The sequence below is a fragment of the Mycobacterium sp. NGS59 genome, assembly GCF_059812345.1.
Map to the genome: position 1 here is coordinate 1 of NZ_JCALCN010000006.1, position 57,671 is coordinate 57,671.

General features: G+C 67.2%; 53 protein-coding genes, 1 tRNA gene and 2 pseudogenes (1 of these 56 running past the window's edge). 25 read left to right on the forward strand and 31 right to left on the reverse strand.

The features are described 5' to 3' along the window. The 11 genes and pseudogenes from AC5Y46_RS09045 to AC5Y46_RS09095 form a co-directional block, all read right to left on the reverse strand. On the reverse strand, positions 1–1,448 hold a 1,448-nt coding region (locus tag AC5Y46_RS09045), incomplete at its 3' end, for a PE family protein (protein ID WP_499990790.1). Between the two features lie 710 nt (positions 1,449–2,158). After that, positions 2,159–2,320, reverse strand: a pseudogene (locus tag AC5Y46_RS09050) (translation initiation factor IF-2 N-terminal domain-containing protein); the annotation flags it as partial. Positions 2,321–2,391: 71 nt separating this feature from the next. After that, the gene (gene dnaB, locus AC5Y46_RS09055) at positions 2,392–3,771 is read right to left on the reverse strand and encodes a replicative DNA helicase (RefSeq protein WP_499942896.1); all 1,380 of its coding nucleotides are present in this window, start codon (positions 3,769–3,771) and stop codon (positions 2,392–2,394) included. Positions 3,772–4,289: 518 nt separating this feature from the next. Next, positions 4,290–4,748 carry a 50S ribosomal protein L9 gene (gene rplI / locus AC5Y46_RS09060; RefSeq protein ID WP_499942898.1) on the reverse strand — a complete coding sequence of 153 codons (459 nt, stop codon included), beginning with the start codon at positions 4,746–4,748 and terminating at the stop codon, positions 4,290–4,292. Positions 4,749–4,779: 31 nt separating this feature from the next. Beyond that, positions 4,780–5,034: a 30S ribosomal protein S18 gene (gene rpsR, locus AC5Y46_RS09065; protein ID WP_499942900.1), complete on the reverse strand. Its 255-nt coding sequence runs from the start codon at positions 5,032–5,034 to the stop codon at positions 4,780–4,782. Between the two features lie 42 nt (positions 5,035–5,076). Continuing rightward, the gene (locus AC5Y46_RS09070; RefSeq protein ID WP_499942901.1) at positions 5,077–5,586 is read right to left on the reverse strand and encodes a single-stranded DNA-binding protein; all 510 of its coding nucleotides are present in this window, start codon (positions 5,584–5,586) and stop codon (positions 5,077–5,079) included. A gap of 61 nt (positions 5,587–5,647) precedes the next feature. Next, a complete protein-coding gene (gene rpsF, locus AC5Y46_RS09075) occupies positions 5,648–5,938 on the reverse strand; it encodes a 30S ribosomal protein S6 (RefSeq protein WP_067415006.1) in 291 nt (96 codons plus the stop codon). 111 nt (positions 5,939–6,049) lie between these two features. Beyond that, positions 6,050–6,688: a DJ-1/PfpI family protein gene (locus AC5Y46_RS09080; RefSeq protein ID WP_499942902.1), complete on the reverse strand. Its 639-nt coding sequence runs from the start codon at positions 6,686–6,688 to the stop codon at positions 6,050–6,052. Then, entirely contained in the window at positions 6,688–8,337 is a 1,650-nt protein-coding gene (locus AC5Y46_RS09085; RefSeq protein ID WP_499942904.1) for a glycosyltransferase family 87 protein, read from the reverse strand. The genes AC5Y46_RS09080 and AC5Y46_RS09085 overlap by 1 nt, the downstream gene beginning before the upstream one ends. An 8-nt stretch (positions 8,338–8,345) precedes the next feature. Next, entirely contained in the window at positions 8,346–10,751 is a 2,406-nt protein-coding gene (locus AC5Y46_RS09090; RefSeq protein WP_499990923.1) for a transglycosylase domain-containing protein, read from the reverse strand. Between the two features lie 79 nt (positions 10,752–10,830). Then, positions 10,831–11,265 carry a DUF5318 family protein gene (locus tag AC5Y46_RS09095; protein ID WP_499942905.1) on the reverse strand — a complete coding sequence of 145 codons (435 nt, stop codon included), beginning with the start codon at positions 11,263–11,265 and terminating at the stop codon, positions 10,831–10,833. 35 nt (positions 11,266–11,300) lie between these two features. Here AC5Y46_RS09095 and AC5Y46_RS09100 point away from each other — a divergent pair, with 35 nt between their 5' ends. The 8 genes from AC5Y46_RS09100 to AC5Y46_RS09135 all read left to right on the forward strand — a co-directional run bounded on the left by AC5Y46_RS09100 (position 11,301) and on the right by AC5Y46_RS09135 (position 18,122). Continuing rightward, on the forward strand, positions 11,301–12,233 hold the full coding sequence (locus AC5Y46_RS09100) for a DUF1707 SHOCT-like domain-containing protein (protein ID WP_499942907.1): 933 nt from the start codon (positions 11,301–11,303) through the stop codon (positions 12,231–12,233). Positions 12,234–12,358: 125 nt separating this feature from the next. After that, the gene (locus AC5Y46_RS09105; protein ID WP_499942908.1) at positions 12,359–12,901 is read left to right on the forward strand and encodes a PadR family transcriptional regulator; all 543 of its coding nucleotides are present in this window, start codon (positions 12,359–12,361) and stop codon (positions 12,899–12,901) included. A 64-nt stretch (positions 12,902–12,965) separates the two neighbouring features. Continuing rightward, positions 12,966–14,060 (forward strand): inositol-3-phosphate synthase, encoded by a 1,095-nt coding sequence (locus AC5Y46_RS09110; protein ID WP_499942910.1) that lies wholly within the window; start codon positions 12,966–12,968, stop codon positions 14,058–14,060. A gap of 112 nt (positions 14,061–14,172) precedes the next feature. Beyond that, positions 14,173–15,075 (forward strand): Rv0045c family esterase, encoded by a 903-nt coding sequence (locus AC5Y46_RS09115; RefSeq protein WP_499942911.1) that lies wholly within the window; start codon positions 14,173–14,175, stop codon positions 15,073–15,075. A 17-nt stretch (positions 15,076–15,092) separates the two neighbouring features. Then, complete coding sequence (locus AC5Y46_RS09120) at positions 15,093–15,896, forward strand: LLM class F420-dependent oxidoreductase (protein WP_499942912.1); 804 nt, start codon at positions 15,093–15,095, stop codon at positions 15,894–15,896. Positions 15,897–15,994: 98 nt separating this feature from the next. Beyond that, complete coding sequence (locus tag AC5Y46_RS09125; RefSeq protein WP_499942914.1) at positions 15,995–16,732, forward strand: GntR family transcriptional regulator; 738 nt, start codon at positions 15,995–15,997, stop codon at positions 16,730–16,732. A gap of 204 nt (positions 16,733–16,936) precedes the next feature. After that, positions 16,937–17,446, forward strand: a complete 510-nt coding sequence (locus AC5Y46_RS09130) for a MarR family winged helix-turn-helix transcriptional regulator (protein WP_499942915.1) — start codon at positions 16,937–16,939, stop codon at positions 17,444–17,446. Between the two features lie 10 nt (positions 17,447–17,456). Beyond that, on the forward strand, positions 17,457–18,122 hold the full coding sequence (locus tag AC5Y46_RS09135) for an SDR family oxidoreductase (protein WP_499942917.1): 666 nt from the start codon (positions 17,457–17,459) through the stop codon (positions 18,120–18,122). A 12-nt stretch (positions 18,123–18,134) separates the two neighbouring features. Here the strand turns inward: AC5Y46_RS09135 and leuS are convergent, their stop codons facing one another. Then, entirely contained in the window at positions 18,135–21,029 is a 2,895-nt protein-coding gene (gene leuS, locus AC5Y46_RS09140; RefSeq protein ID WP_499942918.1) for a leucine--tRNA ligase, read from the reverse strand. Between the two features lie 208 nt (positions 21,030–21,237). Here leuS and AC5Y46_RS09145 point away from each other — a divergent pair, with 208 nt between their 5' ends. Together AC5Y46_RS09145 and AC5Y46_RS09150 are read left to right on the forward strand one after the other, a co-directional pair. Next, positions 21,238–22,350, forward strand: coding sequence for an LpqN/LpqT family lipoprotein (locus AC5Y46_RS09145; protein ID WP_499990794.1), 1,113 nt, complete (start codon positions 21,238–21,240; stop codon positions 22,348–22,350). A gap of 54 nt (positions 22,351–22,404) precedes the next feature. Next, a complete protein-coding gene (locus AC5Y46_RS09150; RefSeq protein ID WP_499990795.1) occupies positions 22,405–22,755 on the forward strand; it encodes a hypothetical protein in 351 nt (116 codons plus the stop codon). Between the two features lie 16 nt (positions 22,756–22,771). On the opposite strand, the gene AC5Y46_RS09155 is transcribed toward AC5Y46_RS09150, so the two are convergent. After that, positions 22,772–23,380, reverse strand: coding sequence for a YqgE/AlgH family protein (locus AC5Y46_RS09155; RefSeq protein ID WP_499942925.1), 609 nt, complete (start codon positions 23,378–23,380; stop codon positions 22,772–22,774). 90 nt (positions 23,381–23,470) lie between these two features. Here AC5Y46_RS09155 and AC5Y46_RS09160 point away from each other — a divergent pair, with 90 nt between their 5' ends. Together AC5Y46_RS09160 and AC5Y46_RS09165 are read left to right on the forward strand one after the other, a co-directional pair. After that, positions 23,471–24,793, forward strand: coding sequence for an MFS transporter (locus tag AC5Y46_RS09160; RefSeq protein WP_499990796.1), 1,323 nt, complete (start codon positions 23,471–23,473; stop codon positions 24,791–24,793). A gap of 14 nt (positions 24,794–24,807) precedes the next feature. Then, positions 24,808–25,581: a TIGR03084 family metal-binding protein gene (locus AC5Y46_RS09165; RefSeq protein WP_499990797.1), complete on the forward strand. Its 774-nt coding sequence runs from the start codon at positions 24,808–24,810 to the stop codon at positions 25,579–25,581. 156 nt (positions 25,582–25,737) lie between these two features. Here the strand turns inward: AC5Y46_RS09165 and AC5Y46_RS09170 are convergent, their stop codons facing one another. The 6 genes from AC5Y46_RS09170 to AC5Y46_RS09195 form a co-directional block, all read right to left on the reverse strand. Then, complete coding sequence (locus AC5Y46_RS09170; protein ID WP_499990798.1) at positions 25,738–26,901, reverse strand: PPE domain-containing protein; 1,164 nt, start codon at positions 26,899–26,901, stop codon at positions 25,738–25,740. 5 nt (positions 26,902–26,906) lie between these two features. Further along, a complete protein-coding gene (locus tag AC5Y46_RS09175; protein WP_499942937.1) occupies positions 26,907–27,215 on the reverse strand; it encodes a PE domain-containing protein in 309 nt (102 codons plus the stop codon). A 73-nt stretch (positions 27,216–27,288) separates the two neighbouring features. After that, entirely contained in the window at positions 27,289–31,386 is a 4,098-nt protein-coding gene (eccCa, locus tag AC5Y46_RS09180; RefSeq protein WP_499990799.1) for a type VII secretion protein EccCa, read from the reverse strand. Between the two features lie 2 nt (positions 31,387–31,388). After that, complete coding sequence (gene eccB / locus AC5Y46_RS09185; protein WP_499990800.1) at positions 31,389–32,891, reverse strand: type VII secretion protein EccB; 1,503 nt, start codon at positions 32,889–32,891, stop codon at positions 31,389–31,391. A 57-nt stretch (positions 32,892–32,948) separates the two neighbouring features. Next, entirely contained in the window at positions 32,949–33,302 is a 354-nt protein-coding gene (locus AC5Y46_RS09190) for a DUF2710 family protein (protein ID WP_499943166.1), read from the reverse strand. 33 nt (positions 33,303–33,335) lie between these two features. Beyond that, a complete protein-coding gene (locus AC5Y46_RS09195; protein ID WP_499990801.1) occupies positions 33,336–34,505 on the reverse strand; it encodes a DUF5631 domain-containing protein in 1,170 nt (389 codons plus the stop codon). Positions 34,506–34,611: 106 nt separating this feature from the next. On the opposite strand from AC5Y46_RS09195, the gene AC5Y46_RS09200 reads away from it, so the two are divergent. Then, on the forward strand, positions 34,612–34,755 hold the full coding sequence (locus AC5Y46_RS09200; protein ID WP_499942948.1) for a hypothetical protein: 144 nt from the start codon (positions 34,612–34,614) through the stop codon (positions 34,753–34,755). Here the strand turns inward: AC5Y46_RS09200 and AC5Y46_RS09205 are convergent. From AC5Y46_RS09205 to AC5Y46_RS09230, 6 genes are all read right to left on the reverse strand, one after another. Continuing rightward, on the reverse strand, positions 34,752–35,063 hold the full coding sequence (locus tag AC5Y46_RS09205; RefSeq protein ID WP_499942949.1) for a DUF2694 family protein: 312 nt from the start codon (positions 35,061–35,063) through the stop codon (positions 34,752–34,754). The two genes, AC5Y46_RS09200 and AC5Y46_RS09205, sit on opposite strands and share 4 nt — an antisense overlap. A 15-nt stretch (positions 35,064–35,078) precedes the next feature. Then, positions 35,079–35,396, reverse strand: a complete 318-nt coding sequence (locus tag AC5Y46_RS09210; protein WP_499942951.1) for an ESX-1 secretion-associated protein — start codon at positions 35,394–35,396, stop codon at positions 35,079–35,081. 61 nt (positions 35,397–35,457) lie between these two features. Further along, complete coding sequence (locus AC5Y46_RS09215; protein ID WP_499990803.1) at positions 35,458–36,864, reverse strand: DUF4226 domain-containing protein; 1,407 nt, start codon at positions 36,862–36,864, stop codon at positions 35,458–35,460. A 53-nt stretch (positions 36,865–36,917) separates the two neighbouring features. Then, a complete protein-coding gene (locus AC5Y46_RS09220) occupies positions 36,918–37,271 on the reverse strand; it encodes a DUF4226 domain-containing protein (protein WP_499990804.1) in 354 nt (117 codons plus the stop codon). 48 nt (positions 37,272–37,319) lie between these two features. Then, positions 37,320–38,138: a C40 family peptidase gene (locus AC5Y46_RS09225; RefSeq protein ID WP_499990806.1), complete on the reverse strand. Its 819-nt coding sequence runs from the start codon at positions 38,136–38,138 to the stop codon at positions 37,320–37,322. Then, positions 38,131–38,928: a helix-turn-helix domain-containing protein gene (locus AC5Y46_RS09230; RefSeq protein ID WP_499990808.1), complete on the reverse strand. Its 798-nt coding sequence runs from the start codon at positions 38,926–38,928 to the stop codon at positions 38,131–38,133. The genes AC5Y46_RS09225 and AC5Y46_RS09230 overlap by 8 nt, the downstream gene beginning before the upstream one ends. A 143-nt stretch (positions 38,929–39,071) precedes the next feature. On the opposite strand from AC5Y46_RS09230, the gene AC5Y46_RS09235 reads away from it, so the two are divergent. From AC5Y46_RS09235 to AC5Y46_RS09250, 4 genes are all read left to right on the forward strand, one after another. Continuing rightward, entirely contained in the window at positions 39,072–39,485 is a 414-nt protein-coding gene (locus tag AC5Y46_RS09235) for a WhiB family transcriptional regulator (protein WP_499990810.1), read from the forward strand. Between the two features lie 100 nt (positions 39,486–39,585). Further along, positions 39,586–40,968, forward strand: coding sequence for an acyl-CoA dehydrogenase family protein (locus tag AC5Y46_RS09240; RefSeq protein ID WP_499942962.1), 1,383 nt, complete (start codon positions 39,586–39,588; stop codon positions 40,966–40,968). A gap of 21 nt (positions 40,969–40,989) precedes the next feature. Further along, positions 40,990–41,973 carry a pirin family protein gene (locus AC5Y46_RS09245; RefSeq protein WP_499990812.1) on the forward strand — a complete coding sequence of 328 codons (984 nt, stop codon included), beginning with the start codon at positions 40,990–40,992 and terminating at the stop codon, positions 41,971–41,973. Continuing rightward, entirely contained in the window at positions 41,970–42,305 is a 336-nt protein-coding gene (locus AC5Y46_RS09250; RefSeq protein ID WP_499990813.1) for a GNAT family N-acetyltransferase, read from the forward strand. Before AC5Y46_RS09245 ends, AC5Y46_RS09250 begins: the two co-directional genes overlap by 4 nt. 9 nt (positions 42,306–42,314) lie before the next feature. Here AC5Y46_RS09250 and AC5Y46_RS09255 read toward each other — a convergent pair whose 3' ends face one another. The 3 genes from AC5Y46_RS09255 to AC5Y46_RS09265 all read right to left on the reverse strand — a co-directional run bounded on the left by AC5Y46_RS09255 (position 42,315) and on the right by AC5Y46_RS09265 (position 45,607). Then, positions 42,315–43,802, reverse strand: a complete 1,488-nt coding sequence (locus tag AC5Y46_RS09255; RefSeq protein WP_499990815.1) for a PPE family protein — start codon at positions 43,800–43,802, stop codon at positions 42,315–42,317. Between the two features lie 240 nt (positions 43,803–44,042). Further along, a complete protein-coding gene (locus AC5Y46_RS09260) occupies positions 44,043–44,306 on the reverse strand; it encodes a YdeI/OmpD-associated family protein (protein ID WP_499990816.1) in 264 nt (87 codons plus the stop codon). Beyond that, entirely contained in the window at positions 44,303–45,607 is a 1,305-nt protein-coding gene (locus AC5Y46_RS09265) for an ammonium transporter (protein WP_499990817.1), read from the reverse strand. The genes AC5Y46_RS09260 and AC5Y46_RS09265 overlap by 4 nt, the downstream gene beginning before the upstream one ends. A gap of 104 nt (positions 45,608–45,711) precedes the next feature. On the opposite strand from AC5Y46_RS09265, the gene AC5Y46_RS09270 reads away from it, so the two are divergent. Further along, a complete protein-coding gene (locus AC5Y46_RS09270; protein WP_499990819.1) occupies positions 45,712–46,686 on the forward strand; it encodes a hypothetical protein in 975 nt (324 codons plus the stop codon). 149 nt (positions 46,687–46,835) lie between these two features. Here the strand turns inward: AC5Y46_RS09270 and AC5Y46_RS09275 are convergent, their stop codons facing one another. The 3 genes from AC5Y46_RS09275 to AC5Y46_RS09285 form a co-directional block, all read right to left on the reverse strand. Continuing rightward, positions 46,836–48,134 (reverse strand): hypothetical protein, encoded by a 1,299-nt coding sequence (locus AC5Y46_RS09275; RefSeq protein ID WP_499942974.1) that lies wholly within the window; start codon positions 48,132–48,134, stop codon positions 46,836–46,838. A gap of 45 nt (positions 48,135–48,179) precedes the next feature. Continuing rightward, the gene (locus AC5Y46_RS09280) at positions 48,180–48,419 is read right to left on the reverse strand and encodes a hypothetical protein (protein ID WP_499942976.1); all 240 of its coding nucleotides are present in this window, start codon (positions 48,417–48,419) and stop codon (positions 48,180–48,182) included. A gap of 204 nt (positions 48,420–48,623) precedes the next feature. After that, positions 48,624–48,706 (reverse strand) — tRNA-Leu (locus AC5Y46_RS09285). A 200-nt stretch (positions 48,707–48,906) separates the two neighbouring features. On the opposite strand from AC5Y46_RS09285, the gene AC5Y46_RS09290 reads away from it, so the two are divergent. The 7 genes and pseudogenes from AC5Y46_RS09290 to pknB all read left to right on the forward strand — a co-directional run. Then, positions 48,907–50,613 carry an FHA domain-containing protein gene (locus AC5Y46_RS09290; protein ID WP_499942977.1) on the forward strand — a complete coding sequence of 569 codons (1,707 nt, stop codon included), beginning with the start codon at positions 48,907–48,909 and terminating at the stop codon, positions 50,611–50,613. Between the two features lie 126 nt (positions 50,614–50,739). Further along, positions 50,740–51,207, forward strand: coding sequence for an FHA domain-containing protein FhaB/FipA (locus AC5Y46_RS09295; protein ID WP_499942979.1), 468 nt, complete (start codon positions 50,740–50,742; stop codon positions 51,205–51,207). Positions 51,208–51,259: 52 nt separating this feature from the next. After that, positions 51,260–52,774: a PP2C family protein-serine/threonine phosphatase gene (locus tag AC5Y46_RS09300; protein ID WP_499990925.1), complete on the forward strand. Its 1,515-nt coding sequence runs from the start codon at positions 51,260–51,262 to the stop codon at positions 52,772–52,774. Further along, complete coding sequence (locus tag AC5Y46_RS09305) at positions 52,771–54,183, forward strand: FtsW/RodA/SpoVE family cell cycle protein (protein ID WP_499990820.1); 1,413 nt, start codon at positions 52,771–52,773, stop codon at positions 54,181–54,183. Before AC5Y46_RS09300 ends, AC5Y46_RS09305 begins: the two co-directional genes overlap by 4 nt. After that, a complete protein-coding gene (pbpA, locus tag AC5Y46_RS09310) occupies positions 54,180–55,658 on the forward strand; it encodes a D,D-transpeptidase PbpA (RefSeq protein WP_499990823.1) in 1,479 nt (492 codons plus the stop codon). Before AC5Y46_RS09305 ends, pbpA begins: the two co-directional genes overlap by 4 nt. A 25-nt stretch (positions 55,659–55,683) precedes the next feature. Next, positions 55,684–56,880: pseudogene (locus tag AC5Y46_RS09315) on the forward strand (serine/threonine-protein kinase); the annotation flags it as partial. 14 nt (positions 56,881–56,894) lie between these two features. After that, positions 56,895–57,671: the beginning of a Stk1 family PASTA domain-containing Ser/Thr kinase gene (pknB, locus tag AC5Y46_RS09320; protein ID WP_499990825.1), read on the forward strand. It continues 1,101 nt past the right edge of the window; 777 of the gene's 1,878 nt are visible here — the first part of the coding sequence; the start codon lies at positions 56,895–56,897; its stop codon lies off the right edge, out of view.

The following is a 57,671-nucleotide window of genomic DNA, read 5'->3' on the forward strand; positions in this document are numbered from 1 at the left end:
GGGTCGGTGCCCGCGTCATAGCCCGCACCGCCGCTTCCACCACTCCCGCCGATGCCACCGTTGCCGGAGTTACCGGCGCTGCCGGTATTACCGCCGCTGCCAGCCACTCCCGCGGTACCGGCGTTACCGCCCGCCCCGCCGTTGCCGCCGATGCCGCCCGTGGTCACCACCGCCGTACCTGCCGCGCCGGCGGCGCCGTTGCCGCCGCCACCCCCAGCACCAGAGTTGCCGCCGGCGCCCGCCGTGCCGCCGGTTCCGGAATTTCCGCCGGTTCCTCCGTTGCCGCCTTGACCACCCTGGCCGCCAGATGCGCCGGGCACCGCTAGCGGGTCGGTGCCCGCGTCATAGCCCGCACCGCCGCTTCCACCACTACCGCCGCTACCGCCGTTACCGGCGGCCCCGTGCGCCCCGTGCGCCCCGAAGAATCCGCCGCTCCCACCCGCACCGCCGGCGCCAGCGGCGCCGCCGCCCCCGCCATCACCACCAATGCCTCCGCTTACGGCGCCGCTGGCACCGCTACCTCCGACGCCCCCGCCCCCGCCGGTCCCGCCGCTACCGCCGACACCGCCGGCACCACCGTGGCTGAACAATCCGAAGCCACTACCGCCGGCTCCGCCAACCCCACCAAGGCCACCGGCGGTTCCGCTCCCGCCTGTCCCACCGGCGCTTGAGGCGATGTTGCCGGCCATACCAGCGCCGCCGGCTCCACCAGCGCCGCCCGCCCCGCCAGCCCACAACAGCGGCGCCCGCGAAGTGCCACCTGCGCCACCAATGCCTCCGGTTCCCGCAGCAATCAGAGGTCCCGCTGCGCCGCCGACACCGCCGGCCCCACCTGCCCCACCGAAGCCGCCCAACCATCCGCCTGAGCCACCTCGACCGCCGGCACCGCCAGTACCGCCGAGGGTTTCAGCTGATCCGCCGGCCCCGCCCGCTCCGCCGTTTCCGAACAGCCCGGCGTTGCCGCCGACCCCGCCGGTGGCTCCCGCTGCACCTGACCCACCGCGGCCGCCGCTGCCGAATAAGATGCCGCCGGCCCCGCCGGCCTGCCCGGTCCCTGCCGCGCCGTTGGTGCCGTCACCGATCAGCGGGCGCCCGAAAATCGCATAGGAAGGAGCGTTGACCAACGACAGGAAAGCCTGCTCCAACGACTGAAAGGGTGTGGCGTTGGCTGCCTCTGCGGCCGCATATAGCCATGCGTTCGATGTCAGCGTCCCCACGAACCGCTCGTGGAACAGCTTCGCTTGACCAGCGGCAGCCTGATAATCCTGAGCGTGGGCGCCAAACAACGCAGAGATGGCCGCCGACACCTCGTCCTGAGCCGCAGCCGCTATGTGAAGAGTTGATCTCGCCGCCGCTGCGTTGGCTGCGCCGATCGCCGACTCGACGCCAGCCAAATTCTGCGACGCTGCGACGACGGCGTCCGGGGTGAGGAATACGAAAGATGCCATTCAAGGCTCCCAACTCAGCTCAGCGTGCTAGCGCGAAACAGCTTCCGAAGCTGCGTCTTCGGGCCGAACTGTACGGCTCAAGAAGCTTGCTTGCAGTCGCATTGGCAGTTTTATTGCGGCGGAGAAAAGCCTTGTTGTGAGGCTCACCCGCTGCAAAGACCTCCACGGCACGATAGTGCTGTGGATCAGCCGCGGGCCAACTACTCGGGCAACCCTTTTCTCGATGAGCGAGTTCAGCTTCCGCAGGTGCACCGACTTCGCGATCCGAAGCAGAGGGCCGCCTCGTCCGGACGAATACCACAACCTGCTAGTTCGACAGCAATGTCTGGACGCTGACCATCGCTGAGCCGGATCCATTTGATTACTAAAGACTCATCGTCCCCAAGACCGTTCAGTTGTGCTTCAGCCCACCGCTTGCTGAGTCCTGCGGCCTTCTTCAATTCCGACACGAAGTATCCACTCGTCGGTGCGGCGAGATGTTCTGGCCGCTGGGGAACGACGACGTCGTCGAGTAGCGCCTGCAGGATCGGTGGATGCCATCGTGCAACCTTGTTCTGGCCCTTGGCCTTCGATTGCGTTCGAGCCTTCGCAAGTTCATCAGCGAATTCTGTGCCGTCTTCGGTAGTCGCGGGCTCCGCCGAGTGGCCATACATCTCCGGGCTGAGCTTCGCGTCCGCGTCTTGTCCTGTGCTGACGGTCCCAAACTACCGCCGAAGGGTGCGGACGACCGGTGCCTCTAACTGGCTAGCTGCCGACTTCACGAACTCGCCGCGCCGACACAACTCGGCGAGCAACTGCCGAGACGTCCAGCCCAGTTCGCGGGCTAGTTCGTGCACTCGGAGCTTTCGCCGAGGCGGCGGATTTAGTTTCACCGGCTAACCAACTTGTTAAACAACTAGGTGTCGTTTGTTAATTTCCGTTGCATCTCGACACCGTTCGCTTTCTACCTCGCCATATTCGAAAATCGCGACAGGTGCAATTGGTGAGCCACCGTCACCGTCTTGGTCGGGCCATTGCGATGTTTAGCGAGAATGAAATCCGCTTCTCCCCCGCGTGGGTCGTCACGTTCAAATGCGTCCGGACGATTTAGCAAAATAACCATATCCGCATCTTGTTCGAGCGAGCCTGACTCGCGAAGGTCAGACAGCATCGGCTTCTTATCGGTGCGCTGCTCGGGACCGCGATTGAGCTGACTTATTGCCACCACAGGAACTTCGAGCTCTTTGGCGAGAAGCTTAAGATGCCTTGAAAATTCGGACACTTCGATCTGCCTTGACTCGACCTTCTTGCCCGAGGTCATCAACTGCAGGTAGTCGACCACAACAAGTTTCAAGTTGGCTTTTTGCCGTAGTCGGCGCGCTTTGGCACGAATCTCCATCATGGTCAAATTCGGCGAGTCATCGATATACAGTGGCGCCTCGCTGATTTCGCTCATCCGCCGCGCCAATCGTGTCCAGTCGTCGTCGTTCATACGTCCCGAACGCATATCAGCGAGTTTGATTTTCGCTTCCGCCGACAGCAGTCGCATCACGATCTCGGACTTACTCATTTCTAGCGAGAAGATAACGCTGGCCATGCGGTGTTTGATCGAGCACGATCGCATGAAATCCAGACCCAATGTCGACTTCCCCACGCCCGGCCTCGCCGCCACGATGATCATCTGCCCCGGATGCAGCCCGTTGGTGACCTCGTCGAGCTCGGTGAATCCCGTCGGCACGCCGCGTGAGATGCCGCCGTTGGAGGCGATCGCATCGATCTCGTCCATCGTCGGCTGCAGCAGATCCTCGAGCGGCACAAAGTCTTCCGACGTCCGCCGGTCGGCCACCTCGTAGATCTCGGCCTGGGCGCGGTCGACGATCTCGGCGACGTCCGCACCGTCGGCACCGGCATAGCCGTACTGCACCACGCGGGTGCCGGCCTCCACCAGCCGGCGCAGCAGCGCCTTCTCGGCGACGATGGTCGCGTAGTAGCCCGCGTTGGCCGCCGTCGGCACCGTCGAGATCAGGGTGTGCAGATAGAGCGCACCGCCGATGCGGCGCAACAGCCCGCGCCGATCGAGCTCGGCGGCCACCGTCACCGCGTCGGCCGGTTCACCACGGCCGTACAGGTCCAAGATCGCGTCGTAGACGTTCTGGTGCGCCGGGCGGTAGAAATCGCCAGGCCGCAACCGCTCCAGGACGTCGGCTATCGCATCCTTGCTCAGCAGCATCCCGCCCAACACCGACTGCTCGGCCACGAGATCCTGCGGAGGTTGGCGTCCGTAATCCTCACTGGGCGTTGGAGAATCCATACCGGGATGCGGCAGGTCATCGACGACAGCCACGGGCCCTCACCCTCTCCGCTCAACTACCGAACACACATTCGAAAGCCGTACATCCAGAGCGTAAGTCACGGCACTGACACCCACCCCCGTCCCACCTCATGGCCTGCTTGGCCAAGGCGCCGGGATGAACGTAAACGTTGCTGGCGACCTGTCAAAGAGAGCTTGTTCATCAAGCTGTGCATCGTGTGTGCATATACGTCGACGCCGATGTTGAGCGGACTGTGGAGAACCTGTGGATCAATGTGGCTTATTGCGACATCACTGCTGCTAACCGCCATACAACGCTGACGAAATCGTGTGGACAACAATCTCATCGGCGTGTCGGGGCAGGTTATCGCGCCGGGCGTGTTGGTTTTCAGTCAGATTTTCGCTGAGTAAATGGCCGGTTACGCCCCCGGCCGGCGAATGGCTTCGGATTTGTTCGCCAGCGCGACAACCGACGAAGCCGCGCGGGGAATTTCGGGCGCAGCGCAAAACCCGGCATGGCCTCGCAGAGCCACGCCGGGCAGGCTACGGAATTAGCTGTCGGCGACGACGTCGACGGAGACCTCGACGTCGACCTCGGGGTGGAGGTGCACCACAACCGGGTGCGTACCGACGGACTTGATGTGCGCCTTGGGCAGCCGCACGATCCGCTTGTCGAGGTTAGGGCCGCCGGCTTTCTTGATGGCGGTCACGATGTCGCCGGCGGTGACCGAGCCGAACAGCTTGCCGCTGTCGCCGGCGGTCTTCACCGGCAACGCCACCGGGCCCAGGGCCTGGATGGCGGTCTTGAGTTCGTCGGCGTGCTCACGGTCGCGGACCGTTTTGGTCTCGCGCGCCCGACGGATGTCGTCGGCCTGTCGCTGCGCACCCCGCGAGGCGACGATTGCCAGGCCACGCGGCAGCAGGAAGTTGCGGCCGTACCCGTCCTTGACTTCGACTGTGTCGCCGACGCCACCGAGGTGGTCGACGTCAGCCGTGAGAATCAGCTTCATCGTTGGCGTTCTTTCGTTGCAGGCGCGGTGTCTACCGCGTCGAGGAGGTGAAGGGCAGCAACGCGACCTCGCGGGCGTTCTTCACCGCGATCGCGATGTCGCGCTGGTGCTGGACGCAGTTGCCGGTGACCCGCCGGGCCCGGATCTTGCCGCGCTCGCTGATGTAGGTCCGCAGCAGCGCGGTGTCCTTGTAGTCGATCGCTTGGTCCTTCTTGGCGCAGAACACGCACTTGCGTGCCTTGATCGGCTTTTCCGGAGCCGGGCGCCGTTTGGTGGACTTGGCCATGAGTGTTGTTCTTTCCGTTCTCGTGCTTCGAAGTTCTCTGGATCAGAAGGGTGGTTCGTCGTCGCCGCCGCCGAACGAACCCGAGGCCGGGGCGCTGCCCCACGGGTCGTCACCGGAGCCACCGGACTGGGCGGGCGCCGACTGCCGCGATCCGCCGCCACCGCCGCTGTAACCGCCGCCGCCGCTGCGGCTGGCCTTGTTGACCTTGGCGGTGGCGTACTTGAGCGAAGGCCCGATCTCGTCGACCTCGACCTCGACCACGGTGCGCTTCTCGCCCTCACGGGTCTCGAAGGACCGCTGCTTGAGCCGCCCGGTCACGATCACGCGCGACCCGCGGGTCAGGCTTTCGGCGACGTTCTCCGCGGCCTCGCGCCAGATGTTGCAGCGGAGGAACAGCGCTTCGCCGTCCTTCCACTCCCCGCTCTGCCGGTCGTAGATCCGCGGTGTCGACGCGACGGTGAAGTTGGCCACGGCAGCACCCGACGGCGTGAACCGCAGCTCGGGATCAGCGGTCAGGTTTCCGACGACGGTAATGGTGGTGTCACCAGCCATGATTTCCTCCTGAGTCCGCCCGGCAAGTAGTCATAGTGACTGTACGCAGCAGATCCGACAGTTAGTGCTTGTCGGTGCGCATCACCTTGGTGCGCAGCACCGACTCGTTCAGGCTCAACTGCCGGTCCAGCTCGGAGACCGTGGCGGGGGCGGCCTTCAGGTCGATGACGACGTAGATGCCTTCGGCGTGCTTGGCGATCTCGTACGCCAGCCGCCGCCGGCCCCAGATGTCGACCTTCTCGACCGTGCCGCCGTCTTTGCGGACGACGTTGAGAAACGTCTCCAGCGACGGGGCGACGGTGCGTTCGTCGAGCGTGGGGTCGAGGATGACCATGATTTCGTATGGACGCATAGGGACCTCATCACCTCCTCTGGTCTGCGCGGCCACGGACGTTCCGTGGCAGGAGGGTCGCCTGCGTCGGCAACCGCCCCAGGCTACCGGATCACCGGCTCGGCTGGAAATTCACTTCCGGGACCGCAGGAACTCCGCCACCCGGCCTCTGGTCCCCTCGTCGGCCTTGGCCAGCGAACCGGAGTCGAACGGCGGCTGCGGGTCGTACTCGATCAGCAGTTGCGCGGCCTGCGCGGCCTCCCGGTCCACCAGCAACTCCACCAACCGCAGCGCCATGTCGATCCCGCTGGACACCCCGGCTGCGGTGATGATGCGTTGGGGCAGGTGCTCGACGACCCGGTCGGGCACGTAGCTCGCCCCCAGCGCATTCAGTTCCTCGGCCGCGCGCCAATGCGTCGTCGCGGTCAATCCGTCCAGCAGGCCCGCACCGGCCAGCAGCAGCGCACCGGTGCACACCGAGGTGGTGAACTCGGTGCCTGGATGCACCGATTGCAGCCAGCCGCAGAGTGTTTCGTCGCCGACGAGTGTTCGGGTGCCGATGCCGCCGGGCACCACGACGACATCGGGGGCCTTCACTTCGTCGAAGGTTGCGTCGCAGGTGACGCCGAGCAAGCCGTTCTCGGTGCGGATCTCCCCGCGCGTGTGCCCGAGGAAGACCACCTCGATCGACGGGATGCGTTGCAGCACTTCATAGGGACCCACCGCATCCAGCGCCGTGAACCGGGGGAACACCGGAATGGCGACCTGCATCAGGCCTTCCCGACGGCCACGGCGAGTTCGGCGTCGTCTTCGCGTGCAACCGCCGGCCGATGAAAAGGCTTGGGGCACAACCAGTTCGGCAACCAGCTGGGCGCCGCATCAGGCGCCAAGTCGTATATCCCGCCCGCCGGGTCGTCGACTCTGCCCTGCCAGCGCACCAAATCCTCGTCGGGACGGTAGATCTGCCGAATGACCAGGACACACAGACCCAGCACCGCGATATCACGCAACAGCACGGTCGTGGTGAACCACTGCTCGGGCAGCGACCGACTCGGGTTGCCGTAGAGGTAATACATCCGCGGCACCCAGACCAGCGCATCGATGGTCATCCACGCCAACAGGATCCGGCGGTGCGGCAGCGCCAGCACCGCCAACGGAACCAGCCACAACGAGAACTGCGGACTCCACACCTTGTTGGTCAACAGAAACGCCGCCACCACCAGAAATGCCAGCTGCGCCAACCGCGGCCGCTGCGGCGCGGTGAACGCGATGTATGTGATTGCCGCGCAGCACGATAGGAACAACACGGTCACCACCGCGTTGAGCACCGTCGGCGGTTCCCAGAAGCCCAGCGACGAATCGAAGCCGCGCCAGCCCGTGAACGACTTCACGACGTTGTACAGCGAGTCCATGTCGTCGCCGCGACGGGTGTTGAGCCGGAAGAACTCCGACCAGCCGCGCGGAAACAGCACTGCCACCGGCAGATTCACCGCTACCCAGGTCACTACCGCGCCTGCGGCGGTGCGCGCTACCCCACCGAGACGTCCGGACCGGATTCCCAGCACCAGCAGCGGTCCCAGCAGTAGCAGCGGATACAGCTTGGCCGCCGCACCGAGGCCGATCAGCAGACCGGCCAGCCACGGTTTTCGGCGGGCCCACGCCAGCAGGCCGCCCATCGCGAAAGCCGTTGCGAGAGCGTCGAAATTGGTGAAGATCTGGAAGATCAACAACGGCGAAGCCGCCACCAGTGCCGCGTCCCAGACCCGGCGCCCCGCCAAGCCTGAGGTTGCCCAGACGGTGGCCAGCCAGGCCATCGCCAGCCCGACGGCCGCGAAGTTGAAGAACATCACCACCTCGGCGACCACCGGGACCAGACCCAGCTTGCTCACCGTGGTGTAGGTCTTGGCCAGCGCCATCGACAGGTACTGATACAGGCCGGTCAGCACCGGATATTCCATGTAGCGGACGGCGACCTGGCCGTCGTAGCGGATCTGGGGTGCGCCGTTGCCGTCGGTCTCGATCCAGCTGGACTTGTACGGAAACTTGCCCTGGCTCAATAACTCTGCCCCGTACAGCGGGACGGTGTCGGAATAACACAGCTCGTAGTAGGCGCGCTGGTTGTCCCAGTTCGCCACCCGCTGATCGCCGGTGCCGGTTCCGGTGCTTTGCAGGCAGGCCGCCTTCGTCGACCAACCCAACGCCAGGAACACCAGCGCGAAGACGATCATCACCCGCAGCGGAGTCATGAACCGGGTCCGTCCGATCAGCGCGTGCCTGCCTACCGGCCCCCCGACCACGCCCGCCAGCGCAGCGCCGAGAACGTCGTTGCGGCTGGGGCAATCACGACTGTCGGCGCTTCGCCGGTCGGCGGCCAGCGGTTGCGGCGATATGTCGGCGCGCTCGGTCCGTGCCCCGGTCACCGGGGGTGTCACGGCACCGGTTGGGGCACGTCAGCGGGTGGGCCTGGCGCGGGCAGGCCTGGCGCCGGCAGGCCCGGCGCGGGCGGCCCCGGTGGCGCCACGGTGATGGTCTGGGGTGGACCAACCGGAATGGTGATACCCGGCGCGACCTCGACCGTCGGTTGGATCACCGTCTGCGACGGCGGTGCCGGGGGCGGCGGCGGCGGGGCGGGCACGCCGGCGTAACCGCCGATCTCCGAAGGCTTGGGGAAGGTCTCGTTCTGGGTGCCCTTCAGGGCGCCGTCCATCGTCGACTTCCAGATGTCCGACGGCAGACCCGACCCGTAGACCGCGCCGCCCGAGGCAGTCACCAGCGGCTCGTCGCCCTTGACGGTGCCGACCCAGACGGCGGTGGACAGCGACGGGGTGTAACCGACCATCCAGGCGTCTTTGTTGGAGGTGGTGTCACCCAACTGGGTGGTTCCGGTCTTGGCCGCCGAGGCCCGCCCCCCGGCCAGGTTGTGGCCACGCGAATAGCCGGCGATCGGTTGCATGGCCGCGGTGACGTTGTCGGCCACCGCCTTGGGTATGCGCTGGTTGCCGCTGTCCTCGGCGGTGCCGGCGTCGAAGAGGACCTGCCCCTCGGCGTTCACCACCTTCTGCACGAAGTGCGGCCGGTGGTAGATACCCGAGGCGGCCAGAGTGGCGTACGCCGAGGCCATGTCGATGACCCGAGTTTGATACTGCCCCAACACGATTCCGTTGTTGGGTGGACCACCCTTGCCGTCCTCGGACAGTGTGTGCGCCACACCCGGGAAGCTGTCGGCGACGCCGGCCTGATGCGCCGCGTCGGCGACGGCCTGGGGCCCGCCCTTGAGCTTGAGCATCAGCCGGTAGTACGAGGTGTTCAGCGACATCTTCAGCGCCTCGGCCAGGTTGCAGGTCCCGCAACTCTCGCCTTCGACGTTGCCGATCTTGATGCCGTCGACGGTCAACGGCGAACTGTCCACCTGGTAGCCCAGACCGATGCCCTGCTCGAGTGCGGCGACCAAGGCGAACACCTTGAACGACGACCCGGTCTGCAGGCCCGCCTGGGCGAAATCGAAGCCCTGGGCGTTGGATCCGCCGTAGTAGGCCTTGACCGCCCCGCTGCGCGGATCGATCGACACCACCGCGGACCGCATGTCCGGGTCCTGGCCGTCGAGATACTTCGAGACCGCCTTCTCGGCGGCCTGCTGCGCCACCGGGTCGATCGTGGTCGTCACCTGCAGGCCTTGGGTGTTGAGGGTCTGTTCGTCGATGTTGAACAGCTCCATCAGTTCCCTGGTGACCTGCCGTTCGATGAGCCCGTTCGGTCCGGTGGTCTGGTTGGCCGCCCGTGCCTGTTCGGGTGGCACAGTCGGCGGGAACACCTGTTTCGCGCGGTCATCCGAGGACAGCGCGTTGGTCTCGACCATGCCGTCCAGCACCCAGTTCCAGCGCGCCAACGCGCCGTCGGGGTCCACGGCGGGGTCCAGGGTGGAGGGCCGCCGGATCAGCGCGGCCAGCAGCGCGCCCTCGGACACCGACAGCTGCTCGACCGGTTTGTCGAAGTAGGCCTTGGACGCCGCCGAGATTCCGTAGGCCCCCCGACCGAAATAGATGATGTTCAGATACGCCTGCAGCACATCGTCTTTCGACCACTCCCCCGCCATCTTGGTCGCGATGACCAGTTCCTTGGCCTTGCGCATCACGCCACTGAGCCCGTGTTGCGCCGAACCGACCAGAGCGTTCTTGACGTACTGCTGGGTGATCGTGGAACCACCCTGCAGGTCGCCGCCGAACAGGTTGTTCTTGGCCGCCCTGGCGAACCCGCTGAAGGAAAACCCGGGGTTGGAGTAGAAGCCGCGATCCTCGGCGGCGATCACCGCCTGGCGCACGTGCACCGGGACCTGGTTGAGGTTGACGTCCACCCGGTTGCCTTCGGGCGGAACGATTCTGGCGATCTCGGTACCGTCACTGGCCAGGATCGTGGAGACCTGGTTGGTGCGGATGTCGCCCGGCCGCGGCACGTCGACGATGAAGTAGGCCATCGTGAAGGTGACGATCGGCAGCAGGATCAGCACCGCCGCGCTCAGATACAGCGAGCGCTTCACCCAGCGCCAGTTGATCTGCTCGGTCCACGTCGGCTTCGACCGGTGCGCCCGCGCGCCCGAGGGCGCCGTCGGACCCGACGGCGGGGGTCCGCCGGCACGGCGCGGTCCGCCGCTCAGCTGGTCCCGCCGGGGCCGCGGCGACGGGGCGTCCAACGCCGCCTTGACCTGGTCGAGGTGGTCGCGTTCGGGCGGCGGACTGTCGAGGGCCGCCTTGACCTCGTCGACGGGATCGACGTGCCGGGACGGGCGCTCGCCGGGCACCGCCGGTATCACCGTGGTCAATCGGTCGTCGGGAGGCACCGGAGTGCTGGAATGCCGCCCGCTCTGCGCCGTCGACTCGTCCGGGGTGTCGCTGGACGACTGGTGATGGCGCCCTTCGCTATTCACTGGCCGTGCGGGCGCCGTTGCGCGCCGTCCGTGTGCCACCGGACTTTCGCGGCGGCTGCGCCGGGCGTGGCGCACCGAGCACGTACGACTTCACCAGGTGATTCCAGCTGCAGGTGCGGCACACCTCGACCACGTGCACAGCAAACTCGGAGAACCGCGTGGCCAGAAGTACCAACTCCTCGGCGGTGCGTGCCGAGCCGGAGACTGCACCCAGATGCTCGCCGAACACCCAGGACACCAGGGTGAGCTGCTCCTTTCGGCAGATCGGGCACATCACCTGGCTTTGTTTCCCGTGAAACTTCGCCGCACGCAGCAAATAAGGGTTGGCGTCGCAGACTTCGGACACCCCGGTGCGTCCCGAGTAGACCTCGGCCAGCAGTGAGCGCCGCCGAAGCGCGTATTCCACCACCTGTCGCTGCAATCGCACGCTGACCAGAGTACGTCGCGATCCCCCGCACCGATATGCAGCCAAGGCTGTTGCGGGTGCTGGTGATCGAGCGCGTCTCGACTTCTACGATCGTCCCCGTGGCGAAAGTCGGTCGAGCAGGGTCAACGACAACCCGAGCCAAGGACAGGGATCGACAACAGACGTGTCGGATCCTGGACAACGCCCTCAGTGACGGCGAGCTCTCCATGGAAGAGCACCGCGACCGGGTCAGCCTGGCGACCTCGGCGGTGACACTCGGGGACCTGCGCGACTTGGTGGTGGATCTGCAGGCCGCCGAGAGCGCTCCCGCCCCGCAGCCGCCGGCACCGAAGCGGCCCCGCGTGAAGCGCGACGGGTTGGGCCTGTCGCTGGCCGCGCTGGGGGTGTCGGTGCTGTTCGGCATCGCGATCGGTTGGGGTCTGTACGGCAACACCACCTCCCCGCTGGACTTCACCTCGGATCCGGGCGCCAAATCCGACGGCATCGGCGCGGTGGTACTGACGCCACCCCGGCAACTGCACTCCCTGGGCGGACTGACCGGCCTGCTGGAGCAGACCCGCAAGCGGTTCGGTGACACCAACGGCTATCGCTTCGTGATCTACCCCACCTACGCGTCGATCGACCGCGAGGACCCCACCGACGAGCGCCGCGTACTGGACTACACCTACCGCGGCGGCTGGGGTGACCCCACCAGTTCGGCCCGCAACAGCAGCACCGACACCGCACTGGTCGACCTGGGCAAATTCGACATCAAGGCCGTGGTGGGGGTGCTGCGTGGGGCGCCGGAAACCGTCGGTATCAAACCGCAAGACGTCAAGTCCATGTACCTGATCGTCGAGCCGGCGAAGGATCCCACCACACCGGGTGCGCTGGCGCTTTCCATCCACGTGTCCAGCGACTACGGCGGCGGCTCCATCCAGTTGGCCGCCGACGGCACCCCTAGGAAGGTCAGTTACGCCGGGGGCTGAGGCGCGTGTCGGCTGTGACCAACGGCGCACCAACACCCGGTGGTGTTGTCGCTAATATATCGGGACGATACGATGACGCGAGGCGTCAAATCGTTCTAATCAGCCATGCAAAAGGAGGTGACTCGATGCTGGAATTGGCCATTCTGGGCCTGCTGATCGAGTCCCCCATGCACGGCTACGAGCTGCGCAAGCGGCTGACCGGCCTACTCGGCGCCTTCCGCGCCTTCTCCTACGGCTCGCTGTACCCCGCGCTGCGGCGCATGCAGGCCGACGGGTTGATCGCCGAGAATGCGGCCCCGGCCGGGACGCCGGTGCGGCGCGCCCGTCGCGTCTATCAACTCACCGACAAGGGCCGCCAGCGTTTCGGCGAACTGGTCGCCGACACCGGGCCGCACAACTACACCGACGATGGCTTCGGGGTGCACCTGGCTTTTTTCAACCGCACTCCGGCCGAAGCGCGGATGCGCATTCTGGAGGGCCGCCGCCGTCAGGTCGAAGAGCGTCGGGAAGGTCTGCGCGAAGCAGTGGCGCGGGCCAGCAGCTCGTTCGATCGCTACACCCGTCAACTGCATCAGCTCGGGCTCGAGTCAAGTGAGCGTGAAGTCAAGTGGCTCAACGAGCTCATCGCCGCGGAACGGGCGGCGCCCAATCACGTCGAACAGACGTGATTCACCCGTTCGAATTTGGACAAACCGGTTGGACATCAGAGTTACGAGGTTAGGAGAACGCCAGATGAGTGAGCAGAACGCGCCGCAGGCGTCCGAGGTACGAGTCGCCATTGTCGGCGTCGGCAACTGCGCGTCCTCGCTGGTGCAGGGCGTTGAGTATTACTACAACGCCGACGACACATCCACGGTCCCCGGCTTGATGCACGTACGGTTCGGTCCGTACCACGTCCGCGACGTCAAGTTCGTGGCCGCGTTCGACGTCGACGCGAAGAAGGTCGGCTTCGACCTGTCCGACGCGATCTTCGCCTCGGAGAACAACACCATCAAGATCGCCGACGTCGCCCCCACCAATGTGCTGGTGCAGCGCGGACCGACGCTGGACGGCATCGGCAAGTACTACGCCGACACCATCGAGCTGTCCGATTCCGAGCCGGTGGACGTCGTCCAGGTGCTCAAGGACGCCGAGGTCGACGTGCTGGTCTCCTACCTGCCGGTGGGTTCGGAAGAGGCCGACAAGTTCTACGCGCAGTGCGCGATCGACGCCGGTGTCGCGTTCGTCAACGCGCTGCCGGTGTTCATCGCCTCGGACCCGGTGTGGGCCAAGAAGTTCGCCGACGCCGGCGTGCCGATCGTCGGAGACGACATCAAGAGCCAGGTCGGTGCCACCATCACCCACCGCGTGATGGCCAAGCTGTTCGAGGACCGCGGCGTGCAACTGGACCGCACCATGCAGCTCAACGTCGGCGGCAACATGGACTTCCTGAACATGCTGGAGCGCGAGCGCCTGGAGTCCAAGAAGATCTCCAAGACCCAGGCGGTGACCTCCAACGTCCAGCGTGAGTTCAACTCCAAGGACGTCCACATCGGGCCGTCCGACCACGTCGGCTGGCTGGACGATCGCAAGTGGGCCTACGTGCGCCTGGAAGGCCGCGCCTTCGGCGACGTGCCGCTGAACCTGGAGTACAAGCTCGAGGTGTGGGACTCGCCGAACTCGGCCGGCGTCATCATCGACGCGGTGCGTGCGGCGAAGATCGCCAAGGACCGCGGCATCGGCGGCCCGGTGATCCCGGCGTCGGCGTACCTGATGAAGAGCCCGCCCGAGCAGCTGCCCGACGACGTCGCGCGCGCGCAGCTCGAAGAGTTCATCATCGAGGGCTGAGCCTTTACGCGGTGCGCGGTGCGCGGTGCGTCGAGCGTCACGCTAGCGTGACATCCGGCGCCGAGCGTCACGCTAGCGTGACTTGCCGGGCTCGCCTCGTAAAGTGCGAGGCGTGACCGACACCGCTGACGACGACCTGGCTGGGCTCTCCGAGTTCGACCTGCTGCCCGAGAACGCCGAACAAGCCGGCGTCACCGGTCCCCTCCCCCACGTCGAACGGGTGGACGCCGGCCAGATCAGCGCGCTGCGCTGGGGCGGCTCGGACCCGCGGGTGATCTTCCTGCACGGCGGCGGGCAGAACGCGCACACCTGGGACACGGTGATTGTCGGCCTCGGCGAACCCGCGCTGGCGGTGGACCTTCCCGGCCACGGGCATTCCGCGTGGCGGGAGGACGGCGACTACTCGCCGCAGAACAACGCCGACACCCTGGCGCCCGTGCTGCGCGAGCTGGCCCCGGGCGCGCAATTCGTGGTGGGTATGTCGCTGGGCGGGCTGACCGGCATCCGGCTCGGCGCGCTGGCGCCGGAGCTGGTCGACGAACTCGTGCTGATCGACGTCACCCCGTCGGCACTGGCGCGGCACTCGGAGATGACCAAGGAGCAGCGCGGCACCGTGGAGTTGATGGCCGGCGAACGGGAGTTTCCCAGCTTCCAGGCCATGCTCGATCTCACCGTCGCCGCGGCTCCGCACCGCGAAGTGAAGGCGTTGCGGCGCGGGGTGTTTCACAACTCCCGCCGGCTGGACAACGGCAACTGGACGTGGCGTTACGACAGCATCCGGAAATTCCCCGAGTTCGGCGCCCTGTGGGACGACGTCGACGAATTGACCGCCCCGGTCACTCTGGTGCGGGGTGGCACGTCGGGTTTCGTCAACGACGACGATGTCGCCGAACTACAAAGGCGCGCAAAGCATTTCCGCGCGGCACACGTCGTGCAGAACTCGGGCCACTCGGTGCAGAGCGACCAACCGCGCGCGCTGATCGACCTCGTCCGCACAGTCGTCGACGCTCGCTGAGGCATACGGTGGTCACTATGACCTCCCCCGTGCTTCCCGACTTTCCCGTCCGCATCGGCGTGCAGCTGCAGCCCCAACACGCACCGCAATACCAGCAGATCCGCGACGCGGTGCGCCGCTGCGAAGACATCGGTGTCGACGTGGCGTTCAACTGGGACCACTTCTTCCCGCTCTACGGCGACCCGGACGGCGCCCACTTCGAATGCTGGACGATGCTCGCGGCTTGGGCCGAGCAGACGTCGCGCATCCAGATCGGCGCGCTGGTGACCTGCAATTCCTACCGCAACCCCGAACTGCTGGCCGACATGTCCCGCACCGTCGACCACATCTCCGACGGTCGCCTCATCCTGGGCATCGGCTCGGGATGGAAGCAGAAGGACTACGACGAGTACGGCTACGAATTCGGCACCGCGGGCAGCCGACTCGACGACCTGGCCGACGCACTCCCCCGGATCAAGTCCCGGCTGGCCAAGCTCAACCCGGCACCCACCCGCGACATCCCCGTCCTGATCGGCGGCGGCGGCGAACGCAAGACCCTGCGCCTGGTCGCCGAGCACGCCGACATCTGGCACAGCTTCGCCGACGCCGACGAGTTCCCCGGCAAGGCGGCCGTGCTGGCCAAGCACTGCGAGACCGTCGGGCGGGACCCGGCCAGCATCGAACGCTCGGCGTCAGCGGGCAGCGGGGAGGAGGTGATCCCCAACGCCGAGGCGCTCAGCGGACTCGGCGTCACGCTGCTCACGGTGGGCGTCAACGGTCCGGACTACGACCTCACCGACGCCGAGGCGCTGTGCCGATGGCGCGACAGCGAACGTAGCTAGTTCGCGTTTCATTTCAAATTCATTTCTTCGTAAGCCTCGAGCTGTGAGAAACTTGCCGCGCAATGGCCTTTCGGGGGGCCGGAAGAAATGGCGAATGAATGCCCAAACGGTACGGGATCAAAGAAAAGGACCAGGTTGTCACTCACGTTCTCAACTTGGTATTGACCGGGAAACTGCGCAGCGGCGATCGAGTCGATCGCAACGAGATCGCGCACGGCCTGGGTATCAGCCGGGTTCCGATCCAGGAGGCACTGGTCCAGCTCGAGCACGACGGCGTCGTGTCGACGCGCTATCACCGCGGCGCGTTCGTCGAACGGTTCGACGAGGCCACCGTGTACGAGCACCACGAACTTGACGGCCTGCTCAATGGCATCGCCTCCGGCCGGGCCGCCGCCAATCCCACTCCCCGCATCCTGACCGAACTCGATGCGCTGTTGCGGTCGCTGCGGACGGCGCGGGACTCCCGGACCTTCGCCGAACGCGCCGGCGATTACCGGCGCACGGTCAACGACGAGTACGCCGGGCCTCGCCTGCACGCCACCATCCGCGCTTCGCAGAATTTGATCCCCCGCGTGTTCTGGATGACCTATCAACACAGTCAAGACGACCTGCTGCCGTTCTACGAAGACGAGCATGCCGCCATGCACCGGCGCGACCCGGAATCCGCGCGAGCCGCGTGCCTGCGGCGATCTGAGTTGATGGCCAGGACGATGGTCGCCGAACTGTGCCGTCGCGGAGTGTTCCCACCGGGCACCGACCACGTGGATGCGGACGTAGTCCTGCCGGTCTTGGTAGAGGTAGAAGCGATCCCCCAGTCGGCAGCGTTGGTGCTCTGAACGATCCTGCTCCGCTCGACCGGACGCCGAGGGTTTTTCCGATCACGGCAAATCTGCGGAGTTCGGCACCCCCGGGACCAGCACGCCCGGCCGCCGGGACGCAGCGACACCAGCAACTCCTCGTCGAGGGGCTTTGAGCAGGGCAGGCGCACCATCCCAGACAGGCTCTTCCGCCCCGCGCGGGTCGGGTTAGACTGCCGGTTTATGTCGGACAGCGAACCCACGTCCCCGGAGCTGGCGGACCTGGCAGAGGGGCTGCACCGATCGCTATCCAAGCTGTCGGCGATCCTGCGTCGCGGCGACCCGACCACGGGTGCGGTCGCCAGCGACCTCACCCTGGCACAGCTTTCGATACTGATCACCCTGCTCGACCGCGGACCCATCCGGATGACGGATTTGGCCGCGCACGAACGGGTGCGGACGCCCACCACGACGGTCGCCATTCGCCGGCTGGAGAAGGTCGGTCTGGTGAAGCGCTCACGTGACCCGTCCGATCTGCGGGCCGTGTTGGTCGATATCACCCCACAGGGCCGGGCGGTGCACGCCGAGTCTTTGGCCAGCCGGCACGCCTCGCTGGCCGCGATGCTCAGCCAACTCCCCCACTCCGACCTGGAGGTCCTGATGAAGGCGTTGGCGCCGCTGGACCGGCTCGCCTCCGGTGAACCGGCCGCCAGCACCACCGGGACGGCAGCGGCTTCGCCGTTGCCCAACTGAGTACGACGGCGTGCCCACCGCACTGATCACCGGCGCCAGCGGCGGCATCGGCTCGGCCATCGCTGCGGCGTTGGCGCCCACCCATACGCTGCTGTTGGCAGGCCGGCCGTCGCGACGCCTGGACGAGGTCGCCGAACGGTTGGGCGCGACCACCTTTCCGTTGGATCTGGCCGATACCGACTCGATCGAGGCCAGCTGCGAAGTCATCGATGAACTCGACGTGCTGGTGCACAACGCCGGGGTATCCGTCCCGGGTCACGTCGGGGAGTCACACGTCGATGAGTGGCGCGCCACCTTCAGCGTCAATGTGTTCGGGGCGGTGGCCCTTACGTTGACGCTGTTGCCTGCGCTGCAGGCGACGCGCGGGCAGGTGGTGTTCATCAACTCCGGTTCGGGGCGCAACGTCTCGTCCGGCATGGCCGCCTATTCGGCCAGCAAGTTCGCTCTGAGGGCTTTCGCCGACTCGTTACGCGCCGACGAGCCGTCGCTGACGGTCACCTCCGTTTATCCCGGTCGTGTCGACACCGACATGCAACGCGAGCTCGTCGCCTACGAGGGCGGTGAGTACGACCCGGCGAAGTTCCTGCGGCCGGAAACCGTCGCCGAGGTGGTGGCCAACGTGGTGGCTACGCCTCGGGACGGTCATGTCCACGAAGTGGTGATCCGGCAGCGTTGACGCGACGGCTTCTCAAACCACCAGATTGACCATCCGGCCGGGCACCACGATCACCTTGCGTGGCGCGGCACCGGCCAGGAATGCCTGCACCTTCTCGTCGCCCAGGGCCGCGGCCTGCACCGCTTCCTTGTCCGCGTCGGCGGCCACCAGCACCCGGCCGCGCACCTTGCCGTTGACCTGCACCGGGTACTCGACGGTGTCGTCGACCAGATAGGCCGGGTCGACGGCCGGGAAAGGGCCGTGCGCCAACGATTCTGAGTGACCCAGCCGTGACCACAACTCCTCGGCCAGGTGCGGGGCCAGCGGCGCCAGCATCAGCACCAGCGGTTCGACGGCGGCGCGCGGAACCCCGTCGCGGTGGGCTTTGGTCAGGTGGTTGGTGTACTCGATCAGCTTGGCGGCGGCGGTGTTGTTGCGCAGGGCCGCATAGTCGTCGGACACTCCGGCGATGGTGCGGTGCAGCGCGCGCAGCGTCTCGGCGTCCAATTCGCCGTCCACCACCCGCACTTCGCCGGTGTCCTCATCGATCACCAACCGCCAGACGCGCTGCAGGAACCGGTGCGCGCCGACGACATCCTTGGTGGCCCACGGGCGCGACGCTTCCAGCGGACCCATCGACATCTCGTACACCCGCAGGGTGTCGGCGCCGTAGGCGTCGCAGATCTCGTCGGGCGACACCGAGTTCTTCAGGCTCTTACCGATTTTGCCGAACTCCTGGAAAACCTCGATCTCGCCGTCCGGCCCGGGATAGCAGAACCTGCCGTCCCGTTCGATGACCTCGGCGGCCGGCACGTAGGACCCGCGCGCATCGGTGTAGGCGAAGGCCTGGATGTAGCCCTGGTTGACCAGGCGGCGGTAGGGCTCACGAGAACTGACGTGGCCCAGGTCGTACAGCACCTTGTGCCAGAAACGGCAATACAGCAGGTGCAGCACCGCGTGCTCGGCGCCACCGACGTAGAGGTCCACCCCGCCGGGGTCGCCGGGACCGTGCTCGGCCGGACGAGGACCCATCCAGTAGGCCTCGTTCTCCTTGTCGCAGAACCGATCCGCGTTGAGCGGGTCGGTGTAGCGCAGCTCATACCAGGAGCTGGCGGCCCATTGCGGCATCACGTTGGTGTCGCGCGTGTAGGGCTGCAGGCCGTCACCGAGATCCAGCTCGACGTGCACCCATTCGGTGGCCTTCGCCAACGGCGGCGACGGTTCGCTGTCGGCATCGTCAGGGTCGAACAGCACCGGCGAATAGTCCGGCACGTCGGGCAGTTCGACGGGCAGCGAGGCTTCGTCAAGTGCGTGCGGGCGCCCGTCGCGGTCGAAGACGATCGGGAACGGCTCGCCCCAATACCGCTGCCGCGCGAAAAGCCAATCACGAAGCTTGAATTCGACGCGCGCGCGGCCCCGTCCCTCGGATTCCAGGCGGGCGGTAATGGCCTGTTTGGCCTCATCGACGCTGAGCCCGTCCAGGTAGTCGGAGTTGACCAGGACGCCGTCGCCGGAATGCGCTGCTTGCGAAATGTCGCCGCCGGCAATGACTTCGACGATCGGCAGACCCATGGCGCGGGCGAAGTCCCAGTCTCGCTGGTCGTGGCCTGGCACGGCCATGATCGCTCCGGTCCCGTATCCGGCCAGCACGTAGTCGGCGATGAAGACCGGCACCGGCCGGTCGTTGGCCGGGTTGACGGCGTAGGCGCCGAGGAAGACGCCTGTCTTCTCCCGGCTCTCCTGGCGCTCAAGGTCGGACTTGGCCGCGATGGCGCGCCGGTAGGACGCGACGGCCTCGACGGGTGTCGGGGCGCCGTACGTCCAGGTTCTGTCGGTGCCGTCCGGCCAGACCGGTGCGACCAGCGCGTCGACCAGGTCGTGCTCGGGGGCCAACACCAGATAGGTGGCACCGAACAGGGTGTCGGGCCGGGTGGTGAAGACCTCGATGTCGCGTACGGTCCCGTCGGCTCCGGTCGCCGAGAACAGCGCCGCCGCACCGGTCGAGCGTCCGATCCAGTTGCGCTGCATGGTCTTGACCTTCTCGGGCCAGTCCAGGGAATCCAGGTCGTCGAGCAACCGGTCGGAATAGGCGGTGATCCGCATGTTCCACTGCCGCAACCGTTTCCGGAATACCGGGAAGTTGCCGCGGTCGCTGCGGCCGTCGGCGGTGACCTCCTCGTTGGCCAGTACCGTGCCCAGGCCAGGGCACCAGTTGACCAGCGAGTCGGAGCGATAAACCAGCCGGTGACCGTCGATCACGTCGGACCGCTCCCCCGCCGACAGCGTCGCCCAATCGCGGCCGTCCGCCAGACTCCTTGCCCCGGAATCGTATTCGGCGATCAGGTCTGCGATCGGGCGGGCCTTGTCGGCAGCGGAGTCGAACCAGGCGTTATAGATCTGCAGGAAGATCCACTGCGTCCACTTGTAGAACTCGACATCGGTGGTGGAGAAGCTGCGCCGACTGTCGTGACCGAGTCCCAGCCGACCCAACTGTCGCCGGAAGTTCACCACGTTGGCTTCGGTCCGGGTGCGTGGGTGGGTGCCGGTCTGCACCGCGTATTGCTCGGCCGGCAATCCGAACGCGTCGAAACCCAACGCGTGCAACACATTACGTCCGCGCATCCGGTAGTAGCGGGCGTAGACGTCGGTGGCGATGTAGCCCAGCGGGTGGCCGACGTGCAGCCCATCCCCCGACGGGTAGGGAAACATGTCCTGCACGAAGAGTTTGTCGTCGGGCACGCCCGCACCGTCGGCAGGTGCCAGCGCGCCGACCGGGTTGGGCACATGGAACGTCCCCCAGCTGGCCCAGTTGTCCTGCCAGGTGCGTTCGAGCCCGGCCGCAAGCTCGGCGGTGTAGCGGTACCGCGGCGCGTCGGCGTCGTTGGCGCCGGGCGGGTCGACGGATGCGGCGGGCGGCGATTCGGTCACGCCCAACAGGGTATAAGGGCGGGTCGCGCAGACCGGCGCCCGATTGGGCGGCCACGGGTTGGTCTCGGTTGCGTTGCACGCCGATCAGAGGTTCATCCCAGGTGTGTTGCGGGCATGGTCGGTGCTCTTGGCCAGTGGTTACATTCAGGCTCGTGGCGGGCTTCGACACGCACCAACGCCCGCGCTACCGCGGAGGGACCGAGGCGAAATGATTCAGATCGCACGCACCTGGCGAACGTTCGCAGGTGGTATGGCCGCCGGCGTCTTGGGCGTCGTGATGGTTGCCGGTGGGACGGCCTCGGCCGAGCCGCTGGTCCCTCAGCCGGTCGTGCCGGGCCAGGTCCCGACGCAGCAGGCGACCACACCCGGCGCCGTGTTCCCGGGGGGCGTCAACAGCAACCGGTTCGCTCCGGCTCCGGCGCAGGGGCCCGTCGCGGTTCCGGCTCCCGTCGCGGTTCCGGCGCAAGCGCCCGTCGCGGTCCCGGCTCCCGTCGCGGTTCCGGCACAAGCGCCCGTCGCGGTCCCGGCACAAGCGCCCGTCGCGGCTCCGGCTCCGGCCGCGGCGCCGGCGCCGGCCTCGGGTACGCCGGCCGTGACCGGGACACTGCGCGAATATCTGGAAAGCAAAGGCGTCAAACTCGAAGCGCAGCGTCCGCTCGGGTTCAAGGCGCTCGACATCACCGTGCCGATGCCGCCGCGCTGGACTCAGGTACCCGACCCCAACGTGCCCGACGCGTTCGTGGTGATCGCCGACCGGGTCGGCGGCAACAGCGTGTACACGTCGAACGCGCAGGTGGTGGTCTACAAGCTGGTCGGTGATTTCGACCCCGTGGAAGCGATCTCGCACGGATTCGTCGACAGCCAGCGGTTGCTGGCCTGGCAGACGACCAATGCCTCGCAGGCCAACCTCGGCAACTTCCCGTCGGGCGTCATCGAAGGCACTTATCGAGAGAACGACATGACGCTCAACACCTCGCGTCGCCACGTCATCGCCACCTCGGGGTCCGAGCGGTATCTGGTGTCGATGTCGGTGACCACCGCCGCGTCGCAGGCGGTCAGCGACGGGCCCGCGACCGATGCGATCATCAGCGGCTTTCGGGTGACAGCGCCGGGGGCGGCCGCCCCGGCACCCGCAGCGCAGGCACCCGCAGCGCAGGCACCCGCAGCACAGGCAGCGGCACCGCAGGCACCGGCAGCGCAGGCTCCCGCAGCGCCCGTCGCTGTACCGACCGCCCCGGCACCGCAGGCACCCGCAGCGCAGGCACCCGCGCGAGGGGTGCAGTCGCTCCCGCCGTTGGTCAACGTCGCCCCGTCGCGCTGACCCCGCGACGAAGCCCGCCGCGCGGGCACATCGGCGGGATCGTATTGTGAGCGCATGCTTATCGCGGGCGTGCTCTGCGTGTGTGCGGCGGTAGCGGCTGCCGCGTTCGGGATCTGGTCGCTGAGCCACCCGTCCACGGCGGACCCCACCCAGTTGGCGTTGCGGGCGATGGCGCCGACCCAGCTGGCGGCCGCGGTGATGCTCGCCGCCGGGGGAGTGGTGGCGCTGGCGGCATCTCCGCATACCGCGCTGGTGGTGGTGATCATCTGTGTCGCCGGCGCGCTGGGCACCCTGGCCACCGGTTCGGTGCAGAGCGCGCGCTATGCGTTACGTAGTGAGGTCACCGCCGAGGCCGGCTGCACCGGTAGCTGCGGTGGGTGCGCGCTGTCCTGCGACTCGGTCTGAGGGCGAGCGCCGCGACTCAGTTGCGGCTGAGGTCGATCGGATGGGTGGCCAGCAACGAAAGCGGCAACGGCTGGCGGCGTAACACCTGGCCCCAGAGATCAGCCCGGGGCGGCACGAGAACATCAGATGGCAACGCCGACAACACAATCCAGTCGTCGCGCTCGATTTCGCCTTCGAGTTGGCCGATGGTCCAGCCGGAGTAGCCCGCAAAGATGCGCACCCCTTCGACCGCGGGTGCTATCAGGTCCGGTTCGGCGTCCAGATCGACCATCACCATGCGGCCGGCCACATGGCGCAGGCCCGGCACGCCGTCGGGTTCGGCGCCGATGCGCAGCACCGCCAGACACAGCGCGGCGTCACGCTTCACCGGCCCACCGATGAACATCGTCTTAGGCTTGGCGGCGAGTTTGGCCCACTGCGGCAACACGTTGTACACCGCCGTCTCGCTGGACCGGTTGAGCACCACCCCGAGGGTGCCGCCCTCGTTGTGCTCGACGATGTAAATGACGCTGCGGCGGAAAGTCGGCTCCAACAAATCGGTGTTGGCCAGCAGCAAGGTACCCGCGCGGACCCGCTGGGCAGCCGGAGCGACCGAGTCGTCGGGGTCTTCGTACTGAGCCACCACAACATCATCGCACCCGCAGTGGCTTCACCGGTGCAAACAACCGTGCCCGGCGAAGATTTGTACTGTATTGAGACGGCGCCAGGCCGTCCGTTGCCGCTTGTGGAAGTGGGTTCAGTGAATCGCAGCCGGTTGCAGGCAAGCGCGCCCGTCGAACTGTGGCGGTCGGTGCGCGCGCTGCCCGACTTCTGGCGACTTCTGCAGTTGCGCATGGCAAGTCAGTTCGGCGACGGCCTGTTCCAGGCGGGCCTGGCCGGCGCGTTGCTGTTCAACCCGGACCGGGCCGCCGATCCGATGGCGATCGCACGTGCCTTCGCCGTGCTGTTCCTGCCGTATTCGTTGCTGGGGCCGTTCGCGGGTGCGCTGATGGACCGCTGGGACCGACGGCTGGTGCTCATCGGCGCTAACACTGCGCGGCTGTGCTTCATCGTTGCGATCGGCACGATTCTGGCCGTGCGCGCCAGCGATCTGGTGCTGTTGTGTACCGCGCTGCTGGCCAACGGTCTGGCCCGGTTCGTGGCGGCCTGCCTGTCGGCGTCGCTGCCGCACGTGGTGCCGCGCGAGCGGGTGGTCACGATGAACTCGGTGGCCACCGCGTCGGGCGCCGTGGCGGCTTTCCTGGGGGCCAACTTCATGTTCTTGCTCAGTTGGCTCGGCGGTGCCGGAGATGAAGGGTCTGCGGTGGTCATCTACACCGCGCTGATCCCGGTGTCGCTGGCGTTGCTGCTGTCCCGGCGGTTCGCGCCGGGGGTGCTCGGACCCGACGACACCAAGCGCGCGATCCACGGGTCGGCCGTCTATGCGGTGGTCACCGGCTGGCTGCACGGTGTCCGGACCGTCTTCCAGCGCCCGACGGTCGCCGCCGCCCTGTCCGGGTTGGCCGCGCACAGAATGGTCGTCGGCATCAACTCGCTGGTGATCCTGCTGCTGGTCCACCACATGAAAGACGCCGACACCGAAGGCCTCGGGACCGCGCTGTTGTTCTTCGCCGCCACCGGCTTGGGCGCGTTCCTGTCCAACGTGCTGACCCCGGCTCTGGTGCGGCGGTGGGGTCGTTACGCGACGGCCAACACCGCGCTGGTAGCGGCGGCGGTCATCCAGTTGGCGGGTGCCACGTTGGTGTTGCCGGTCATGGTGACGTGCGGGTTCCTACTCGGAGTGGCCGGACAGGTGGTCAAGCTGTGCGCCGACTCAGCCATGCAGATCGACGTCGACGACGCGTTGCGCGGCCACGTGTTCGCCGTGCAGGACGCCCTGTTCTGGGTGTCGTTCATCTTTGCTGTGACGGTGGCGGCGACGTTCATCCCCGACGACGGGCATGCCCCCACGTTCGTGTTGTGCGGCTCGGCGGTTTATCTGGTCGGGCTGCTGGTGCACAGTGTTGTCGGTCGGCGACGCGCGACCGTCGGCAGTTAGTCGAGGAGGAACTTATGGCAGGTCCAGGTCCGTTCGTCGTCGATCTGCGGGCCGAGAGCGACGAGCTCGACGCCCTGGTGGCGCCGCTTGCGCCGGAGCGCTGGGCGGAGCCGACACCTGCGCCGGGCTGGACCATCGCGCACCAGATCGGACATCTGCTGTGGACCGATCGGGTGTCGTTGCTCTCGATCACCGACGAGGCCGGGTTCGCCGAGGTGCTGGCCGGCGCGGCGACCGACCCGCTCGGGTTCGTCGACGCGGGAGCCGAGGAGCTGGCCGTGATGCCAGCTTCCGATCTGCTCGCCGACTGGCGCGACACCCGCGGCCGTCTGCACGAGGCGCTGCTGACGGTTCCCGACGGCCGCAAGCTGCCCTGGTTCGGGCCGCCGATGAGTGCCACGTCGATGGCCACCGCCCGGCTGATGGAGACCTGGGCGCACGGGCTCGACGTCGCCGACACCCTGGGTGTCACCCGGCCGGCCACCGACCGGCTGCGCTCGATCGCCCACATCGGGGTGCGGGCGCGTGACTACGCCTACGCCGTCAACAACCTGACTCCGCCGGCCGAGCCGTTCTACGTCGAGCTGCGTGCGCCCGGCGGTGACACCTGGTCGTGGGGACCGGCCGACGCGGCACAGCGCGTCACCGGATCGGCCGAAGACTTCTGCTTCCTGGTGACCCAGCGGCGGCCGTTGGGCTCGTTGGACGTGGCGGCGGTGGGGGAGGACGCGCAGCGCTGGCTGGGGATCGCGCAGGCGTTCGCCGGGCCGCCCGGCCCCGGGCGATGAGCGCCCTTGGGCGCGAAGAGAGCCGGGGCCATCCAGCAAGCGTCCCGGGCGATGAGCGCCCGCGGGCGCGTCTTGATCTGTTTCGCGAGCGTGTAACCACTGCGAGTTTCGGCGCTGAATTTCGCAGTGGCTACACGCTCGGCGATGATGCCTGGGCTACCGGGATCCCCGGTCACCGTCGACGACGACGCGAGCGCGCGTCACGTCGTCCTTGTCCGACGCCGGGCCACGCGCCAGCATCCCGGCCGGGGTCATCGGCATCGGTGCGCCGCCCATGCCGCCTGACGCCGTGGGTCCGCGGACCTCGGCGGCGTTCAACATCCCGGCGCGCAGGCTGGTCGGCCTACCAGCTTCGGGCTCGAAGCTGCTGGTGGGACGGGTATAGCTCGTCAAACCGGCACCGGGAAAGCCGCCGCCACCCGCACCGCCGCCACCCGCCGAGGCCGCACCGCCGGCCATTACCACCGGTTCGGCGGCGGCGACCGCCGCATTCGGCGCCCCCGTCGAGGGGAACATGCCCCCGAAGCCCTGCATCATGCTCATCGGCATGCTGGTGAACCCTTGCATCGCCTGCATCGGAGCCTGCGCCAGATCCTTCAGCGGCGCGGTCATGCTCGACACCATCTGCATCGGTTCCTGCATGAGCGAACTGAGCTGACCGGTCGACTGTCCGGGCGCAGAAGCCGTCTGCCCCGCGACCTGCGTCGATGCCTGGACCGCGTTGTGCATGCCGGTCTGGGCCACAGCCTGGGCGACCGCTTGCGCGGCCGTCGCCGGCGCAGCGGGTGACGCACCCATCGGCGCGACCGGCGGCGGGACGGCCAGCGTCGCAATCAGACCGGTCAGCGCCGCCGAATACGTCCAGCCCACGCTCGAGTTGTGCGGCCAGTGCTCACCGAAGTACTCGGTGTCGCGCTCGACGATCCCCGGGGTGTTCTGACCGAAGAAATTGGTGGCATTCAGCACGGTCCACTCGTCGCGATTGGTCTGCGAGAGCACCGAGGGGATCACCGAGGACCGCGCCAGCATGAAAGCCTCGACCGCGGCCTGGGTCACGGTGATCTTCTCCGCTGTCCAGCCCACCAGCGTCTGCAACCCGGCGTTGAGGCCGGTGGCGGCCACCGTAGACGCGACGGATCCCACGCCCTGCCACTGCGCGGCGGTGACCAGCGTGTTGATCTCCGAAAGGCCCGCCGACAGCTCGCCGTTCGCGGTCTCGGTAACCCACACGACGTTGTTGGCGAGTGTCGACGCAGGGGATCCAGCCTCGAAGATCGCCGCTACGACTTCGGGCGGACCTGTCCACCGGGGGTCGCCCATGCTGCCTAGAGCCCGACGGCGCCCGCGCTGGCCCCCTCGGCGGCGACGGCGGTGGTCGATGCCAGGCCCTGCGCGCCGGAGAAGGCGGCCCGTTGCCCAACGTGCTCGCCCGCGGTCGCGAGGTAGGCGGCGCCGGCGGCATTGAGAGCGGCGGCGAACTCGATCGAGTCGGCGTCGGTGGCCATCGGCATCACCCCGGTCAGCGCGGCCGATCCGGCAGCCGTGGTAGCGGCCATCTCCTCGCTGATCCCGGCCTCGGCCGCAGCCGACAAGTCCACCGCGCCCGGCACCATCCCGAACAGGCCACCACCCATATCCGCCTCCTAGATTGCTCGCATCCGGCGAGAAGTTGCGCTGAGTCTAGGTTGACTCCCCGGCCCTGTCGATTCACCTGTGCGGCTCACCGACCAGCACTCCTTCCATGACGCCGTCGCTGGTCACCAACAGACCCCGCCCGGGCGGCAGTTGTTTCGCGCTGGTCCTGCCGAACACCTTCACCGCCGCCGGGTCGTTGTCCATGAACAGCGTCGGAGCCCTCGAGCCCGTCATCTTCTGCAGGAACGGGCTGGTGACCGACACGCCCGCCCAGTTGCCGGGCAACCGGGACGCGATGACATGCAGGCCGATCTCGCGGGCGCGTTCGATCAATCCCCACAGCGGCGCGGTCGCGGCGGGTTTGCCGATGACGCCGTGCGGCCGCAGTTCCTGCTCGTCGTCGATCAAGACGAAATGGTGCGGTCCGTCCCAGGTGCGTCGGCTCAGCAACTCCTCCTGGCTCAATCCCGACGGCGGCAGCCGATCACGCAGCGACTGCGCCAGTTCAGCGAGCGCCGTGTCGATGTCCTCGGAGGTATAGGCGTAGGCGCGTACGTGGTCACCCTGGATCTTGCCGATCAGCGACGTCTTCGGATCGATGATGGTGATCTGTGCCTGCTCGGGTGTGCACCGTCGAACGATCATCTGCCCGATCGCGGCCAATGTCGTTGTCTTGCCGCATGATTGACGACCTACCACCAGCAGGTTGGGCACCACCCGGGCGGGCAGCACCGCGGGCTGCAGGGCAGTCTCGCCGATGCCGAACGGGATGTTGAGCGGATCGGCATGTCCGGCGGTGGCGGCGAACACCTCGGCCACCTCGATCAGCGGAATACGGTCGGGTAGACGCGCCAGGCTCTCCACCCGCCCGGCACCGGTCAGCTGCGCGATGAGCGGCCCGATGTCGCGGGTCGCCACCCGCGCCCCGGCGGCGCCGATGACTTCCGGCACGCCGATCAACAGTTCGTGGGCGTCGCGGGTCAGTCCGAAGCCCGGCCGGTCCAACGTGTTGCGGGCGGCCTTCTTCCGCTCGAATCCCTCGCCCATCTGAGTTTCGTCGGGGTTGCTCAGCCGCAGCTGAATGCGGGCATTGGAGACATTGACCAGTTGCTGCTTTTGACCCACCAGCCACGCCGTCGCCGTGGTCATGATGTGCACGCCGTAGGACAGCCCTTGGCGAGCTATCGCGATGGCCCGCTCACCCATCGCGCTGTCCTTGTCGTAGAGGTCACTGAAGTTGTCGATGACGAGGAAGACGTCGCCGAACTTGTCCTCGGGGTCGGTGTTGGTGGCCCCGGCGACGGTATCGCCGTCGAACCCGAAGCGCCGCTCCCGGAATTCGGAGATGTCGATCTGGTACCTCTTGAACGAGGCTTCGCGTGCCAGGATCAGTCCCTCGATGGACGCGATGGTCCGGGACACTCCTTCGCCGTCGGTCGGGCTGACTACCGATGCCACGTGCGGCAGCGACTCGACCGGGAACAGCGAGGCCCCGATGCAGAAGAACGTCACCCGCTCGGGCCGATACATCAGCGCCGCGGACGTCATCAGCGTCATCAACGTGGTGGACTTGCCCCGCTGGGCGGTCGCCACGACCATGACGTTGTCCATTTCCACGTTGATCGCGTGCACCCGTTGGGCGTGTTCCTCGGGAATGTCCACGATGCCGATCGGGAACACCAGCCCGGCGTTCTGGCCGTAGGCCACGTCCCATCGCCGCCCGCGCCAGCGTGCCACCAGCGTGTCGACGGTCTCGCTGACTTCCAGTGGCGGCAGCCAGATTTGGTGGGGCGGGCGGGCTGGATGCGACACCAGCGACTCGCGGATCACGTCGACGAGTTTCTTCTTACGGAAACCATCGGCGTGGAACAGGAATTCGTCCGGCTCGTCGGGTTCGTCGGCGACGGCCAACGCGCCGCTGTCGGCCTCACTGAGGGGTTGATACGCCGCGGAATATGCCCGCGGCTGGGAAAAGCTCATAGCCACGGTCGTGTTCACGTCGACCACCCGCTTGGGCACCACGAACGGGGCCGATACGTAGAAGCAGCGGAACTGTTCCAAGTCGCGCGGGCCGACTTTCAGTAAGCCGTAACCGTTTTCCTGCGACGGCAGATGCAACGCGGCGTCGCTGCCGATCACGTCGCGAGAATCCTCGGCGGTCTCCGCGCGTAACGCGACCCGAAAAGCGATGTTGCTCTTGACTTTACTCAACGACGACAGATCCAACCGCTGCCCACCGAGGGTGAAGAAGACGTTACAGCCGCGGCCTTCCTGCCCGATGTGGATCACCAAGTCGATCCATTCCGGGTGGTGGATGAACAACTCCAGGTACTCGTCGATGATCACCAGCAGGATCGGCACCGGCTCCAGGTCACGCCCGGCGAGGCGCATTTCCTCGTACTCGTTGGCGTCCCGTGCGCCGGCGTCCTTGAAAAGCCGGTAACGACGGGCGATCTCACCGTTGATGGCTTTGCGCATCCGTTCGGCGAGGTGACGATCGTCCTTGCCCAGGTTGGACAGCGACCCGGCGACGTGCGGAAACCCTTGCAGGTCCTGGGCCGCCGACTCGAACTTCATGTCGACGAAGATCACGACGAAGGTGTCCGGTGAGTGGGTCAGCGCGATGCCGCTGCACAACGACAGGAAGTATTCGGACTTACCCGATCCGGACGTGCCGATCACCACCGAGTGGAAGCCGTAGCCGCCGAAGTCCTTGGCGCGCAGGATGACGAATTGCAACTCCCCGCCCTGCTTGACGCCGACGGGCACCATCGCCCACTTCGGATCGCCGCGGCCCCGGCTCTCCGCCCACAGCCTGTCGACGTCGAGTTCTCGCGGATCGGTGATGCCCAAGGCGCGCAACAGTTCTCCGCCCTGGCTGTCGGTCTCGGACAGGTCACCCGGACTCATCGGTGACCAGCGGGCCAAGGCACGGGCGTACCGGCTGGCGGTACTGTCGGCGAGCACGTCGGCCGCGGCGTAGAACGTATCCCGGTGGATGATCCTGCCGTCGCGTAACGAAAACCGTTGTTCGGCTTCGGTAAACCCGACGCCGACTCCGACCCGCGTCGCCAGCCGCAGCACGGTGATGCCGGCCATGCCCTTCTGTCCGGTGACACCTTCCCATTGCTCGGGGGTGCCGACATTGTCGTCCACGATCACCCAGTGCGGCCCCAACGACGGCCCGGTCGTCGACTCGATCGGCGACGGCATGGAGGTCGGACTGCTTCCGACCGGCGGCGTCCACGGCCCGCGGCCCTTACGGTGCAGCTCGGCATCGAGGGCTTCTTCCAATTCCATCGGCGACGCGAACACCAACCGGCGCAGTCCGCAGGCGTCGAACATCTCGTCGTGCTGGTTGTGCGGCAGCCACACCAGCCAGTGCCACAGCTCGGGATGACGGGTGACCACCATCAGTTTGACGTCGTGCGGGCTGTGATAGACCGCCAGCGAGCACAGCAAGGCGCGCGCCAGATCGTGCAGGTCCCCGGGATCGTCGGCGACGAAACTGAACCCCGGTTTGGAACGCAGGTTCAGCACCTTGCCGATGCCCCGGATCTTGCTCTGCTCCAGGATGAAATCCCGTAGTGCGCCGCCGGTTACGGGTTCGAGTTCTTCCCCGACCGGGACGTCCGGCCACTGCAACGAGACCGCTGATTCGCTGGCCTGTTGTACGCCGATGCCCAGCCGGACATCGAGGAAGTCCGGGTCGCTGGGACGGCGTTCCCACATGCGCGGACCGCCGATCACCGTGTCGAGGTGCTGGGGATCGCCGTGCACGAACAATTGGCCGCGCCGTTGCTCTCCGGCCGCGCGCTGCACTTCTTCGCGGTCTTCGTCGAGTTGGCGCAAATAGCTTCGCCGCTGCTTTTCCTGTTCCCCCCAACTGATCCGGCGGCCGCGTCCGAAGCGCCCGCCGAACATCAGCGCGCCGAATCCGACCAGACCGATCATCGGGAAGAACCCCGACTGCAGCGACCGGACACCGGATGCGTACATCACCACCAGGGTGCCGACGATCCCGACCAGCAGCGCCGGCAGTGCGATCATCAGCAGGATGTTGCGTGGCTCGCGCTCGGGCAAAGCCAACGGCGCGGCCACCGCCACCCGCACCGGCGGGATATTCGGTGGGGGCGTGCGCTTTCCGCGGACGAACCCTCGTTTGGACATGGCTAACCCCCGGCTTCGCTGGAGTCGGGAAGCGGTGCGAGTACACCACCTGCAGGTACGGCGTCGCGGGCGACGAGAGCTGCATCGCGACTGATCGCCGGCCCGGGCGCGAAGGTCCGTATCAGCGGCCAGGGGGCCTGCACCGCCAGTCGAGGGTCCAGTCCCAGCGCCTGCACGGTCCGTTGGTCGGATTGGATGCCGTACCGGACGCCTTGGGGCGACAGCCAATACAGGCTTTCCCGGCTGCCCGCGGTTGCGACGCCGCTCGTCGTGGCCACGAAGTTCGCAGCGCCCGGCATCATCAACGTCTGATGTGCCTCGGTCGAGTCGGGGGTGCGGTCGTCACGCACCAGGTGCACCAGGCGGGAGTCCAGACCGGCCGGTACCGGCAGACCCCGACCGGTGTAGATCGTGATACGCGCCTGCGGGTCGCTCGCCTGTTTCTCCCAGCCGACACATGTCACCGGATTCGCTGCCGTGTCAACGAAGTTGAACTTGCCCGACGGGTAGTAGTCGACGTTGAGGACGTCGACGACCGGGATCTGGATCAGCTTGTCCGGGGCGACCAGGATCGGCGACGTGGATCCCTGCGAGTCGCCGGTGCGCAGCAGGTCGGCGACGAATCCGGTGATCTTCTGCACGCCGTCCGGCAGCAGCACATAGAAGCCCGTGACGGCTCCGCCGGCGTCGCGCGATTCCAGGACGCTTCCCACCTTCGCCCCGGACAACCACCGCGAGGCGGCACCCGCTTCCGGGATCGAGGGCAGCACCAGCGGTTCCGTCGACGGCATGGCGTCGAACAGTGCGCCGGAGATCTCGACCGGATAGGTCACCCCGGGATCAAGGCCCAGGTTGAACGTCACCGATCGGTCGGCCAGGTCGATTCGGGACCGTTGGCCGCCCCAGATCACATAGGTCGCGCCCTTGTGGGTCGCCAGGACGGCCTGCGCCGGACCCATCGCCGCGGCCCTGCCCAGCGGGGCCAGTGTGCCGGCGATGGCGGTGACCGTCGGGGGAGTCGCGCTGCCGCGCGCGGCTGCGCCGGATTGCACGGTGTCGCAGACCGTCCACGCCGAGACGGCACCGGCCGTCACGGGCAGGCTGTCCGGCAATCCCGGTAGCCCGATCATCGGCCCGGTCGGGTACTTGGCGATCTCCGTCGCGGTCACCCAGGTGGGTGCGGCGGCGTTGCCGACCGCCAGTCGGGCCGAGGTCAGATTCAACGCGGGATAGAGGCGGCCGTTGATCTTGGCGTAGATCGCCCCGGTGTCCCGGTTTCCGATCACGGCTGCGGCGGCGACGAGTCCGGCGGGTTTCATGACGTGCAGCAGGGCCATCCAACCGACGCCGAGCAGGACGAGCACGACCGACAGCACGACCGCGGCTTGCTGTTTGCGGTCGTCGTGCTTCATCCGCACGGAGAACCGGGTGATGGCCGCCCGCAGGCGCCGGTTGTAGAACAGGTGTCCCGAATTCTGGTCCCGGTTGGACAGGTTGAGCGGCACTGTTCATTCTCCTTCCGGCGGTCGGTACTGATCCGTCTTGGCGTACCGTCGCCGCCGTCACTGCAGGCGGCCGTACCGTGCCTGGTTCTCGGTCTCGGCCTCTTCGCGCAGCGCTGCGATCGCGAGGTTCAGTCGGTCGGCCAGTTCGCTGTGCGCATAGCCGGCCATCACCTCGGGGTGCAACCTCAGCTCGAGCAAACGTCCGTCCGAATTCGCCACAGCGAAGACGTCGCCCAGGTCGACGCTGTAGGTGACGGTCTCGGCCTGCGCGACCAGCGCTTCCCACTTGTCAGCGGCCTCGCTCAGTTCACGCAGCACCGATTCGACGAGGGCCTCGTCGTCTTCGGCACCGAGACCACCGCTGACACTTCGGTCACCGAGTTCGCCGCGACGACCCGACCCCGACACCAGGACAGTATGTCGACGGCCCCGACCAGCGTCAATTCAGGATTCAGGCAGTTCGGCGGGCGTCAGGTCCTGCAGTTTCTGAAACCAGGCGAAGTGGTAGTTCGCCGAAATGGTGTCACCGGTGACGCTGCTTTCGGTGGCGGCCAGCAGCATGCAGTTGAGCAGCAGGGCGGGTTCGACGTCCGGATACTGGGCCAGCACCCGGTAGCGGCAGGTGTCGAGGTGCACGCGTAGCAAATCGAGTTCTTGGTCGACGACGCCGGCTCCGGCGGCGACGGCCTTGGCCAGCGTGTTCACCATCCGCGGCAGCCCTTCGCGCCAGTGGGTGGCGACGCCCAGTTCCCAGCCCAGGTCTGCGACCGCCGGCAGTTCCCGCGGGTGCGGCGATGTTGCGGTGCCGCGGGTGTCCGCGGAGAGTTTCGACGAGTCGCCGGGCGCGTAGCTCACCTCCCGCTTCGTGCTACCCAGCAACTCCGATGCTTTACCGGTCCGGTGACCGGGTTCGAGCAGCCGCACACCATCCGGGATGGCGATGCCAGGTGGAACCCATCCGTGCGCGAGATCGGTGACCAGCACCGTCGTGCCGTCGGTGTGCTCGCCGACCGCCCAGTTCAACCGCGGTTCCTGCCGTGCCACGAAGGCCAGCAGAAGCCGCAACCGCTGTTCGCCGTCGGCGGCCTGCGGAGCCTCCCGAACCGCGGGTAAGACCTGGGTCTTGTCCATGTCTGTAGCCGGCGGATCGTCTCGCACCGCCGGCAGCAATTGCGTTTCCCGGTTGTCGACTTCAGGTGGCTCGTCCCGCACGGCGGGCAGGATCTGGGTCTTGTCCAGGTCCGGACGGGCGGCGGCGCGTGCCGTCGTCTCGCGCAGCTGACGCAGTGTCGACTCGACTCGTCGCACCGCCCGCGCACGGGCCTCGTCGATCACCCGGGCCTCGGCGGCGCGCCGCGCGGAATATGCCATGCCGGCTTGACCGATGGCTTTGAGCTCGTCGTTGGCGGTCGTCGCAATCCGGTGCAGGTCGGCTCTCAGATATTTTGCGAGCGTTGCGGTTTCGGGTCTGGTGAGCGACAGTTCGGCGGGCCACAAGCCGCCGGTCACCCATGGGGAACAATCGAGCGGCGCGCTGAAAGTCGGGATCGAGAGCGACTCTTCGGTTGCCTTACGCAGGCGCTGGCGCGCCGTCACCCGACCGAAGATTCCCACCGGGTAAGGGTAACGGTTTACCGCGCAGCGTCCGTTCCCGTTGTGCAGACCTCTCGCGTAACCGTGGTGAATTGTGCGGTTCGCGTGACCTGAGTAGCCTACTGCCATGGCCGATTCCGGGTTGCAGCAGCAACTCGACGAGGTGCGTGCGTTGCTGAGTCGAGCGCGAGAGTTGTTCGGCCCCAACCCGATTGAGCCGCCGGTCGACATCGCACCGGATCCCGACAGCGCCAGGACCTGGTTGCTCTAACTGGTCGCCTGTCGTCGGCGCAACCGATGCGCCAACAGTCGTTCGATCGCCATGTCGAGGTCACCGGTCGTGGGAACCTCCGCGGAGGGAGTGTGGCCGGCGGCGATGATCTCGTCGCGCACCTCTAGCAACGCTTTGAGGCACGACACATCGGCGGTCAGCAGAATCCCCTCGGCCAGGGCGTGGGCGTCCGCCTCCATCGCCGATTCGCTCAACGCGACGCTGTGCAGGTATCCGCCGCGACAGGATCGGACCAGGATGTGCCCACTGGGGTGCACGGTGTCGAAGGCGGGATTGGCGTCGGTCATGGATTCTGCTGGACCTCAGCTGTCCCCGTCGACGACGCCGCCGAGCCGGCCCGCCGCCTCGTGTTCGTGCCGCTCCCACATCGCCGCCGATGTCACGAGGTGCTCCGCGATGTCGGCGTGGTCGTCGGCCTGCTGCTCGTAACACCGCCGCCTGGCTTCGAGCAGTTCGCGGCCGGCCTCCCGGAGCTCACTGAACACCGGGCCCAGCGAATCCAGGCTCTCCTGGATAGCGGCGTGGGTAGACGGGATGGTCCGCAGATGTTCAGAGGTCTGTTGATGGCGGGCAGCGACTTCGCGTAAATGCGCCGGCACCACATGGATTCGATCGGCCATCTGCTGTCTCCTTGTCGTACGCCGGCGCTGCGACCGCCGGACTCCCTGTTGCGAATCACGGCTAACCGCTCAGCATTGCCTCCGGCCGGGTGGGTGCCGGCGGCTGGATTGTGGGCGGTGCTGCCGCCAGCACCGGTGTCGGCGGGTGTTCCCAGCCTAGGAAGCTCGGCCCGCTGACGGTGGAGATCTGTTGGATCTGCCCGTCGAGCAGCGCCTTGCTGCGGCCCAGGGCCAATGCGTGTCGGTCGGTGAAGATGCCGATGTCACCCGGACTGACCTGTGCGGGGTCCAGCGGATTGGTGACAGCGGTACCTGGCGGCGGGATGGTCATGCCCTGTTGTTGGAAAGCGTCGGCGATCTGGGTGCCGTTCGCGGCGGCTTTGATCGCCGCGGCGAGTTGAGGGCTGGCGGCAGTCACCGTCTCTCCGTTAGGGAGGGTGACGGTCGTCGGGCCCGACGGCAGCGGTTCCGGTTTACCCGGCTCCGGTTCGCGTTGCGTCTCCTCCTGGTGATCCTCGTCGTGCTTGTCGTCGTCGGTCGGCTCACGTTCGCGCGGGTCCGATTCGTCGTCGAACAGATCGTCGCCGAGGGATCGGGAGTCCCGTCCGGAACCGCCGGCCGGCAGGCTGGGCAGCGAAAGCCCGCTGGGTGCACCCCAACTCGGCATGCCGCCGCTACTGCCCGGGGTGGCACCGGCCGGGGTGGCGGAGGTCGGCGGCATCGCGGCGGCCACAGGTTGCTGCGCCGGTGCCTCGGACAGTGCGGGATCGTCGGGCAACAACGAGTCGAGCAGCGGATCCGATGCGGTGGCGGCCGCTGCCGGCGCGGTTTGCGCCGGCGCGGATGCTCGGCCACCGCCACTGGCGGGTTCCACGGTTGCCGGCCGCCGTTGGTCGGGGGCGGGACCGCTATCCTTCGACGCGTTGTACAGCGAGGTCCAGGCGGCCATCAGTGCCGACTTGGACGTGTCGTCGAGACCGGCGGTCGCGACCACCGCGCGGATGTCCCTGAGCTTGCCGATCAAGTAGCGCTGGAAATCCCGGGCACCGGCCGGGGTATCCAGATCCGACCGTGTCGCCAGGGCGGTCTCTATCTCCCGCTGCAACTGGTCAAGCGCCGCTTTGCCCTCGACGGTTGTCAGGTGAGCGTTGAGGATGGCCGAGACCACCTGCAGGTCCAGCTGAGAACTCGCCGAATTCTGGTGCGCCAAGGCCGCTTCCGCATCGGCGATCGCCTTGGCGGCGTCGCCCGCTGCGCGGTCGTGCGGAGCCTGCGGTGCCGGACCGAACAAGTCGGGATGGCTTTGACGGATCTTGGTCAGGATCGCGTCGAGTTGTTGGCCGGTCGTCGTCGTGGTGACCACGTCGACCACCTCTTGCGAGGTCAAACCCGCCTGCCAACCCGTCGGGTCGCCGGTGCGCTCGGCGATCAACCGCATGATGTCGAAGACATCCTGCTCGGTCGCCATGCCGCCGGACAGTACCCACCAGATGGGGCCAGGGACAATTCACCCTGTCTGCCCTAACCGGAATACCGCTCCCGCAATCCTTGCAGCACAGCAGTTTTCGCCCGGCTCACCGCTCTTGCATCCGCCACGACCCCGGCGATCTCGCGCTGTTTGGCCACCAGGAACCTCTCGAACTCGCGTGCACCCAACGGGGTATCGACGGCCAGCTCGGCATGTGGCGGCAGGGCGTGGTCAATCTCGGCGGAGATCGCCTCGAGTCGGAGCGCACTGTCACGCGCGGCCTGATGAGCGCCGGCGAGGGCTTCGGCCAGCGCCCGGTCGGCGTCGGCGATCGCGCTGTGTCTGCGGGCCAGCGCGGCCTGCCGTTGCTGGATGGCCGCTACCGAAGTTCCGGCTTGTTCCGACATGGCACCAACCTTCTCATCCTGTCCGGCCCGCCCAGCGGCTGCCGGTTCTCACAGTGGCCGCCGGATCGCGACGTTGCTGCCCAAGGTGCTGATGCGGACCGAAGCACCCGAGTAGGGGGCCTCGACCACCAGATTGTTGCCGATCGCCAACTGGACGTGACCGGCGTGCGGAAACACCAGGTCCCCGGGGCGCACCTGCGACCGCGGTACCGGAACGCCGTCGTTGATCTGCTGATAGGTGGTGCGGTCGAGGTGCACTCCGGCCTGCGCGTAAGCCCACTGGACCAGCCCCGAGCAGTCGAATTGGTCGGGGCCGGTGGCGCCCCAGACGTAGGGCCGACCCAGCCGGGACAGAGCGGCCCGCACCGCCAGGCCCGCCCGTCCGTTGGCTGCCGGCAGCAGTCCCGTCCCCCGGCGGTGCGTCATCCGATAGCGCAGCGCACGCAACGCCGCGGCGCGCCGTCTCGAGTGAGCCCGGGCGCTTGCGACGTGCGCGCGCTGAGCGCGTAGCCGCGCGACGCGGCGCCGCACCGCCTCGCGTTGAGCAAGCGGCGTCAGCGGAGTCGACGCGGCATCGGCGCGGGCCTGGTCGAGGACGGCGCCGGTGAGCGCGTGGGCGTCGGCCCGGTCGCGGTGGGCGCCGGCGACGATGGCCGCCGATGCCGAGTCCGTACTTGCCGCCGATACCAATGCCGCCTGGGCGCGGGTCGCCGCGCGTCGGTAATGACTTTGTCCTGCAACCGAATTCAACGGTCGACGGGAACCCGCGGGGTCGGCGGCCCACCCGCTTTCGGCTGGCGGGTGGCCCTGGCTGCCGGCGAACAACTGGTGGGCGCGAGTCAGCGCCTCGAGTTCGGTTTCACTCACTGGGTCGCCCGCCGTCCGGGCCGGGCTGATCGTGCTCGGCGCGGTCGCTGCACTCCATCGCTTCGGTGAACTCTCGCACCCGGGGCAGCGCCGCGGCGGGTATGGCACCTCGGTTGCGGATATCCCACAGTTCGTCGCCATTCACACCGATCAGCGTGGCGATCACGGGATCGGGTAGCGACGAGCGCGCGCACGCTTTGTCGAACCGCGCGCTCAAGCTGCCCGGCATCCGCTCCAGCAGTGCGCTTCGCGTCGCCTCGAGCGCCTGCAGGTGCTCCATCAGTCGGTCGGTTGACGCCGCGCCGGCATTGCACGCCACCCGCCACGAACTGGCGGCCAACATCTCGGCCTTCACGCATTGAGCGATCACAGACAGAATATACGTCTCATATTCGTTTGATGCTGTCGGTGGCAGCCGATCGATGACGGATCTGATGGTTTCGAGCTGGGCTTCGGCGTATCCCTCCAGCACGTCGGTATCACTGTGCCGGTCGACGACGACGGCGTTCGAGCGGTGGGCGGGACCCGGTTCCGCCGGCTGCGCGGCGACGAGTCGCGCGAGTTCGGCATCCGGATCGGCGGCCACCAAGAGTCGCGAGTAAGTGCCCGGCGGCAGGCCCAGACCGTTCTCGACCTTTTGAACTGTGCTTTTGTGCGGTTTGCGGGCGCCCCGTTCGAGGTAGCTCAGTCCCATGATGCTCACGCCGGTCGCGGCTGCGAGGTCAGCCAGTGACAAGTCCCGCGACTCGCGCAGGGCGCGCATCGCCGCGCCGGCCGACTCACGGCTCACGGCGGACTCCGCGCATACGCCGGATATTACACAGCCGCATCAGCTTGCCGGGGCTTATACGTTTTTATCACGTTTCTCTTGTCGCAGTCGTCTGCTTGTGTATACGCTTCCGTCTACGTTTCGGCTCACCGGAGGAGAATGAGATGGCGAACCCCTGCTCGGCCAACCCAGAACTGTGGTTTGGCTACCCCGATGACGACGGCGGCGACGGCGCCGCCAAGGCGCGCGCCTACGAGCGCTCGGCCACCGAGGCGCGCATCCAATGCCTGCGTCGGTGCCCACTGGCACAGCAGCGACTCTGTGCGGAGCGGGCCATCGCACACCGGGAGGAGTACGGCGTGTGGGCGGGTATCAAGTTGCCCGGCGGCCAGTACCGCAAACGCGAACAGCTGGCGGCCGCTCACGACATGCTGCGCCGCATCGCCGCCGGCGATATCAATGCACGACAGGTGCCCGAGAACGCGGAACTGCTGGCCCGCAGCGAGGACGCCGTCGTCGCAACCACTGCGGTGGTGTTGCACCTTCCCGCACGGCTGGGACCACGCACGGCGGCCTGACCGTCGGTGAACTCGACGGGTTGCGGAACCCGGCCCGGGGTATACGGGGATCGACAGTGGCCCCGCTCGGGCCGAGGCAGCTGAGCCAAAGGCGCATCCCATGACCTTCGACCTGACCCCCACCGCGGCTCAACACGACCTGGCGCGGCGCACCCACGAATTCGCCGAGCAGTGCGTGCGGCCGGTGGCCCTCGAGTACGACCAGCGCCAGGAATTCCCATGGCCGGTGCTGGAAGAGGCCGCACAGCGCGGCTTCTACAGTCCGCTGTTCTATCGCGACCTGATCGGCGACCCGACCGGCATCTCGCTGCCGATGTTCATGGAAGAGCTGTTCTGGGGATGCGCGGGAATCGGCCTGGCCATCGTGATGCCGGCGCTGGCACTCTCGGCGATCGGGCAGGCCGCCTCACCGGAACAGATGCTGGAGTGGGCCCCGGAGTGTTTCGGGACGCCGGGCGACCTCAAGCTCGCGGCACTGGCGATCTCGGAACCCGAAGGCGGTAGCGACGTCCGCAACCTGCGCACCCGCGCCCGTCGCGACGGCGACGACTGGATCATCGACGGCCACAAGATGTGGATCGGTAACGGCGGCATCGCCAACGTCCACGTGGTCAACGCGGTGGTCGACGAAGAACTCGGTCATCGCGGCCAGGCGCTGTTCGTGGTGCCCGGCGGCACACCGGGGCTGGAACTGGTGCGCAAACTCGACAAACTGGGTTGCCGGGCGTCCCATACCGCCGAGTTGAAGTTCGACGGTGTGCGCGTGCCGGGTGCCAACCTGCTTGGCGGCGACGACAAATTGGAACACAAACTCGCCAAGGCCCGCGATGTGGTGGCCGGCGCGAAGAAGTCCGGTTCGGCGACGATGGGCACCTTCGAGCAGACCCGCCCGATGGTCGCGGCCCAAGCCATCGGGATCGCCCGCGCCGCACTGGAATACGCGACCGCCTACGCCACCGAACGGGAAGCGTTCGGCGGTCCCATCATCGACCATCAGGGCATCGCTTTTCCGTTGGCGGACTTGGCAACCCAGATCGATGCCGCCCGGCTGCTGACGTGGCGAGCGTCGTGGATGGCCGCCAACTCGGTGCCGTTCGAGCGGGGCGAGGGTTCGATGTCGAAGTTGGCCGCCAGCGAGGTCGCGGTCAAAGCCACCGAGCGGGCCATTCAAACGATGGGCGGCTGGGGCTACATCACCGATCACCCGGTGGAGAAGTGGTATCGAGATGCCAAGCTGTACACCATCTTCGAAGGCACGAGCGAGATTCAGCGGATGGTCATCTCCAACGCGCTGGGCGCCAATGTCGACGCCCCGCCACTGCATGTGACCGTCGAACCGAGCGGTGGCCCGTTGAACAAGTTCTTCGGTCGCGGTACCCCGCTGCGTTCTCGCGCCGCAGACCGAGCGCTGGCGTTGAAGGACCGGGTTCCCGAGCCGATCATGCGAGTTGCCATGAAGGCCTTGCAGCCGCCAGGCAGGTAGAGCCCGAGTAGGGTCGCGGCGGTGAGCAACCTGGACACTGCGCCGGCCGAAGTCGTGTGCGGCACTGAGCAGGTCCAGAACGACGCGGTCGAGGTACTGCATCCCCGCGAGGTGCCCCTGGGCGGACCCCGCGCGATCCGGGTACAGCGCACCCTTCCGCAACGGCAGCGCTCCCTGATCGGGGCGTGGTGCTTCGTCGACCATTACGGTCCGACGGCCGCCCGGATGGATGTGCCACCGCATCCGCACACCGGTCTGCAAACCGTGAGTTGGCTGTTCAGTGGGGAAGTGGAGCACCGCGACAGCGCCGGCGTGCATGCCATGGTGCGTCCCGGCGAACTGAATTTGATGACGGCGGGCGCGGGCATCTGTCACTCCGAGGTGTCCGTCCCGGGCGCGGTCCTGCACGGCGCGCAGCTGTGGGTGGCACTGCCCGATTCGGCCCGCGACACCGGCCGCGATTTCGCGCACTACCGCCCGGATCCCGTCGCCCTGCCCGGTGCAGTGGTGCGCGTCTTTCTCGGTGAGCTGGCCGGAAGCTGTTCTCCGGCAACCACTTTCAGCCCGCTGGTCGGCGCACAGATCGATCTGGATCCATGCGCTTCGCTTCGTCTCGACCTCGATCCGACCTTCGAACACGGGGTGCTGTGCGACCGGGGCGATGTGCAGGTATGCGGAGTCGGCTTGGCCACGGCCGATCTGGGGTATCAGAGTCCTGGGCATGCCGAACTGCTCTTGCGCAATACGGCGGATCGTCCGGCCCGGGTGCTGCTACTCGGCGGTGCCCCGTTCGGCGAACAGTTGGTGATGTGGTGGAACTTCGTCGGACGCAGCCACGACGAAATCGCCAGCTACCGCCGGCTCTGGCAAGACCAGGACGGTTCCGGAGACCGTTTCGGCGCCGTACAGGGATACCGGGGATCGGTCACCCGCCTTCCGGCGCCGCCGATGCCCACCACCCGGCTGCTGCCCAGGCCGCTGCCACAACCGAAGGAGCGCTCTTGACCACCGACAAGACCGGTGCGGAAGTCACCGTCACGCCCCAAGACAACAGGTACGACATCGCGGTCGCCGGCCAGCGAGTCGGCTTCGCCGATTACGCCGACCGCGGCGATCAGCGCATCTTCCATCACACCGAAATCGATCCGCAATTCGGCGGTAGGGGACTGGCGACCATCCTGCTCGAGGAGGCGTTGCAAGCCACCCGGACCGACGGCAAGCGCATCGTGCCGGTGTGCTCGATGGTGGTCACGGTGCTCAAGAAGCATCCCGAGTACGACGACATCACCGATCCCGTCACAGCCGAGGTCGTCGGATGGGTGAATTCGCGGCACTGAATCGCGAGACTAATTCTGTTCCCAGGTAGTGGGCAGCATCGGAACCGCCGGGCCGCTGCCGAACTCGTCGGCGGGCAGAGTCGATAGTCCGGCCGCGTCCGCCTCGCCTGTGGCGACGGTGCCGCCGAAGCCCATCGCCCCGGCGCCCCGACTCGAAGCCGCCACCGACGGCTCTTGCGGCGGTTCGGGTTCGTAATCGAGGAACTCGTCGGCGTACTGGCGCTCGGGCATGGTGGCTGCCCGGCGGCGTCGGGCGCGTCGTTTGTCCCGCGCCGAGACCGCCGCGGCCGCGGCCGGGATCCCTTCAGCGGGTGCCTTGACCCCGGTCCGGTCCCGGAAGGTCGGCGAAAAGCCTTCGCCGGGATCAAGGCTGGCCACCGCATAGGGGACCGCCGGCGCGGCTGCCGCCGGGGCCGCCGAAGCCGGCGCGGCACCCGCACTTGCCGCGGCCGAGGCGACCGACGCGGTTGCCGGGCCCGCGACCGTCGGGGCGAGCGCCGCGAGCGGCGAGCCGGGGGAGTGGCTGGCGGTGACCGCCGGCACCACAGCAGCCGCGCCTCCTTCGGCGACGACGGCGGGGAGTTGCTGCAGGTATTGATAGCCCACCCCGATCACCACTCCCATCGTGATGGCCAGCAGCGGGTCCAGCAGCAGCTGGGGATAGGTGAGGGAGGCCCCGACCCAGGAGAACACCTGGTAGGCGACGGCGAACAGGAACGGGCCCCAGGTCACCAATGCCTGTGCGGGATTGGTCATGAAATCGGTGATCAGCTGGAAGCTGTTGCCGATCGGGTCCTGCAGGAAGTTGACGATCGGCGCGAACAAATCCTGAACGTAGCCGGTGTACCAATTGAGCAGCTGGGTGATGAGGTCGGCGAGATTGAGTTGGCTGCCGGCGTCGGCGGCGGGCGCCGCGGCGGCGAGTTGGCTGGGCTCGGCGGCGACGGTGGCCGCGTCGGCCGTCACCACCGGAGGTGCCGGCGCCGTCGTCGGGACCGCGGCCATCGCCGCCGTCGTCAGCGTTTGGTAGGTAGCCATCGTGGTGGCGGCCTGGATCCACATCCGCACGTAGTCGGCCTCGTTCAGCGCGATCGGGATGGTGTTGATCCCGAAGAAGTTCGTCGCGACCAGCACCCCGTGCACTACGTGGTTGGCCGCCAACTCGGGCAGCGTGGGCATCATCGCCAGTGCCGCGGTGTACGCCGCAGCCGCGGCTTCGTGCTGAGCCGCGGCGGCGTCACTTCTGGCCTGCGCCTGCACGAGCCAACCCAAATAGGGCGCGTGCGCCGCGACGTACTGCGCCGCGGACGGCCCTTGCCACGACCCCGCCTGCACCGCGCTCAACACCCCGAGCAGCTCGGCGCTTGCCGCGGCGTACTGTGCGCCGAGTTCCTGCCACGCCCCCGCGGCGGCCAACAGCGCGCCGGGACCGGGCCCGGCGGACAACAACGCCGAATGCACTTCCGGCGGTGAGGCCATCCAGATCGGAGCCGTCACGTCGTCAGAACCCCCATAGATCCTCCCGTGCGTCGTCTCGGTCGGGCGGGCAACCGAAATCGACGCGGCACTGCCCCAACCAAGTTGACGTTGTGGGCCGTCGCCTAAACCGGAGGTGAGGGATCCACCGGATTAGGTACGCCTAACCTCACCCTAGCCGGGTCGGTCGCGCGCCAGCAACGCCGGGTCGGCACGGATTGGCAGCCGCGCTACGGCGGTCAGCACAGCAAGAAACGGGGCCTACTTGCCGTTGCGCTCGCGGTGCTTGCATCCCGGCCAGCAGCACGGCCGGCGCTTGCCTTCCTCAAGTTCCTCCTGAGTCCGGCGGATGCGGCGTTCGCGGGTCTTGTCCTGCTTGGCGTCCTCGACCCAGCAGATGAACTCGTTGCGCGCCAGCGGTGTGATGTCGTTCCAAAGGGCCAGTGCCACCGAGTTGGCCGTCAGCGCGTCGCGCAGGTCCGCTGGGAGCTCGTGGACCACCCCGCCTTGCACCTGCCGGCTCATCGGAGATCCTCCTCATCCTCGGGCTGCGAGCGTGGTGCGTCTTGCTGACCGAACAGCGGGCGGTGCATCTGCTGATGGCCCAGCACGCCCTCGGTGTACGCCGTCTCGGCATGCTGACTGAGGTCGACCCCACTCACCTCGTCCTCGCGGGAGACGCGGAACCCGATGACCCGGTCGATCAGTTTGGCCAGCACGAAGCTCACCGTAAACGCGTAGAGCGCGACCACCACCATCGCCACCGACTGCTTGCCGAGTTGACGCAGACCGCCGCCGTAGAACAGTCCATTCGGGCCCGTCATCACCGCGGTGGCCAACAGCCCGATCAGCAGCACGCCGACCACGCCGCCGACGAAGTGCACGCCCACGACGTCCAGGGAATCGTCGTAGTGCAGCTTGAACTTGACCGTGATGGCGAAGGCGCACACGATTCCTGCGGTCAGTCCGACGGCCGCGGCACCCAGTACGTTGACGTAGCCGCATGACGGCGTGATCGCCACCAATCCGGCGACCACGCCGGAAGCGGCCCCGAAGGTGGTCGGTTTGCCGTCGCGGATCTGTTCGACGGTCAGCCAGCCCAACATGCCCAGACAGCCGGCGACCAGCGTGTTCAGGAAAATCGCGGAGGCGACACCGTCGGCGGCCATGGCAGAGCCGGCGTTGAACCCGAACCAGCCGAACCACAGCAGCCCGGCCCCGAGCAGCACGAACGGCAGGTTGTGCGGGCGCATGGCCTCGGTCTTGAAACCGATGCGCGGACCCAGCACCAGCGCGAGCGCGAGCGCGGAGGAACCCGAGACGATCTCGACCACCAGACCGCCCGCGTAGTCGAGTGCGCCCATCTTGAGCAACCAACCGCTGGGTTCCCAAACCCAGTGCGCCACAACGGCATACACAGCGATCGTCCAAAGCGGCACGAAGACCAGCCAGCCCACGAATTTCGCGCGGTCGGCGATGGCGCCGCTGACCAGCGCGGCGGTGATGATCGCGAAGGTCAGCTGGAACGTCGCGTAGAGGAGTTCAGGGACCTTTCCATGCAGCGTCTGCGGTCCGATCCCGCTCATTCCCGCGTGCGCCAACCCCCCGATGAGCCCGCCGCCGTCGGAAAACGCCAGCGTGTACCCGACCAGCAGCCAAGCCACCGTGACCAGCGGGATGGAGATGAAGCTCATCATGATCATGTTGAGCACGCCGGTGGTGCGCACCATCCCGCCGTAGAAGATCGCCAGCCCGGGGGTCATCAGCAGCACGAGCGCGGTGCTGGCCAGCAGCCATGCGGTGGCGGCGGGATCGATGGTGTTCAACGCGACGACTCCTTCGATAGGTACCGAAGAGAATGTAGGCGTGCTGGATCGGGTTGTCGGCAGATGGGGCGGTGAACGCCGCGTGGACGACTACTGTCATGGCCGTGGCAGGGCGCGGTCGATTCGGCACCGGGCTACTCGCCCTGGCTGCTGTGGTGAGCGCGTGCACATCCGAGCACGCACCGCAGAATCCGCCTGGGGCCAGTGCAACAGACACCAGCATCGTCGCACCCACCAACGACGCCGATCGCGAGCGTCTGAGCACCATTCAGCGGACCCGCGCCATCGACATCTGCGCCTTGTACGGCACGGCACACGAGGTGGCCGGACGGACGGTGACCATCGATGCGCCGACGTCACCGATTCTGTGTCGGGCTCGCATCGGAGCGGACGCTGACGACATCAAGGCGACGATCTCGCTGGCGGTCGGTCCCGCCGTGCTGCCCCAGCCGGCGGCCTGGGCCAGGCACGCCACGATCGACGGCACCGGCGTCACCGTCGCCGACGCCTTCGACGGCCCCGACATGCCCCCACGCGACCAGGTGGTGTCCGCGAGCTGCGAGTGGGCGGCCACCTATCCCGGCAGTGTGCGGCTGACGGCTCAAGTGATGGCGCCCCCGCGGGTCGAGGGTTGCGCGTTGGGGCACGATCTGATGCAGGTGGCACTTCGCGAATACGCCAAGAAACCGTCCCTGGCAGCGAGTTCCGTGCCCCGAACCGTGATCACCGGAGCAGACCCGTGCCGCGCTGCGGCTCGGTTGCGTCCCGCGCACGCGATTTCGTGGGACATACCGGAGTTCAACACCCATGAATGCGCCTTCGGCGTCGACGGCGGCCCGACTGTCTACCTCTCGCTGGACTATGCGGATCCTTCGCACCTCGAATACGAGGGGGAGCATTTCGACGTCAGCGGGCACGCCGTCCACGGAGACGCCCAGACGGGCATCTTCACCGTGGTGATAGGTCCGCAGTTCCGGGCGGGCTCCGCAAGTCTCGCGCCGGTGGCCACGATCAGCGATCCCGCCAAGGACATGGGCCGGATACGGCTGATCGCGCAGGCCGTCGCGGACGAGTACTGACTTCTCGCGCCTGGCTGGAAAGTCGGTGGGGGTTGTCGCGAACACGGACCCGCCAGCCGCTCCGGTGAGGGACGAACTTTCTGACGAGTCGCGCCGCACGACCGTCGCCCAGGTCTGCGCAGTATCGGCATTGGGTGCCGCTTTCGGCCTCAGTTTGCATATGGCGGAGTGAGGTCTTGCAACGGAGGTTCATCCAGCGCGGACAGCAGGCGGTTGATAGCGTCGCGCACTTCAGCGGTGAGTTGTCCGGTGCTGTCGCGCGCAACGGCGTCGGTGTACTGCCAGGACCGCGTCACCTGAATGCTCGGACGGACATCAAACTTCTCCATCGGCAGTCGGTCGGACCACTCGTCGAGGCTGCCCATCTCCGCGTCGGCTGCGTATCCGCGCTGGATGAGCCATCCCCGAAACAGACTGTCATTGAGTTCTTTTCGCGGTCGTCGACCGGCTCGGCCATCGGAGACGTCTTCAACCCATTGGCGTACATAGGTGGAGCCAGGCAGGCGGCGCGTGGGATACCAGCGCTGCGGACCGCTGGAGCGCCAGAAGGCGAGGTGAAAGTTGCCGTGGACCTGCCAGCCCGGTTCCTCGGTCAGCGCAATCAGCGCTTCGGCGCGATGGGGATGGGCATAGACGCGCTTGTACTGTGGGGCGAGCTCGGCCGGCCAGGCGCTGAGCACAACGTTATCGCCTTCAATGTAGAGACTGACCCGATCGAAGGCCACGACCTGATCCTGGGGAAACTTCACACCCGCATGCCCGCCGACATCGCGAACCTCGGCAGTGAACCCGGTCGCCGTCTCAAGGATCGTGCGTAGACGGCGCAGTTGGCGGCCAGCATGATCGCCGCAACGTTCTAGATCGGTGTAGGGCAACAGGTCCCCGAAGTTCATCTCGGCGTTGTCGAAAAAATCATTTAGGACCGCAGCCTCCGCTGGACCCAGCACGCCGAGTTCAACGAGGTTCCACCACCGGTCGAGCAAGTCCTGCCACCGCACCGGAACCCACCGTTTCGCTTGATGACCAAGTTGTTTCGTGTTGATCTCCAGAGCCTGCTGCTCGCTGGCGCTGGCGTAGAGCTTGCTTTCGATGACGACTACCAATGCGGTGCCGTACTGGATTACGCCGTCATAACGAGCGCGTCGTTGCGAAGCGAGGTTGAGCTCGTCGGTTCCGGCGGCGAGGTCTTCGTGCGGGCCGAGGAAGACACTGACCAACTCATCGACCACGGGGTCTTCCACTTCGATGTCGAGCGCAACGAGCGATTCGGTCTGCATATCGAATCGGGGGCGCGGGAGCGCTGAAAGTCTCGGACAGTCGGCCAAGCCGAGAAATGCTTCTTGGCAAAGGGGGACCAGCCGCATCACGATCAAGGCGGCCCTGGTTAGTTGATCCTCGTGTGTGGGGTCACGGTCGTAGGGCCGGAAGATGCTGAGGTGCTGGTCCACCGCCTGACAGTAAACGCTGCGTGAGATGGCCCCCGGCACGCACCGTCACGTCTTGGCTCGCAACCCACTCGATGAATTCCGCACCTCTACAACACCCAACGCAGCCACCGCGCCCACCCCGGCCAGATCACCCCCGAACAGGCCTACCTCGCCCGACCCAAAGCCGCTCCCACCGGCCAATCCGGGGCACGGTCCCGCATCCGCCACGACATCGTCGACCAATTCGGCAAACTCACCCTGCGCCACCGCAGCCGCCTGCACCACCTGGGCATCGGCCGCACCCACGCCTCAACACCCGTCCTCATCCTGGTCACCGCCACCACCGTCACAGTCCTCAGCAAAACCGGCCACCACGTCCTGAGCAGCCACACCATCGACCCCGACACCAACTACTGGCGCAACCAACAGAAAAACCCCGGCCGATGGCCGGGGAATCTGTAACCCATCACGCGACTCATCTGTAACCGATGACGCGACTCATCACAACTGTGGGCGAAGGGGGACTTGAACCCCCACGTCCCGAAGGACACTGGCACCTGAAGCCAGCGCGTCTGCCATTCCGCCACTCGCCCGAAACAACCGGAGGACCATATCACTGTAGTGGCCCTGCACCCCAACCGCTGCGCCCAGGTCTCCGGTCGGTATCGATGTAACCCTCGCGACGCGCACCGTGACCGCCGCGTCGCGGTATCGGCGATACGATGACAAACGCGGCCGAGTCGTTTGCCCTCCGCCGAGAATTCCTGGGACCTAGTGAAGCGAGCGCGCAACGATGGGTAGCCAACGAGGGCTGGTTCAGCGCATCGAGCGCAAACTCGAGGCGACAGTCGGTGACGCGTTTGCCCGAGTGTTCGGCGGCTCGATCGTCCCGCAAGAGGTGGAAGCGATGCTTCGGCGCGAGGCCGCCGACGGCGTCCGGTCGCTGCAGGGAAATCGCCTTTTGGCACCCAACGAATACATCATTACCCTCAGTGTGCACGACTCGGAGAAGTTGGACGCCGATCCGGAACTCACGTCGAGCGCTTTTGCTCGGTACTTGGCTGACTTCATCCAAGAACAGGGGTGGCAAACGTATGGTGATGTGGTCGTACGGTTCGAGCATTCCTCGAGCCTGCATACAGGCCAGTTCCGCGCCCGCGGCACTGTCAACCCCGACGTCGAGCCCCGCCCGACAGCTACCGATTCCGCCCGGCCACAATCAAATCATGCGTTTGGCGCAGAACCAGGAGTACGACCGATGACTGACAATCCAAGCTACCGCGGTCAGGGGCAGGGGCGGGACGAGTACTACGACGACCGCTACGGGCGTCCGCAGGAGGACCCGCGCGGCGGCTACCCGCAGGATCAGGGCGGCTACCCGCCCCAGCAGGGCTACCCGCCGCAGGGTGGCTACGGCCAGCAGGGCGGCTACGGCGACCAAGGTGGCTACGGCCAACAAGGCGGGTACGGCCAACAGGGCGGGTACGGCGACCAAGGTGGGTACGGCCAGCAGGGCGGGTACGGCCAGCAGGGCGGCTACGGCGACCAAGGCGGGTACGGCCAGCAGGGCGGCTACGGCGACCAGGGCGGCTACGGCCAGCAAGGTGGCTACGGCGACCAGGGCGGCTACGGACAACAGGGCGGCTACGGCGACCAGGGGCAGAGCGGGTACGCGCCGACCCACGAAGCTCCGCCGCCCGCCCCACCCGGCGGCGGCTACGGCCAGCAGGGTGGTTACGGCCAGGACCAGGGCTATCAGCAAGGTGGTTACGGCCAACCGCAGGGCGGCGGCTATGGAGAATACGGCGACTACGGCCGCGAGCCGGCTCGCCAGGACGCCGGCTACGGCGCCCCGAGTGCGCCGCAGGCCCCGCCCGAGCCGCAGCGATCGGCGTACCCCGACCAGGGCGGCGGCTATCAGGATCAGGGTTACCAGCAGGGCGGCGGCTACGGCCGTCAGGACTACGACCCGAGTGCTTACACCCAGTACGCCGAAGCTTCGCCCGCTGCGGGCGGCTACGCCCCGCAGCAGGGCGGTTACGGCGACCAGGGTGGCTACGGCGACCAGGGTGGCTACGGCGACCAGGGTGGCTACGGCGACCAAGGTGGCTACGGCCAGCAGCAGAGTTCCGACTACGGTCAGCCGCCGGCTCCCGACTACGGGCAGGGCGGCGGCTACGGCGGCTACGGGCAGGGTGGCTACGGCTCGGTGGCGACGCAGGTCACCCTGCAGCTCGACGACGGCAGTGGTCGCACCTATCAGCTGCGTGACGGTTCCAACATCGTCGGCCGTGGTCAGGACGCCCAGTTCCGGTTGCCCGACACCGGAGTGTCACGGCGGCACCTGGAGATCCGTTGGGACGGCCAGGTTGCGTTGCTGTCTGACCTGAACTCCACCAACGGCACCACCGTCAACAACGCACCGGTACAGGAGTGGCAATTGGCTGACGGCGACGTGATCCGGCTAGGTCATTCCGAGATCATCGTCCGCATCCACTGAGCCCACCGGCGCAAAAGCTGTCGAGCCTCTCGCCGCGTCGACCACCGTCCCAGTATCGTGACTTTGCCGAGGTGCTCGTCAGCACGGGCGCGAGGTGGGCAGCGCCGGGACGGAAAGGACCGCCAGATGCAGGGTTTGGTACTGCAACTGACGCGTGCCGGGTTTTTGATGCTGTTGTGGCTTTTCATCTGGTCGGTATTGCGGATTCTGCGCACGGACATCTATGCGCCCACGGGCGCGGTCATGGTCCGCCGCGGGCTGGCTTTGCGGGGCAGCTTGCTGTCGTCGCGGCAGCGCCGGGACTCCGCGCGGTATCTGGTGGTGACCGAGGGCGCACTGACCGGCGCCCGGATCACGCTCAGCGGGCAGCCGGTGTTGATCGGGCGCGCGGACGACTCCACGTTGGTGTTGACTGACGATTACGCATCGACTCGGCATGCCAGGCTGTCTCAGCGCGGTTCGGAATGGTATGTGGAAGATCTAGGTTCGACGAACGGCACTTACCTTGACAGGGCGAAGGTGACGACTGCGGTACGAGTTCCCATAGGTACGCCGGTTCGGATCGGCAAAACGGCGATCGAGCTGCGCCCGTGACCCGCGCTTACGCCGCTGATGCCGGCGCAGCCGGGATCAGGGGGTGGCGCTCGTGACCCTGGTGCTGCGCTATGCCGCCCGCAGCGATCGCGGGCTGGTACGCGCCAACAACGAGGACTCGGTCTATGCGGGCGCGCGACTGCTGGCCCTGGCCGACGGCATGGGTGGTCACGCCGCCGGCGAGGTCGCCTCGCAATTGGTGATCGGGGCGCTGGCCCACCTCGACGACGACGAACCCGGTGGCGACCTGCTGGCCAAGCTCGACGCCGCGGTGCGCGAAGGCAATTCCGCCATCGCCGCACAGGTCGAGATGGAACCCGACCTCGAAGGTATGGGGACCACCCTGACCGCGATCCTGTTCGCGGGTGACCGCCTCGGGTTGGCACACATCGGCGACTCACGCGGCTACCTGTTCCGCGACGGCGAATTGACCCAGATCACCAAGGACGACACGTTCGTGCAGACCCTGGTCGACGAGGGTCGCATCACCGCCGAGGAGGCGCACAGCCACCCGCAGCGGTCGTTGATCATGCGGGCGTTGACCGGTCACGAGGTCGAACCGACGCTGACGATGCGCGAAGCGCGCGCCGGCGACCGCTACCTGCTGTGCTCGGACGGGCTGTCCGACCCGGTCAGCAACGAGACCATCGCCGAGGCCCTGCAGATCGCCGACGTCGCCGAGAGCGCCTATCGGCTGATCGAACTGGCGCTGCGCGGCGGCGGACCGGACAACGTCACCGTCGTGGTCGCCGACGTCGTCGACGACGAGTTCGGCCAGACCCAGCCGATACTGGCCGGGGCGGTGTCCGGCGACAGCGACGAGGACCAGCTGACCCTGCCGAACACGGCGGCCGGCCGGGCATCGGCGATCCGGCCGCGCAAAGAAGTCGCCAAACGTGTTGCGCCGCAAGCAGAACCGCCGAAGAAGCCGCGCTGGCCGCGGCGCCGCATCTTCCTGGTGGGCACGATCGCGTTACTGGTGCTGCTGGTCGGCCTGTTCGTCGGACGCTCGATCATCCGCAGCTACTACTACGTCGCCGCCGACAACGGCACGGTCGCGATCATGCAGGGCGTGCAGGGGTTGTTGACCGAGACCTACAAGTTGGCCTGCGTGAATTCCCGAAACGAACTGACCGAGGTCAACCCCGGCAGCAAACCGTCAGACTGTCAGCTGCTCAAGCTGAACGACCTGCGCCCGGCCTCACGGGCGCAGGCCGAGGCCGGGATGCCGTCCGGAACGCAGAACGACGCCAGCAATCAGTTGCGCAAATTGGTCACCGAAGGCCTGCTACCGCTGTGCCCGCCGCAGCGCCCAACCTCCTCGACCGAGCCGTCGGCTCCGTCGACCCGCAGCAGTGGAACCCCCCAATCCAGCCCGGCCCCCACCCCGGGATCCGAGACCCCGACGACGACGACCACCCCCACGTCCAGCACGAGCCCGTCGACGACCCAGACCTCCCCGCCGACCGAGACCAGCAGTACACCGCCGCCACCTGCCCCGACGGCATCGACCGAAACACCTCAACCCGGACTGACACCAGGCGTGGACTGCCGGGCCGCGGCATGACCACGACGGAACTACCCGCACCGGTTGCGGTGACTCCTCCGCTGCCGACCCGGCGCAACTCGGAGCTGCTGCTGCTGATTTTCGCCACGGTGATCACGGTGGCCGCGCTGCTGATCGTCGAGGCGAATCAAGAGCGTGGCCTGCACTGGGACCTGCTCAGCTACGGGCTGGGGTTTCTGACGCTGTTCATCTTCGCGCACCTGGCTGTCCGGCGCTTCGCCCCGTTCACCGATCCACTGCTGTTACCGGTGGTCGCGCTGCTCAACGGGCTGGGCCTGGTGATGATCCATCGGCTCGACCTGGTCGACAAGGAAGTGGGCCGCCACGGTCACCCCAGCGCCAACCAGCAGATGCTGTGGACCCTGGTCGGGGTTGTGTCGTTCGCGCTGGTCATCACCTTTCTCAAGGACCATCGCCAGCTCGCCCGCTACGGCTACGTCTGTGGTTTGAGCGGTCTGGTGTTCCTGGTCATACCCGCGTTGCTGCCCAGGTCGCTGTCCGAGCAGAACGGCGCCAAGATCTGGATCCGGCTGCCCGGCTTCTCGATCCAGCCGGCCGAATTCTCCAAGATCCTGCTGCTGATCTTCTTCGCGGCGGTCCTGGTGGCCAAACGCAGTCTGTTCACCAGCGCCGGCAAACACCTGATGGGCATGACCCTGCCGCGTCCCCGTGACCTCGCTCCGCTGCTGGCCGCGTGGGTGATCTCGGTGGGCGTGATGGTCTTCGAAAAAGATCTGGGCACGTCGCTGCTGCTGTACTCATCGTTTCTGGTGGTGGTCTATCTGGCCACGCAACGGTTCAGCTGGGTGGTGCTGGGGCTGGTGCTGTTCGCCGGGGGCAGCGTCATCGCGTACTACTCGTTCGACCATGTGCGGGTGCGGGTCCAGACCTGGCTGGATCCGTTCGCCGATCCCGACGGCAACGGCTATCAGATGGTGCAGGCGCTGTTCAGCTTCGCCACCGGGGGCGTCTTCGGCACCGGCCTGGGTAACGGTCAGCCCGACACCGTACCGGCGGCGTCCACCGACTTCATCATCGCCGCCTTCGGCGAGGAATTGGGTCTGGTCGGCCTGGCCAGCATCCTGATGCTCTACACGATCGTCATCATCCGCGGCATGCGCACCGCGATCGCCACCCGCGACAGCTTCGGCAAGCTGCTGGCCGCGGGCCTGGCCTCGACGTTGGCCATCCAGCTGTTCATCGTCGTCGGCGGGGTCACCAAACTGATCCCGCTCACCGGGCTGACCACGCCGTGGATGTCTTACGGCGGGTCGTCACTGTTGGCCAATTACGTGCTGCTGGCAATCCTGGCCCGCATCTCCGACGGTGCCCGGCGCCCGCTACGCACCCGTCCGCGCCAGAAGTCACCGATCGCGGCGGCCAGCACCGAGGTGATCGAGCGCGTATGAACACCTCGCTGCGCCGGATCTCGGTGACCGTGATGGCGCTGATCGTGTTGCTGCTGCTCAACGCCACGATGACGCAGGTTTTCACCGCCGACGGGCTACGCGCCGACCCACGCAACCAGCGCGTCCTGCTCGACGAGTACTCCCGCCAGCGCGGTCAGATCATCGCCGGCGGCCAACTGCTGGCCTACTCGGTGGCCACCGACAGCCGGTTCCGCTTCCTGCGGGTCTATCCCAACCCCGCGGTCTACGCCCCGGTCACCGGGTTCTATTCGTTGCGCTATTCCAGCGCCGGGCTGGAACGGGCCGAGGACCTGTTGCTCAACGGCTCCGACGAGCGCCTGTTCGGCCGTCGCCTGGCGGACTTCTTCACCGGCCGCGACCCGCGCGGCGGCAACGTGGACACGACCATCAACCCGCGCGTTCAGCAGGCCGGTTGGGACGCGATGCAGGAGGGTTGCGGAGGGCCGCCGTGCAAGGGTGCCGTCGTCGCCCTGGAACCCTCGACCGGCAAGATCCTGGCGTTGGTGTCGTCGCCGTCGTATGACCCCAACCTGCTGGCTTCGCACAACCCCGACATCCAGGCACAGACCTGGCAGCGCCTTCGGGACAGCCCGGACAACCCGCTGATCAACCGGGCGATTTCGGAGACCTACCCGCCCGGCTCCACGTTCAAGGTGATCACCACCGCCGCGGCGCTGGCTGCCGGCACCAACGAGAACGCGCAGCTGACCGCCGCGGCGAGCATCCCGCTGCCCAACAGCACCGCCACGCTGGAGAACTACGGCGGCACCCCCTGCGGCGACGGTCAAACGGTGTCGCTCAGTGAAGCCTTCGCCAAGTCGTGCAATACCGCTTTCGTCCAACTCGGGCTGCTCGCCGGCGCCGACGCGCTGCGCAACATGGCCAGAGCGTTCGGACTCGATGAGACGCCGAGTCCGATACCGCTGCAGGTGGCCGAGTCCACCATCGGCGCGATACCGGACCGCGCCGCGCTGGGAATGACCAGTATCGGGCAGAAGGACGTGGCGCTCACCCCGCTGCAGAACGCCGAGGTGGCGGCCGCCATCGCCAACGGCGGCGTCTTGATGCGGCCCTACCTGGTGGAGAGCCTCAAAGGCCCCGATCTGGCCAACATCAGCACCAGCGCTCCGTACCAGCAGCAGCGCGCGGTGTCGCCGCAGGTCGCCGCTAAGCTAGCAGAGTTGATGGTCGGCGCCGAGAAAGTCGCACAGCAGAAAGGGGCCATTCCCGGCGTGCAGATCGCATCCAAGACGGGCACCGCGGAGCACGGCGCCGACCCGCGGCACACGCCGCCGCACGCGTGGTACATCGCCTTCGCACCCGCGCAGGCCCCCAAGATCGCGGTGGCGGTGCTGGTGGAGAACGGAGCCGATCGACTCTCGGCGACCGGTGGCGCGTTGGCCGCGCCGATCGGGCGGGCAGTGATCGAGGCCGCGTTGCAGGGGGGGCCATGAATCCGGAGCGAGCGGGAGGCAGAGCATGAGTCCCCGCGTTGGGGTGACCCTGTCCGGCCGATACCGGCTGCAGCGGCTCATCGCCACCGGCGGCATGGGCCAGGTCTGGGAGGCGGTGGACAACCGGCTGGGCCGGCGCGTCGCCGTCAAAGTCCTCAAACAGGAGTTCTCCCAGGACCCCGAGTTCATCGAGCGGTTCCGGTCCGAGGCCCGCACCACCGCGATGCTCAACCACCCCGGTATCGCCCAGGTCCACGACTACGGCGAAAGCGCGTTGGACGGAGAAGGCCGCACCGCCTACCTGGTGATGGAGCTGGTCAACGGCGAACCGCTGAACTCGGTGCTCAAACGCACCGGCCGGCTGTCGTTGCGCCACGCGCTGGACATGCTGGAGCAGACCGGCCGGGCGCTGCAGATCGCGCACACCAACGGCTTGGTGCACCGCGACGTCAAACCCGGCAACATCTTGATCACCCCGACCGGGCAGGTGAAGATCACCGACTTCGGCATCGCCAAGGCTGTCGACGCGGCGCCGGTGACCCAGACCGGGATGGTGATGGGCACCGCGCAATACATCGCCCCCGAGCAGGCCCTGGGCCATGACGCGACGCCGGCCAGTGACGTCTACGCATTGGGAGTTGTTGGCTACGAAGTGGTTTCGGGCAAGCGCCCGTTCACCGGCGACGGTGCCCTGACGGTGGCGATGAAGCACATCAAGGAGCCGCCGCCGCCGTTACCGGCCGATCTGCCGCCCAACGTGCGCGAGCTCATCGAGATCACGCTGGTGAAGAACCCCAGCCAGCGTTACCGCAGTGGTGGCCCGTTCGCCGATGCGGTCGCCGCGGTGCGGGCCGGCCGCCGCCCGCCGCGGCCCAGCGCGACACCGCCGGCCGGTCGTGCCGCACCCGCGGCGATACCGTCGGCCACACCGGCGCGGATCGCGCCCAGCACGACCACGAACCGGACGGCCGCGCCGCGGCGCTCCCAGTCCAGCTCGGGGCGTCGCCAACCGCCGGCGCGGCGCACCTTCTCCTCCGGGCAGCGGGCGCTGCTGTGGGCCGCGGGCGTGCTCGGGGCGCTGGCCATCATCATCGCGGTGCTGATCGTCATCAACTCCAAGAACGACAACGAGCAGCAACAGACGCCGACGACCGTCACCAACACCGGAAGCGCGCTGTGGACTGCTGGGGAGGAAACGGGTACTCCTGGGGTGCAGCCCCGATTCGAGACACCACGATGACTACCCCTCAGCATCTGTCCGACCGTTACGAATTGGGCGAGATCCTCGGCTTCGGAGGTATGTCCGAAGTTCATCTCGCCCGCGACCGACGGTTGCACCGCGACGTCGCGGTCAAAGTGCTGCGCGCCGACCTGGCCCGTGACCCCAGCTTCTACCTGCGCTTCCGGCGCGAGGCGCAGAACGCCGCCGCGCTGAACCACCCAGCGATCGTCGCCGTGTATGACACCGGCGAGGCCGAGACGCCCGCCGGGCCGCTGCCCTACATCGTGATGGAGTACGTCGACGGGGTGACGTTGCGCGACATCGTGCACACCGACGGCCCGATGACGCCCAAACGCGCCATCGAGGTGATCGCCGACGCCTGCCAGGCGCTGAACTTCAGTCACCAGAACGGCATCATCCACCGCGACGTCAAGCCGGCCAACATCATGATCAGCTCGACCAACGCGGTGAAGGTGATGGACTTCGGCATCGCCCGGGCGATCGCCGACGGCGGCAACAGCGTCACCCAGACCGCGGCGGTGATCGGCACCGCTCAGTACCTGTCGCCCGAGCAGGCCCGCGGCGACCCCGTCGACGCCCGCTCGGATGTCTATTCGCTGGGCTGTGTGCTGTACGAGATGCTCACCGGCGAGCCACCTTTCACCGGTGATTCGCCGGTGTCGGTGGCCTACCAGCACGTCCGCGAAGATCCCATCCCGCCCTCGGAACGACACGAGGGGATCTCCGCCGACCTCGACGCCGTCGTGCTCAAGGCGCTGGCCAAAAACCCC

Bases quoted from the DNA above. Each gene is read 5' to 3' on its own strand.
- pbpA (WP_499990823.1), top strand. From the start codon at position 54,180: ATGAACACCTCGCTGCGCCGGATCTCGGTGACCGTGATGGCGCTGATC.
- AC5Y46_RS09305 (WP_499990820.1), top strand. From the start codon at position 52,771: ATGACCACGACGGAACTACCCGCACCGGTTGCGGTGACTCCTCCGCTG.
- AC5Y46_RS09120 (WP_499942912.1), top strand. From the start codon at position 15,093: ATGACCTCCCCCGTGCTTCCCGACTTTCCCGTCCGCATCGGCGTGCAG.
- AC5Y46_RS09165 (WP_499990797.1), top strand. From the start codon at position 24,808: ATGGCAGGTCCAGGTCCGTTCGTCGTCGATCTGCGGGCCGAGAGCGAC.
- AC5Y46_RS09240 (WP_499942962.1), top strand. From the start codon at position 39,586: ATGACCTTCGACCTGACCCCCACCGCGGCTCAACACGACCTGGCGCGG.
- AC5Y46_RS09215 (WP_499990803.1), bottom strand. From the start codon at position 36,864: ATGGCGACCGAGCAGGATGTCTTCGACATCATGCGGTTGATCGCCGAG.
- AC5Y46_RS09210 (WP_499942951.1), bottom strand. From the start codon at position 35,396: ATGGCCGATCGAATCCATGTGGTGCCGGCGCATTTACGCGAAGTCGCT.
- AC5Y46_RS09110 (WP_499942910.1), top strand. From the start codon at position 12,966: ATGAGTGAGCAGAACGCGCCGCAGGCGTCCGAGGTACGAGTCGCCATT.
- AC5Y46_RS09205 (WP_499942949.1), bottom strand. From the start codon at position 35,063: ATGACCGACGCCAATCCCGCCTTCGACACCGTGCACCCCAGTGGGCAC.
- rpsF (WP_067415006.1), bottom strand. From the start codon at position 5,938: ATGCGTCCATACGAAATCATGGTCATCCTCGACCCCACGCTCGACGAA.
- AC5Y46_RS09220 (WP_499990804.1), bottom strand. From the start codon at position 37,271: ATGTCGGAACAAGCCGGAACTTCGGTAGCGGCCATCCAGCAACGGCAG.
- AC5Y46_RS09070 (WP_499942901.1), bottom strand. From the start codon at position 5,586: ATGGCTGGTGACACCACCATTACCGTCGTCGGAAACCTGACCGCTGAT.
- eccCa (WP_499990799.1), bottom strand. From the start codon at position 31,386: ATGTCCAAACGAGGGTTCGTCCGCGGAAAGCGCACGCCCCCACCGAAT.
- AC5Y46_RS09295 (WP_499942979.1), top strand. From the start codon at position 50,740: ATGCAGGGTTTGGTACTGCAACTGACGCGTGCCGGGTTTTTGATGCTG.
- AC5Y46_RS09235 (WP_499990810.1), top strand. From the start codon at position 39,072: ATGGCGAACCCCTGCTCGGCCAACCCAGAACTGTGGTTTGGCTACCCC.
- AC5Y46_RS09105 (WP_499942908.1), top strand. From the start codon at position 12,359: ATGCTGGAATTGGCCATTCTGGGCCTGCTGATCGAGTCCCCCATGCAC.
- rplI (WP_499942898.1), bottom strand. From the start codon at position 4,748: ATGAAGCTGATTCTCACGGCTGACGTCGACCACCTCGGTGGCGTCGGC.
- rpsR (WP_499942900.1), bottom strand. From the start codon at position 5,034: ATGGCCAAGTCCACCAAACGGCGCCCGGCTCCGGAAAAGCCGATCAAG.
- AC5Y46_RS09125 (WP_499942914.1), top strand. From the start codon at position 15,995: ATGCCCAAACGGTACGGGATCAAAGAAAAGGACCAGGTTGTCACTCAC.
- AC5Y46_RS09200 (WP_499942948.1), top strand. From the start codon at position 34,612: ATGGCCGATTCCGGGTTGCAGCAGCAACTCGACGAGGTGCGTGCGTTG.
- AC5Y46_RS09150 (WP_499990795.1), top strand. From the start codon at position 22,405: ATGCTTATCGCGGGCGTGCTCTGCGTGTGTGCGGCGGTAGCGGCTGCC.
- AC5Y46_RS09100 (WP_499942907.1), top strand. From the start codon at position 11,301: ATGCAGCCAAGGCTGTTGCGGGTGCTGGTGATCGAGCGCGTCTCGACT.
- AC5Y46_RS09145 (WP_499990794.1), top strand. From the start codon at position 21,238: ATGATTCAGATCGCACGCACCTGGCGAACGTTCGCAGGTGGTATGGCC.
- AC5Y46_RS09260 (WP_499990816.1), bottom strand. From the start codon at position 44,306: ATGAGCCGGCAGGTGCAAGGCGGGGTGGTCCACGAGCTCCCAGCGGAC.
- AC5Y46_RS09170 (WP_499990798.1), bottom strand. From the start codon at position 26,901: ATGGGCGACCCCCGGTGGACAGGTCCGCCCGAAGTCGTAGCGGCGATC.
- AC5Y46_RS09080 (WP_499942902.1), bottom strand. From the start codon at position 6,688: ATGCAGGTCGCCATTCCGGTGTTCCCCCGGTTCACGGCGCTGGATGCG.
- AC5Y46_RS09130 (WP_499942915.1), top strand. From the start codon at position 16,937: ATGTCGGACAGCGAACCCACGTCCCCGGAGCTGGCGGACCTGGCAGAG.
- AC5Y46_RS09175 (WP_499942937.1), bottom strand. From the start codon at position 27,215: ATGGGTGGTGGCCTGTTCGGGATGGTGCCGGGCGCGGTGGACTTGTCG.
- AC5Y46_RS09290 (WP_499942977.1), top strand. From the start codon at position 48,907: ATGGGTAGCCAACGAGGGCTGGTTCAGCGCATCGAGCGCAAACTCGAG.